The following is a 57,671-nucleotide window of genomic DNA, read 5'->3' as shown; positions in this document are numbered from 1 at the left end:
GCTCGATATAAGCCAATTCTGATACGGTACGCACACTGTAGACTAGATTAATTTTTTCGTATTTAGACCACGTTTCAAAGTCTTGTAGCATTGATAAAAATGGTGCAAGACCTGTTCCTGTTCCCAACAGCCATAAGTCCTTTGGCAATGGCAACTGATAACGTGCCAAGGTAAGGAAGCCATAAGGGACTTTTTCTAAATACAGCTCATCACCCACTTGTAGATGCTGTAAATTCGAGGTAAACGCACCATCTGGAACGACGATAGAGAAAAATTCTAAAGTTTCATCAAAGGGTGACGACACCACAGAATAGGCACGAACCACCAATTCATCGCCCACTTTCAAGCCAATTCGTGCAAACTGACCAGCGGTAAATTTAAAATGTGCAGGGCGTGTCATGGTAAAACTGAACAAAGTATTGGTCCAACGGTGTACAGATAAAACCTTTTCTAAGCTAAATTTTTCAATTGACATGATTTGAACGTGGCGTGACAGACTGTGCTCATGTTAGCATGACAGCATAATTTATTAATATTTTTTAAATGTTAAGGCCTGATTCATGCGCATGACTTTACGCCAGTTGGCTGTTTTTGTAGCAGTCGCTCAAGAAGGTACCGTTACCAAAGCCAGTGATGCTGTCAAACTTACTCAAAGTGCAGCAAGTATGGCATTGGCAGACCTCGAAGATGGTCTCGGTGCTCCACTGTTTGACCGACTTGGTAAACGCTTGCAATTGAATGACTTGGGTCGTTTTTTATTGCCACAAGCTTTGGAAATTTTAGGGCGCTGTGAAGCTTTTGAACAAGCAGCTAAAGGTGAACTACAAAGTATTGATCTGCGTTTAGGTGCGACCCTGACCATCAGCGACTACTTGATGCCAGACCTCATGGCAGATTTCTTACAAATTCAGCCTCAAGCACATTTACAACTTCAAGTCGGCAATACCCGCCAAATGATTGAAGCGGTAAACCAATTTCAGTTAGATTTGGCCTTAATTGAAGGTTCATGCCATCTGCCACAGCTACAATGTATTCACTGGCGTGACGATGAACTTGCAGTATGCTGTTCACCAGAGCATCCCTTAGCGAAGTTGGATCGTGCAATCACTGCAGCTGACTTTGATAACGTAGAATGGATCTTACGTGAAGAAGGTTCAGGCACACGTGAAGTATTTGACAACGCAATTTTAAAAGACCTGCCAGATGCCAATATTCGTTTAACCTTAGGTCATAACGAAGCCATTTTAAAAATCGTGGCAGGTGGTCTTGGTATGTCATGTATTTCTAAACTTGCGATTGAGCCTTTACGTGAAAAAGGTCAATTGGTGGTTTTAGATACGCCGTTCTGGCAACTAGCCCGTCCATTATTCATGTTGGTACATCGTCAGAAATACCAAGGACCGGGTCTCAAAGCCTTTATGCAATTTTGTGAAAAATCTGTTTAAACTAAAAAGCGCCTAATGGCGCTTTTTTTGTGAATGCTTCCATTACCACCTAGAATCATTCTCACAAGCAATACCGTCATTATCACCATCCATCTTCGTGTTTGGACAATTCTTAATAAACCACTGAGCTTCATCTCTTGAGCGCATTTGACTGCAATGCTGTCGTCCATCACAACTAAACTGAGCTTTTTCTTCTGCCCTTGGCGTATCACTTGAAGAAGGTGCCTGCGCAGTGTATTGAACAACAGATTGAGCTTGCGTTGAAGCTGTGCCGTATAGATTTTTTTCACCTTGCTCAGACAGCACCCGATCGGGCAAATCACCCTGAGCTTTACGTTGTTCTTTTACAATGTTTTCATTTTCTTGCATGAGCTGTTGTAAATGTAGCTGCTTCTGTTCTTGGTACTGCTGATATTTCCCATAAACAGCCACAGCTAATACTACAATTACAATGAGTCCAATCATGCTGAAGATTTTACTGCCCCAAACTGTGACTTTGGCTGTATCGTGAGGAGTAGCTTGGTCATTCACTCGATCTGTCATTGATTCAAATGGCGGATTTATCTGTTCATGAGTGGACTGCTCTTTTTTCAAATCTAAACGGATGATATTTACCGCTTTAAATTTACCTTGATCTGCTTCAATCCTGTATTTGAGATTTTCTCCAACACGTGGTTCGATGTGTCGGCTAGGAAAATCACGAATATGAAAAAATAAATCCTTTGCTTGATCTTGTTGTATAAATCCAAAGCCGCGCTCAGCGTTATAGCTTTTGATTTTCCCCTCTTTAAACATAAAAATTGTCTCTCACATTTTATTTTAATGCTCTTATGATAATAAAAAAGAGGTCCTATAGACCTCTTTTTTATTTCAAAGATTTCATGGAAATCTCCAAATCACATTATTTACGCAAATTCGAAAGCAAAGCTGAAGTAATTGACTGGTTATTTGCCACGACTTTAGATTTTTTAGCTTTTGCAGATTTGTCTTCTTCACGCTCAATGTTTATGGCTTTATAACGATCACCATTTTTCACCACATTAAATTTCACACGATCATTACGTTTTGGCTCGACACCATCTGCGGGAAAGTCAGAGATATGGAAAAATACATCACCTTCTTCACATGAAAGAAAGCCAAAGCCCTTTTCAGGATTGTACTGCTTCACCTTACCTTTATATTGTTCGGACTTCATAAAGTACCCTATTCCATTTATACCAATGTCTTTAGTATATAAAAAAGAGGCTATAAAAGCCCCTTTTCTGTTCATATTGCAAAAATTAGTCTTTTTGAACTGAACCGAAAATTTTATCGCCTGCATCACCAAGACCAGGAACGATATAACCGTTTTCATTTAAACCTTGGTCTACAGATGCTGTATAAATGGTCACATCTGGGTGAGCTTCATTTACACGTTTAATGCCTTCTGGAGCTGCAACAAGCACCATGACACGAATATCTTTACAACCACTGGCTTTTAGAACGTCAATAGCAGCAACGAGCGATGAACCCGTTGCAAGCATTGGGTCAATAATCATCGCTAAACGGTTTTGTACGTCTGGTACTAATTTTTTGTAGTAAGTACGCGCTTCTAAAGTTTCTTCATCACGCTCTAAACCCAATACAGATACTTTCGCACTTGGAATCAGGTTTAAGAAACCATCCAACATACCAATACCTGCACGTAAAATCGGTACAACTGTTATTTTTTTACCGGCAATACGATCTACAGTTACTTTACCATTCCAACCATCAATTTCATGATCGACCATTGGTAAATCTTTCGTTGCTTCATAAGTCAGAAGCATAGTCACTTCTTGAGCAAGCTCACGGAAGTTTTTAGTACTAATATCTGCACGACGAAGTAAGCCGAGTTTATGTCGGATTAAAGGATGACGGATTTCATGGATAGCCACGGGAGAACACCTAAAAGGTTAAGATAAAATTTCAACCATTATAAAGCTATTTAACAAATGATAAAAATAAAAAAGCCTCCTTTACAGGAGGCTTTTTTGTAATAAGCAAATTAATTGCTTAATTCATTAGTTAAATCCACTTTGAATTAAGCTAAAAATGAACTGTTGTAATTCAGGTGAGATTGCAAAGTATGCCACTTGAGAAACTGCAATGATTGGATCTGGATATACACCGATCAACAACACAAGAGCAGCTGCACCAAGCACCATAATACCACCCACTTTTTGCCCCCAATGATCGACAGCGTCGATACGTGGGTTTTCCGGTGGAGTCATGTACATCACAACCATCACACGTAGGTAGTAGTACAAACCGATACCTGAACCAAGGATCACCATTGCAGCTAAGAACCATGAACCACCAGCAACTGCTGTTTTGATCACAAGGAACTTACCAATAAAGCCCGCTGTTAATGGGATACCTGCAAGAGATAACATCATGACAGTCAGTGTTGCAGTCAACACTGGACGACGCCAGAACAAACCACGGTACTCAGCAAGACTACCTGCTTCGTCTTTGTTGTTGTAAGGGCTAGACATCAGTGTCACAACACCGAACGCACCAATCGTTGTTAATACATAAGTAATCACATAAACGTTGACGCTGCTAAATGTTGCAAAGCCTTGTACTTGAACAAAGTCAGTATTACGTGCACTTACAATCGCAACAAGTAAGTAACCAAAGTGAGCGATTGAAGAGTATGCAAGGATACGTTTCAAGTTCACTTGACGTACTGCTAGTAAGTTACCCGCAAGGATAGACAATACTGCAATGATGGTCACGATCGTGATGAAGCTGTCAGAAAGGATTAAGCCAGAAGCCAAGAAGTAACGAACGAATAGACCGATCATTGCCACTTTAGCCACAGTCGCTAAGAATGTCGCGATTGGCGCTGGCGCACCTGCATACACGTCTGGTGTCCATTTGTGGAATGGCGCAAGAGACAATTTAAATGCAACAGCAAAGACAATCAGTGCAAGACCAAGGACTACACCCGGTTGGCTGAATGTTGTGAACATTTTGCCTGGTTCAGCAACGAATGCCATTGTACCTGTGTACGCATATACATAAGCCATACCCATCAACAACATCGCAGAAGCAGTTGCTGAAAGCACCAAGTATTTCACACCCGCTTCAAGCGACTGTGAACGTTGGTGTGTATAAGCCAATAGGCCGTATACAGGAATCGACATTAACTCAAGACTGATAAAGAAAGACGCATAGTGCGAACTTGCAACCATTAACAATGCACCTGTTACAGAGCACAGCATCAAGATATAAAGTTCTTCACGGTTATCTTTATAGGTTTCGATATACGCATGTGACAATGTGCAGCAAGCAAGTGCTGCAATCAAAATCACGAATTGGTACAACATCGTAAATGGATCTACGATGAACAAATTCATTACGTTTGCAGGTGCATACTGCCCTGCAACGAAAACAAAAATAATATAAAAGGCTGCAAGGTTCAGACCGATAACGGAAGTCGTTGCAACTAAATTGTGGTTACGCTTGATTGCAATTAGCAACATCACGACGATCGCAGTTAAAGCCACGATCATCACAGGAGCTAATGGCATAAGCTCAGAAAATGACATTGTGAAGTCCATGGCTTATTGCATCTCCACATTTTCAGGTTGTACAGCAATCTGCTGCACAACATCAACGACTTCTTGAACTGGGATATAGCTATTTGCAATCCACGCCATGCTTGAATTTGAAATATCAAGGAAGGTTTGTGGCAATAGACCAAGCCATACTAGACCAAGAGCACAGATTAAAAGAATCACAACTTCACGCGCATTTAAGTCTTTCAACGGATTTGCGTAATGCTGTTTTTGTTCTTCGTTTGGTGTACCGAACAATGCTTTGTGGATCAGGATTAAACCGTAAAGACCGGCAAATACTAAGCTTACTGCAGCAAGGATTGTGTACACAGGGAACTTGTCATAAGAACCCATCAAGATTAGGAATTCACCGATGAAGTTACCTAGACCTGGAATACCTACAAGTGCCGCAACAAAGAACATTAAGAAGAATGAAAGGTATTGGAACTGACCACGGATACCACCCATCAAACGCATGTCACGTGTATGCAGACGTTCGTAAACCTGACCACACATAATGAACAATGCAGCAGAAGATAGACCGTGAGCCAGCATCATAATCATCAAGCCTTGGAATGTCAGGATGTTACCTGCATACAAAGCAAGAAGTACGAAGCCCATGTGCGAAATAGATGTGTACGCAAGCAGACGTTTCATGTCTGTTTGTTGGAATGCACACCATGCACCGTAGAAAATACCGATTAGACCAAGAATGATCGCGATGTCAGCAAACTGAGCAGATGCTACTGGGAAGAATGGAATAACGAAACGTAAAAGACCATAAGCCGCAGTTTTAATCAAGATACCTGCAAGGTCGACAGAACCCGCTGTAGGTGCTTGTGCATGTGCATCTGGTAACCAGCCGTGTAATGGGAAAACTGGAAGTTTTACCGCAAAACCAATGAACATACAGATCATGAATGCATACGCAAGTGCTGGAGCTTTCGCCTCAACAGTGTGTGCAACACTCATCAAGAAGTCATAGTTAAAGCTGATTTGACCGTGAAGTTGGAAGCCAACAACTACTAGACCCAAGATACCGATCAACATGATCAGACCCGCAACCTGAGTATAGATAAAGAATTTAGTTGCAGCGTAAACGCGTGACTTACCTTCTGCCCCTTTATGACCCCAAAGTGCGATCAAGAAGTAGATTGGTACCAGCATCATCTCCCAGAAGAAGAAGAATAGGAACATGTCAATCGCTAAGAATACACCGATCACACCACCTAAAGACCACAGTAGGTTTAAGTGGAAGAAACCAACGTTCTTTTGAATCTCACCCCATGAACAGCCGACCGCAAGTACACCCAGTAATGCAGTTAAACCTACCATAAGCAGTGAAAGACCATCCACCGCAAGGTGAATGTTAATCCCTAAAGTGGTAATCCACGGTAGGTTAAATTGAGCAGCCCACTGTGGAGCTTGTGTACCCAACTCGTAGTTATAAGTACCGCTTTGCCATAAAACGACGGTAAACACCAACGTTAATAGCATACCAATTAAGGCAATATAGCGTGGTAAGTGCTTGTCGAGTTTATCGACAAGCCAGCATACAAAACCTGCAATGAACGGAATAAGGATCAGAGCGGGTAGAATTAAATTGTTTGGAGTTTCCATTTTATTTCCCCACGACCTGAATCACGACCAGGATCAATAGTAATGCAAACGTACCGAATGCCATACTAGATGCGTATTCACGCAATGAACCTGTTTGACGTGAACTTGTAAAGCTATTACCGCCTTTAACAAGTGCAGGCAATACAAGCCATAAGCCGTCAATTGGATCACGACCAAAGATTTTAGCCAGTAGTAAATAAGGCTTAACGAAAACAATGTTGTACAAAGCATCGAAACCAAGTGCATTACGACAGATATTTGCAAGACCCGCGCCCAGTGAAGTTTTCGCGAAAGATTTCACTGCACCATAAGCAAAGGCAAATAACACCACGCCAACTGCAAGACCTGCAAGTGCAATACCAACAGCTGTGTATTCAGCGCTATGCATACCGTGTTCTAGTGCTTCTGGAATATCAAACGCTGGGATTTGTGCAGCATTTAAAATATTCGTTACTGGTGCTTTTAATACATAAGCTAAACCAGTTGAAAGCACTGCAAGAATCGCCAATGGACCCCAGTAAGTAACACCTTTGATTTCATGGTAAGGCGTGTTTTCTTTACCAAAGAATACAACCCAAATAAGACGGAATGTATAAATTGAAGTTAAGAACGCACCTGCTACACCAGTCCAGTACAAGCAGTCATAAACTGCAATCGCTTGACCTTTCACCCATACCGCACCAAGAATCGCATCTTTCGAGAAGAAGCCGATCGTGATGAATGGAATCGCTGCCAATGCACCGCCACCAATCGCGAAACAAGCAAACAAGAATTTGTTTTTATGGAATAGACCACCCATCTTGAAGATGTTTTGTTCATGATGGTAAGCCAAAATCACAGCACCAGAAGACAAGAATAATAATGCCTTGAAGAATGCGTGAGTCAGCATGTGGAATAGACCAGCTTGGTAAGCTTCAGCACCTACAGCCATAAACATATAACCCAACTGACTCATAGTTGAGTAAGCAAGAATACGTTTGATGTCTGTTTGTACCAATGCAGCAAAGCCTGCAACTAACAATGTCACCGCACCTGTGATTGAGATGAACATCATCACTTCTGGCGCTTGTTCAAATACGCTGAACATACGGCTACATAGGTAAACACCCGCTGTTACCATTGTTGCTGCGTGGATCAATGCAGATACTGGTGTAGGACCAGCCATCGCATCTGCCAACCATGTTTGTAATGGGATCTGAGCAGATTTACCTGCAGCACCCAAGAACAACATCAATGCAGTCCAAATTGCAATCGAAGAACTCTGAGCCAAAACTGTTGGCGCAGCAGCTACAACTTCTGCAATGTTTAAAGTGCCGAATTGTTGGTAGATCAAGAACAATGCGATCAGTAGGAATACATCACCCACACGTGTCACAGTGAATGCTTTAATTGCAGCAAAACCGTTTGCAGGTGTTTGGTAGTAGTAACCAATCAATAGGTATGAACATAGACCTACACCTTCCCAACCGAGGAATAACAACGCTAAGTTGTCACCCAACACTAAAAGCAGCATGCTTGCTACGAATAGGTTGAAGTATGAGAAGAAACGTGCAAAGTCTTCTTCGCCACGCATGTACCATGTTGCAAAAATGTGAATTAAGAAACCCACACCTGTAATCATGCCCATCATTAATAATGACAAGCCATCTAAATGAAGCGTGAAGCCCGGTGCTAAGTTACCTGCACTGAACCAAGTCCAAAGATGCTGAATTGTTGCAACTGAACCATTATTAACAAAGTCGATACCGGCAATTAATGCAAATAAAGCTGAAAGACCAACTGAACCTGCACCAATAATTGCAGCAACTGATTCAGGAAGGTTTTTACGACCTGCCGCCAACAGGATAAAACCAATTAGCGGGAAAAGTACTGTTAAATATAAATAACTCATCCGCGCATCTCACTAGCAGCATCCACATCCAGATGATGGAAGCGATGATAGAACTGAAGGACGATCGCAAGACCGATACAAGCCTCTGCTGCAGCAAGCGTTAAGATCAAGATAAACATCACTTGACCATCTGGCTGTGCCCATGCGCTTCCTGCCAAAACGAACGCTAATGCAGCAGCGTTCATCATGATTTCAAGGCTCATTAAAATAAATAGTAGGTTGCGTCGAACCATCACACCGTAAAAACCCAGTGCAAAAAGAATGGTTGCAACGATCAAACCATGTTCTAAAGGGATGTTGCCCATTATTCTTTGTCCTCTTCTGCACCTGGCTCACGTTTGCCAAGATGGAATGCAGCGACAAGTGCGCCAAGCAATAACATCGCAGCAACTTCAACCAGCAATAAGTACTGAGTAAAGAGTGAAGTACCCACTTCTTTCGGACCGACAACTTGAGCACCCATGACAGTGCCAGCAGTTGTGTAGTCTGACTTCAACATCCAAACTAGGATTAGACCCATTAGGAAGCTCATCAACGCAGGATATGCCCACGCTGAAGAAGTCAGCCATTTGCTTTCTTGTTCAACTGTATTTTGACCAAGATTCAGCATCATCACGACGAATACGAATAGCACCATGATTGCGCCAGCGTAAACGATAATTTCGAGGGCACCGGCAAACGGCGCACCCACGATCATGAAGATACCTGCAACTGCAAGTAAAGAGATAATCAAGCTTAATAAAGCGTGTACTGGGTTCGTGTTAGTTACAACACGAACGGTAGAGACGATGGCCACAAGCGCCATCAAATAAAATGGCCACATCATGGTAATAGACTCCGTACATCAACTGGTGTGCTTTCGCGTTGAGCCTGACCTTTATCTTTACCAGCAACAGCCATACCTGTTACGCGGTAGAAGTTATAGTCTGGGTATTTACCAGGACCTGAGATAAGAAGGTTTTCTTTCTCATATACTAAGTCCTGACGAACATACTCACCTAACTCAAAGTCAGGTGTCATTTGAATCGCAGTCGTAGGACATGCTTCTTCACACATACCGCAGAAAATACAACGTGAGAAGTTGATACGGAAAAATTCCGGATACCAACGACCATCTTCTTTTTCAGCTTTTTGTAGTGAAATACAGCCGACTGGACATGCAACCGCACAAAGGTTACATGCTACACAGCGCTCTTCGCCATCAGGGTCACGCGTTAACACGATACGACCACGGAAACGTGGTGGTACGATGTCTTCCGCTTTAACCTCTGGATATAAAATGGTGTCACGTTTACGTGTCGCGTGTGAGAATACCATCCACAACGAACGTACAATTGACCCAAATCCAGCTAGAAATTTAAACATTTTATTCTCCCTGCTGTCTTAGGCCTGATTCATTAGAATCACAGCACCAGTTACCAGAAGGTTAACCAACGCCAATGGCAAGCAAATTTTCCAACCAAAGTTCATGACTTGGTCATAACGTGGACGCATTAAAGAACCACGAGCCAAGACAAACATCATTACAAAGAATGCTGTTTTAATAATGAACCAGAACGCAGCTGGAATGAATGGAATATCTAGGTTGAAAGGCGCTAACCAACCACCGAAGAATAAAGTCACGATTAATGCAGAGATCAGTACGACGTTGACGTATTCCGCAACGAAGAACATACCCCATTTCATACCGCCGTATTCGACATGGTAACCTTCCGCCAATTCTTGTTCTGCTTCTGGTTGGTCAAATGGATGACGGTGAGTTACCGCAACACCCGCAACCACGAAGATCAAGAAACCTAAGAACTGAGGAATAACAAACCAAACATCACGTTGCGCTTCAACAATTTCACGCATGTTGAATGAGCCTGCAATCGCAACCACACCCATCAGTGAAATACCCAAGAACACTTCATAAGAAATGGTTTGAGCAGCAGAACGTAAACCACCAAGTAATGCGTATTTGTTATTTGATGACCAACCACCGAACAATACTGCGTATACCGCAATACCAGCCATTGCCATAAAGAACAATAGACCGATGCTCATGTCTGAAACACCTAGATAAGGTGAAACAGGAATAACCATGAACGATAGCACCGCAGTTGCCATCGCAACTGCTGGAGCCATACGGAAAGTCAATTTGTCAGCAAATTTTGGTGTCCAGTCTTCCTTAAACATGATTTTCAGCATGTCGGCAACAATCTGGAACATACCGCCCGGACCTACACGGTTCGGACCGTAACGGTCTTGCCATAAGCCGAGTAAACGACGTTCAATAAAAGACATCAACGCAGCGATCAATACCACTACCAGTAAGATCACAATTGCTTGAAGAACTGAATAGGCGATTGGCCAGTTTTCAGCCCACAGCGGCGTTTGACGGATTAATTCTTGTTCCATGAATTACACTCCTACCGCGACTGAAACAGGTTCTGCAAGCGATACTGTAGGTGCAAGACCCACTGGGTAACCGATATAACCTGTAGGTAAGTATTCAATCACTTGAACTGGAAGGACGATTTCAGCATCCCCTGCTTTCACAGCGATACGTTGACCATCTTGAACATTTAAGCGTGCTGCATCTTGTTCACCCACAGCAAACATTGCTTCAGGAATACGCGATTCCATCGCAGGTGTTTTCACTGTAAATTCACCAGAAGCGAAGATGTGATGCATCGGCACAAGACGGAAGCTCTCACCATTAACCGCAACAGGTGCAGGTGCAACGAATGTACGTGCTGGACGTTTCGCTAAACGATCGAATAAACGAACGCCTGCATCGCCACCTTTTAAGTGACCACCCACGTTGTCTTGGAATTTGTTCCAAGCTTGTGGAGAGTTCCAACCTGCAGACCAAGCAAATGGTACAAGTGAAGCTGGAGTTTGGTTACCTACATAACCTTCCATAGAGAACGTCAACGCAGAGTCTTTATCGACTGGTTGTTTTGGTTCATGAATAGAAAGTGGTGCGCGCATCGCAGTACGACCTGAGTAACGACGTGGTTCACGTGCCACTTTCAGACCATGTACACGGAAGCCAGCATCTGGTGCGACATCTTGAATTGCTTCAAGTGCAGGAACGTTTTTCGCTACTGACTCGATCACATCATCAAGAACTGTCCAAGAAATCGCTTTACCTTTCACGCCAGTTTCAATGGCATGTAACCAGCGCCAAGATTCTTTGATCGCAAGTTCTGGTTTGTAGTAGCTTGGGTCATACACTTGGTAGAAACGTTGTGCACGGCCTTCTTGAGAGACAACTGTACCATCACCTTCAGCAAATGAAGCAGCAGAAAGTACGATGTTGGCTTTTTTCACAGTTTCAGTTTCAGAATGATCAAGTACGATCACTTCTTTACCAGAAAGTGCAGCATTCACCTGCGCGGCTGGTAAGCGACGATAAAGGTCATTTTCCACCACGATCACGGTATCGTAATCTTGTGCAAATGCTTGTTCTAGGCTTTGACCACCAAAGATCGCTAAGCCCATTGAGTTCACTTCAGGAACAGTCAATGTTAAGCCCGCATTACCAAGGTTCTGTGCAACTTGTGCAGCAGCTTCCATGATTGATGCGTCTTGCAAGCTTGTACCAGAGATGATTAAAGGTTTTTTCGCAGCTTTTAAAGTGTCAGCAATCGTTTGTGCAAATGCTTTTGCATCGTCATCCAAACCTAAGATCACTTCACCTTTCACAGCAGCAGCGACCGCAAAACCTAAACGTGCAATGTCGTTAGGTGATGCAACAACTTCACCTGTTGCAACATCAGCTAAACGTGTTTGAGTTGCAGCAAGGATGTAAATCGGAGATTTGGCATCTTGGGCAATACGTTGTACAGGTTCAGCCAACCACTCTTGCGTACGGCGCTCTGCAGCCATTTCTTTAGCTTTATTTTTCGCAGCTTGGCGAACAGATAGAGCCATACGAGGCGCAGTTTGAGTCAGATCTTCACCCAAAATCAACACAGCATCGTAGCTTTCGATTTCACGCATACCAGGGTTATAAACACCTTCGGTTTGCATAATAGAAGCTGCAAGTTCAACAAGTTTTTGCTCTTTTTGAGCCATACCCGTTGAGAAGTTGTCTTGACCTACAAGTTCGCGAAGCGCGAAGTTTGATTCAAGTGATGCACGTGGTGAACCGATACCCAATACTTTTTTGCCTTGGATATTTTCAATTACGGTATCCAATGCTTGGTCTACAGAAACTGTAGTCACATTTGCACCAGAGCGGAATTGTGGTTGACGTGGACGATCTTCACGGTTCACATAACCTGTACCGAAACGACCTTTATCGCAAAGGAAGTATTGGTTCACGTCACCGTTAAAGCGGTTTTCTACACGACGTAGTTCGCCATAACGTTCACCCGGAGAGATGTTACAACCTGAAGAACAGCCTTGGCATACGCTTGGCGCATACTGCATGTCCCATTTACGGTTATAGCGTTCAGAGTGAGTTTTATCTGTGAATACACCTGTTGGGCACACTTCAGTCAAGTTACCAGAGAATTCAGATTCTAAAGTACCTGATTCTGGACGACCAAAGTAAACACGCGAAGCGTTTGCATACACACCAAAGTCTGTACCACCTGCATAATCTTTGTAGTAACGCACACAACGGTAGCACGCAATACAACGGTTCATTTCATGAGAAATGAAAGAGCCTAGCTCTTGGTTGTAATGCGTACGTTTTGTGAAGCGGTAACGACGACGGTCATGCTGAGTCATTACAGTCATATCTTGTAAATGACAATGACCACCCTCTTCACAGACTGGGCAGTCGTGTGGGTGGTTGGTCATCAAGAATTCAACAACAGAAGCACGGAAATTCTTTGCTTCGTTATCTTCAATCGAGATGTAGGTATTGTCAGATGCAGGCGTCATACATGACATAACTAAACGACCGCGAGTATCTTCAGGATTCGCGTATTGAGTCACAGCACATTGACGGCAAGAACCGACAGAACCTAAGGATGGATGCCAACAAAAGTATGGGATGTCGATGCCAAGGCTAAGACATGCTTGTAGTAAGTTCTCTGAGCCGTTGACTTCATACGATTTTCCATCGACATGAATTGTAGCCATAGTCGAATTCCTTAAGCTTGTTCTACGTTGCTAGTTTGAGCTGCCGCATTTACGACTTTAGCTTCAAATTCGCCACGGAAATGTTTGAGTGCGCCCATTAACGGTTCCATCGCACCTGGAGCATGCGCACAGAAAGTTTTACCAATCCAAAGCTTACGAGTAAGTTCTTGTAAGTGATCGATATCTTCTTTCTTACCTGTGCCACCTTCCAAGGCTTTAAGCGCTTTAACCGCCCAAGGTAAGCCATCACGGCATGGTGTACACCAACCGCAAGATTCACGCGCAAAGAATTCTTCTAAGTTACGTGTCGCAGAAACCATACACTGAGTTTCATCAACCACCATGAGCAAACACGTACCTAAACGTGAACCTGCTTTCATGATGCTTTCAGCATCCATAGGAAGGTCAATATGTTCAGCAGCAAGGAAGTCTGTAGAAGCACCACCCGGTAACCATGCTTTGAGTTTTAAACCATCACGCATACCACCCGCATGATCTTCAATCACTTCACGCGCAGTTGTACCAAATGGAAGTTCCCAAAGACCTGGGAAAGTCACCTTACCTGATGCACCGTAGATTTTAGTACCTGGATCTTTCGACTTACCTTCAGATAAACCGATATACCATTCAGGACCACGAAGCATAATTGCGGGTAAGTTGTTGTAAGTCTCTACGTTGTTTACAATCGTAGGACGACCCCAAGCACCTGCAACTTGTGGGAATGGCGGTTTAGTACGAGGGTTCGCACGGCGACCTTCAAGCGAGTTAATCAATGCAGTTTCTTCACCACAGATATAACGACCCGCACCAGTATGCACGTGTAACTCGAAGTTCCAACCTGTACCTAAGATGTTTTCACCCAAGTAACCTTTGGCACGAATTTGGTCCAATGCTTCATTTAAGTATTGAGCCGCTTCGATGTATTCACCACGGATGAAGATATAACCCTGTGTTGCTTCTAATGTATAAGCAGCAATCAACATACCTTCGATCAACTGATGAGGAAGTTTTTCCATTAACAGGCGGTCTTTGAAGGTACCTGGTTCCATTTCATCGGCATTACAGATGAGGTAACGAGGGCCTGAGTTATCATTTGGCGCCATAAGCGACCATTTGATCCCTGCAGGGAAGCCCGCACCACCACGACCTTTTACAGTCGCAGCTTTGATCACTTCAAGCACTTCTTTCGGTTGCATGCCAACAGCTTTCTTAAAGCCTGCATAACCTTCAAGTGCTTCGTAATCATCTGCACTGCGAACGTGTTCCTGTTTACTCAAACGCCAAGTTAATGGGTGAGTTTCTGGGTTACCGTCGCCATAAATTGGTTTTGGTTCAGTATTCATACATACTTCTCCAATAACTGTTTAATTGAAGTCACTTCAACTAGACCGTGAGTGTCTTCGTCAATCATTAACGTCGGACCTTTGTCACAGTTACCTAGGCAGCAAATTGGCAATAAAGTAAAGCGACCATCTGCAGTCGTTTGACCAAATGAAATGCCTAATTCACGCTGGAATGCTTCAGCAAGTGTTTCCGCACCCATCAAGAAGCAAGCAATCGAGTCACATAATAAAATTACGTGGCGACCAACTGGTTGACGGTAAATACGGTTATAGAAAGTTGCAACACCTTCTAGGTCTGCAAGGCTCATGCTAAGCAATTGCGCAATAGCATTCATCTGTGCATCATCTACCCAGCCATTACGGCGTTGTACACACTTCAAAGCATCAAGACATGCTGCGCGTGGGTACGGATAGTGACCAATGTGATGTTCGATATCGTGGATTTCTTCCGCAGTTAAAATCCCTTCAACGTTCACACGTGGTTTTTTGTCAGTCAAAATCATCATAATGCGATTACCCCTTAGCGATCCACGTCAGCCATTACGACGTCAATTGTCGCTAAATAAATGATTAAGTCAGACATTAAGCTGCCGTTAATCACAGAAGGCATTTGCTGTAAGTGCGTGAAGGTTGGCGTACGGATACGTGTACGGTAACTCATCGTTGACTTGTCTGAAGTCAAGTAGTAGTTCGACGCACCTTTTACCACTTCCGCCATTACAGAGCTTTCGCCTGCTGGCATTACAGGACCCCATGACACGCTCAAGAAGTGCGTAATCAATGTTTCGATGTCTTGTAAAGTTTTATCTTTTGGTGGTGGAACAGCCAGTGGATGGTCTGCTTTGTATGCACCAGAAGGCATGTTGTCTAAACATTGCTTGATGATTTTCAGCGATTCTTCAATTTCACGGAAGTGAACAAGAACACGTGCATAAGCATCGCCTTCGTACTCTAAAGGCACATCAAAGTCGTAGTTTTCGTAGCCGCTATAAGGACGGTATTTACGAACGTCGAAATCAATACCTGTAGCCCGTAGACCAGTACCCGTTACACCCCAAGCCAATGCTGATTTTGCATCGTACTGAGCAACGTTACGTGTACGACCGATAAACACTGAGTTTTTCAGTGCTGCAGTGTAGTACTCGTTCATACGCTTCGGCATCCAATCGAGGATTTCGCGAATGAGGTGCTGCCAGTTGTTTGGCAAGTCGTGCGCTGTACCACCGATACGGAACCATGCTGGGTGCATACGGTAACCCGTGATCGCTTCGATCGCGTCATAAATTTTTTGACGGTCAGCGAACATATAGAATACTGGGGTCATACCGCCGGCATCCTGAATCGCAGTACCAATGAACAACAAGTGGTTATTGATACGGAACAATTCAGACATCATGACACGGATACATTGTGCACGGTCAGGAACGGTAATCCCTGCCATTTGCTCTACGCCAAGAACGTAAGGCATGTTTTGCGCACAACCACCTAAGTAGTCAACACGGTCTGTATACGGAATGAATGAGTGCCATGTTTGACGCTCAGCCATTTTTTCCACACCACGGTGGTGATAGCCGATATCAGGAACACAGTCTTTCACTTCTTCACCGTCCAACTGCAAGATCACACGGAAGGCACCGTGCGCAGATGGATGGTTAGGACCCAAGTTTAGGAACATGAAGTCTTCATCATCGTTCCCACGCTTCATACCCCAATCTTCAGGTACGAAACGAAGATGTTCTTGTTCGTAATCCTGTTTCGCTTGGTTTTGGCGATAAGGCGTGTATTCGGTCGCACGTGCAGAATATTCTTTACGTAACGGGTGACCTTCCCAATATGTTGGCAACAAGATACGACGGAGCATTGGATGCCCTTCGAAGTTGATACCAAACATGTCGTAAGCTTCACGTTCGTACCAGTTGGCATTCGGCCAAATATTTGTTGCCGTTGGAATGTTTACATCATTCTCAGCTAATGCAACCTTGATACGAATATCACTGTTACGCTCTAACGATAACAAGTGATAGAACACAGTGAAGTCAGATGCAGGCAGACCATCGCGGTGTGTACGTAAACGCTCATCAACCGCAGACAAGTCAAACAGCATCACGTATGGACGTGACACTGTACGCAAGAACATTAAAACTTCTTGTACACGTGCGCGCTCAACCCAGACTGTTGGAAAGTCTTCAAAAGTCGTTTGCACGTAGAAGTTCTCACCAAATTTGGTTTTGAGCTCTTCTACAATTGCAAATGCAGGGCGGGAATCAACTGGAGTTGATTCTGGCATAGCAATGTCAGTTTCAGCCATTGGCTTGGCTTCCTATTTAATACAAATTCAGTCAATCAAAACGACAATTACACCCAGTCCGGGTGTATCAATATTTCGTCGCAGTGATTATTTAATTTCATCCATTGAGCGTAAGTTTTTCACTGCAATACGCTGTGCGTTCTTACGGTCACGTTCTGGCATCATCTTTGGCTTATACACTGGCTTAAGATCATCACCAATCACGGCCGATAAAGGACGGCGCTCAAGTTGAATCTGGTCTTGCAATAACATCAATGCCTGAATTAAAGCTTCAGGACGTGGTGGGCAACCCGGGATATACACATCGACAGGGATGATTTTATCCACACCTTGTACAACTGAATAAATGTCGTACATACCACCAGAGTTTGCACATGCGCCCATTGAGATTACCCATTTAGGCTCAAGCATTTGCTCGTACAAACGTTGAATTACAGGCGCCATTTTCATGAAGCATGTACCTGCAACAATCATCAAGTCAGCCTGACGTGGTGAAGCACGAATAACCTCGGCACCGAAACGTGACAAGTCATGCACGCCTGTTAAAGTCGTTGCATACTCTACGTAGCAGCAAGATGTACCAAAGTTGAACGGCCAAACTGAGTTTTTACGACCCCAGTTTACTGCTGTATGTGCAACATCCTCTAAACGAGTCATGAACACATTTTTATTCACTTCTTCTTCAAGCGGATCGGTGACGATTTGACGCTCTTGAAGTGGATATTGATCAGCATCCGGATTCGCACGGGTTAATGTATATTTCATCCCGTCTTACTCCTTGTCAGATGATGCAGTCGGTGACTTAGATTTCACACGACCAGATGATTGCGCTGGAATTTGACCTGTAGGGTCCATAACCAACTCTTCAATAGAGTTAAAGCGTGTGATTTCTGCGATATCCATATTTGGCGAACCAATTTTAGGTTTAATTCCCGCCGCTTTACGTTTGTCAGAAGGTGACCAATTCAAACCACCAGAAGACAATTCATAAACCAAACCAGCAAGTAAAACTAAAATAAAGACTGCTGCAGCTGCAAAACCAACCCACCCTGTTTCACGAACAGAAGATGCCCATGCATAAAGGTAAAGTGCTTCGATATCGAACACCACGAAGAAGATTGCAACTAAATAGAATTTCGCAGACAAGCGAATACGTGCACCACCAGCACCTACTACACCTGACTCAAACTGCTCTTGCTTAGCACGACCCCATGATTTACCCCCAAGGAGTAAAGGGACGGTCAGCATAAAGACGCAAAGGAATGTAACGCCGATCACGAAGGCAATAATTGCCCAATCGTATGGAGTAATGGCACTCATGCGGGGATAACTCCTGGCAGGCCTATTTATTAACAAAGAATGTATGTATTGGCCTTCAAATACACCAAACACAAAATTAATCCCGCCAATTGTACCTGATTGAGGAGGCTTCTTGCTAGCTTATCGATATTCGTCTTTAGGATGATTTTTTAATCATTTCAGCATTTAAATTGGGTTTACTCCCTTAAATTTAGGATTAATCGTTTAATTAGATTAGATCTTATTTTTTTATTAATTATTACATTTATGCGATTTTAACAGAAAATTATGACTGTTCAGTTTCATGAACAAATCCTTCAACTTTTAGCTCATGTATTAAATTTTCATGGCCGTATCATTTATTAAATAAATTCCATCTTGTTTCAAATTGGTTGCCTTTTTTATCCCATCTATTAGCTTTGATCTTTCCCCTAAAATGAAAAACAAGTTGAATTAGCACAAAGAAAAAAGGCTTTTTTTAGCTTCTTGTGACTTTTTTGCAATTCTTTGACACGACCCACAAAGAGTGTGATATTTGTAGTTAAAACACAAAAAGCAATCACAACGGAGAGACAATAATGACTTTAGAATTTACGCATAAACCTGATTATTTTCTATCTGCGCAATTGGTGATTCACCATATTAAAAGCTACTTAGATAAGCATCCTGATGCTCAAAATGCCATTTTTGATTTACGTGATATCTATGAGTTGTTACGACAAGATTTAGCTTCTGCAACAACCAACCTTAACGGGATTATGAATATTGCAGATGAATATAAACTTGAAACTTTAAACGGTGATCAAAAACTTATTAGCAATTATTCTATCGATGCTAAAAACAACTCCTTACTCATCGATTTTAATGCAGATGCTCTTGCCGCATTAAAAAATGGCAAACCTATTATTGAACCCGATGCAACAATTACGGAATAAGTAGAAAACTGATATCAAAAAGCCATTCAAATTGAATGGCTTTTTATACTTATCATTCACTAAAATCAGCTTAGCTACATATCTAAGCTTACTTAATTTTCATTGGTACTCGGCTCTTTAATATCTAACTTCGGTTTATTTTTCTTAAAACGAGTTGCAGGCCATGTCATGGTGAAACGCGCTCCACCTAATATTGGACTTTCATCAATATCAATAGTCCCGCCAAACCAATATGCAATACGACTAACAATCGATAAGCCTAAACCATAACCCCCTGAAGCACGGGTACGACTATCATCTAAACGCGCAAAGGCGTCAAAAATACGCTTACGATCCTCTTCCGGAATACCAGGGCCATCATCTTCAACACAGATATAGGCCATGCCTTCATCATTCACACCACCACTGATCAGCACTTTATCATCACAATAACGCACTGCATTACCCACCAAGTTTTGTACAACGCGATGTAAATAGCGACGCTCGGTTTCCACAATCACCCCAATCGGTGGTGCTTGCAATTCCAAGGTTTTCCCTGTCTTTAAGGCTTCGGTTTCAATCAAGACCTGATCTAAAACTTCAAACAAGCTGACATCTTCAAACTCTAAAGATGGCATGCCCTGTTCGAGCTTGGCATAAGTCATGATCTCATCAATCAAGGTATTGAGAGCTTCGATATCTTTGTCGATTTGTTCAACTTGCTGCTGACGGTAGTCGTAGTCGTCTTCATCCGCCATCATTTCTACACCAAAGCGAATCCGCGCCACAGGTGTTCGCAGTTCATGCGATACCGCGCGCATCAACTCACGCTGTGCTTCAATTAAACGTTCAATATGATCTGACATTGAGTTATAGCTCGATGCCAAGGTACCAAATTCATCGGTACTTTCGACAGGCAGACGTACAGATAAGTCCCCGCCCTTCATTTTATTTAACGCATAATTTACAGCACGCAGCTTACGTTGCATCGGCACCAATAGACCATAAACACCCAAGCTCAAGACAAACAAGCTCAGTAGCGTAATACCGGCTGCCAACTGAAAAGGCATCCAATTGAATAGCGGTACCGGCCCCATAACCAAGACTTCTGAAGTTGAGCTTGGAATTGGCGATACGATCGAAATAGTTGTACCGCGTTCCGTCGCACTGTCACGATACAAAATAATACTGTGATCTAAACGTAGCCGGCCGATTTGCTCAGAATCTAAAGGCAAACTCTGAACATTTTGAATTGAAATTGGATATGAAAAATGATGCTGAATTTTTTCAAGATATTGTTTTTCTTGACCTGGGTAATAAACCAAATAATCCAGTATAAAGACAGGCAACGCCTTCATTTGGCGTTCTGAAATATTATCAGCTTTTATATACAGTAGATGTGCAGGATCATCTTTTAAACCAATAATAATATAAGCTGCTGTGGTTTGTGCGTCCCAACGCACTACAGCTTTACGCTCTTCTATACGTTTTGTTTCCGCTCGGGTTAAATCAACCTGATTAGCTTTTACATAATAAATAGGCAACTCAAGTAGATCAGATGCATCTGACACCCAATCTGACTTTTGTTGTTCATTTGGCTGACGTGCAATACCTTCACTTATAATGAAAGCCAAACCGTCAGTAAGCGATTCACGATATTCTTGCGCGCGCTGGTAGTTAATGATTTGCACCAGCAAATAGCCAAATGTAGCGACTAAAAAGACTAAAATCAGTAGCCCCGCATAAACGCGCAAAAATATACTGTGTTTAAACACGTAAAAGTGTCCTACTTTGCCAAACTAAGGGACGGTATTTTACATTAAATGCCGTTGGTTTCTTTTACGAATAAATAACCTTTACTACGTACGGTCTTAATGCGTTTCGGGTTTTCTGGATCATCGCCAATTTTTGGACGAATTCGCGAGATACGCACGTCAATTGAACGATCTTGACCATCGTATTCAATACCACGCAGACGCTCAAAAATATCTTCACGAGAAAGAATGCGACCTGCATTAGATGCCAACAACCATAAAAGGTCATATTCTGCACTGGTAAAGTCAACCAACTCATTATTGAGTGTGACAGAACGACCACCATTATCAATTACAAGATCATCAAATTCGATGCGCTGTGCAACCTCATCTTCTGGTGCTTTGTCTGTACGACGTAATAATGCACGAATACGCGCAAGTAAAACGCGAGGTTGAACAGGTTTTGCAACATAGTCATCTGCACCCATTTCTAGACCCAACACTTGGTCCATGTCTTCGGTACGTGCAGTCAACATTAAAATTGGTTGATGGTAGTGTGGACGAACTTCACGACAAATGGTTAAACCATCTGCACCCGGAAGCATCACGTCGAGTAATACCATATCTGGTTGTTCAGCGATAATACGGCGAATCGCACGATTACCGTCTGGTTCTACCCCAACTTCAAGTCCGTTACGGATTAAGTATTCTTGAGTTAAACGAGCAAGACGCTCATCGTCTTCAACAATTAAAATTTTAGGTAACTTTTCTTCTTGGCTCATTGATTGCCCCTTATTTGATTGGGCGTATCCTATTTGAAATCCGATAGATACGCTTAAACATAGTTTGCAATATACACACGTTTACATTGTAAACAAGATGGCATTCACCAAACTGATACATCAATATCGTATTTTGTAATAAATTTTAACCTGCTACATTTTTGCAGCCGTATTTACCAATCATTTCCATGCCCTATTGCTCACAATACCAACAATTATAAATTTGGATACATTTTCATCGAATAAAAACTGACTGATTAATTCACAACTTTTTAGGCTTTCTGAAGTTATCCACAATGTTATCTATAAGCACTCTTTTTCGACTTTGCTATGCTATGCCCTTGTCGGATAAGGCATATATAACAAAGATAAAAAATAGGGATTTTTTGAGATGGATTTCTGCCAGAAAAGTTCAAAGCATTTAGTAAAATGTCAATATTGATATACCCTGAATTTTCCCGTATCTTGTGTTCAATAAATTTTTAAACCACTAGGTCTTGTGTTTAAACCTCAAACACTGTGGCATAAAAATTGCCCAGTTCAAACGGTCCTAACATAAAAATAGATGACAAATGGAGCTATGCTAGCATGAGCGTAACGAATTCAACCCCTGGTCAAATTCAGGTGATTAAACGCACCGGTGACGTTGCACCTTTTGATGCAGAAAAAATCTCTGTGGCGATTGGTAAAGCGTTCTTGGCCGTTGAAGGCCAGCAAAGCGCTGACTCCAGCCGTATTCATGACCGTATCTCTCAATTAACTGAGATGGTATTGAATACCTTTAACCGTCGTTTACCTTCTGGCGGTACCATTCATATTGAAGAAATTCAGGATCAGGTTGAACTTGCGCTTATGCGTACAGGTGAGCAAAAAGTTGCTCGCTCTTACGTGATTTACCGCGAACAACGTGCCGAAGCTCGTAAACAAACTGGTGCTCACCACCACCCTACTTTACAAGTGACAGGTTCAAACGGTCAGCTTAAACCGCTTGATCTTGGCGCACTTGAGGCAAATATTGTCAAAGCAGCTGAAGGTTTAGAAGGCATCGATGTTCGAGCGATTATCGATGAGACTGTAAAAAACCTTTATAACGGCGTAAAAGAGTCAGACATCTCAACAACCATGATGATGGCAACTCGTACACGTATCGAACAAGAACCAAACTATACATACGTGACTGCGCGTTTATTGCGTAACGACCTTGTTGCTACAGGTTTAGAGTTCTTAGGTTTAGATAGTGACACGAACGAAGGCGACGCTTTAGAAACTTTCTTAAAGAAAGGTATCGAGCTTGATCTTCTTTCTCCAGAACTTCTTAACTTTGACCTTGCAAAATTGGCTGCTGCGATTCAACCAGAACGCTCAAACCAATTTACTTATTTAGGTCTACAAACCTTATTTGACCGTTACTTCATCCACTCAGATGGCGTACGTTTCGAATTACCACAATTATTCTTCATGCGTGTTTCAATGGGTCTTTCATTGAACGAAGACAACCGTGAAGAACGTGCAATCGAATTCTACAACTTATTGTCTAGCTTCGATTACATGGCGTCTACGCCTACTCTATTTAACTCGGGTACTTTACGTCCACAGTTATCTAGCTGTTACTTAACAACGATTTCAGATGACCTTTACAACATTTATGGCGCAATGCGTGATAACGCAATGTTGTCTAAATGGGCGGGTGGTTTAGGTAATGACTGGACGCCAGTTCGTGCGCTTAACTCGTACATCAAAGGTACGAATGGTAAGTCACAAGGTGTTGTACCGTTCCTTAAAGTTGCCAACGATACTGCTGTTGCAGTCAACCAAGGTGGTAAACGTAAAGGTGCAGTATGTGCATACCTTGAAACATGGCACTTGGACATCGAAGAATTCCTAGAACTTCGTAAGAACACCGGTGATGACCGTCGTCGTACCCATGACATGAACACAGCGAACTGGGTTCCTGACTTGTTTATGCAACGTGTATTCGAAGATGCTGAATGGACTCTATTCACACCATCTGAAACACCTGATTTGCATGACCTAACAGGTGCAGAATTTGCTGAACGCTATGCTTACTATGAAGGCATTGCGAAAGAAACCAACATGCTACATAAGAAAGTCCGTGCGAAAGACTTATGGCGCAAAATGTTGTCAATGTTGTTTGAAACTGGCCACCCTTGGATCACATTCAAAGACGTATGTAACTTACGTTCACCACAACAACACGTGGGTGTAGTTCACTCTTCTAACTTGTGTACAGAAATTACGCTGAACACTAACGAAGATGAAATCGCAGTATGTAACTTAGGTTCAATTAACCTTGTACAACACGTTCAAGGCGGTGTGTTAGATCGTGAAAAGCTTGCTCGTACAGTTAAAACTGCTGTTCGTATGCTTGATAACGTAATTGACATCAACTACTACGCTGTTCCACAAGCACGTAACTCGAACTTGAAACACCGTCCAGTGGGTATGGGTATCATGGGCTTCCAAGATGCTTTATACGAAATGAAATTGGCTTATGGTTCTGATGCTGCGGTTGAGTTCGCTGATGAATCGATGGAAGTGATTTCTTACTACGCGATCCAAACGTCTAGCGACTTGGCACTTGAACGTGGTACTTACGAGACATTTAAAGGTTCACTTTGGGATCAAGGTATCTTGCCAATTGACTCTTTAGATATCGTACAAAAAGCACGTCCTGACCGTATGTTCGAAGTTGACCGTACAACACGTTTGGACTGGGATACTTTACGTACTAAAGTTCAAAAAGACGGTATGCGTAACTCAAACGTGATGGCGATTGCACCAACTGCAACCATTTCGAACATTTGTGGCGTGTCTCAATCAATCGAACCAACTTTCCAAAACTTGTATGTGAAATCTAACCTTTCTGGTGAATTCACAGTGATCAACCCGTACCTAGTACGTGCGTTAAAAGATCGCGGTCTTTGGGATTCTGTAATGGTCAACGACCTGAAACACTTTGAAGGTTCGGTTCAAAAAATTGCACGTATTCCTGAAGAGCTTAAAGCAATCTTCGCGACTGCGTTCGAAGTTGAGCCACGTTGGATTGTTGATGCTGCATCACGTCGTCAAAAATGGATCGACCAAGCTCAGTCTCTTAACCTTTACATCTCTGGTGCAAACGGTAAGAAACTCGACATGACGTACAAAATGGCATGGTTACGTGGTCTAAAAACTACTTACTACCTACGTGCATTAGGTGCGACTTCTGCTGAGAAATCAACCATTAACACTGGCGCATTGAACGCGGTTAAGCCTGCTAATGTTGCAGCACCTGTAACTGCTGTTGCGAAAGAAGAACCTAAAGCTGAAGTTGCTGCTGAAGAAGAAGGTTTTGGTCAAGCAGCACCAGTGCCAATGGCATGTTCAATTGACAACCCTGATTGTGAAGCTTGTCAATAATTAACTAAAGGTATCGAAATCAGAAATTAGGCTACTCACGTGGCCTCTCTGAAAATCTCTATAACGTTGGCCGCGTATAGCGTAATTATTCTGAAAGGAACGATTATGAAAAAAAGAAAAGATATCTTTGGAAGAAAAATTGATTTAACCACTGAAGAACGTAAGTCTCTTCAAGCGGTTGTAAGTTTTACAATAACAATACTGTGGGCATTGAGATTCAGAGATTCTTATGTAGCACATGTTTTGTTGAAGTGTATTAGTTTAATTTGCTCAAAAATATTCAAATTAATTAAAACACTATGGGATATATGTATTTTGACAGCTATACCATACTTGGTATTTAAGCTATCAAATTAATTAAAACACTATGGGATATATGTATTTTGACAGCTATACCATACTTGGTATTTAAGCTATCAATTTACTTACAAAATATAGCTAATCCGTTCATTTAAATGGATTAGCAATAATTAGGAAACCTCCATGCCACACATGACGCATAACTATCAGTTAGGGCTTATTGCTTTGGTGGTTTCCTTTATTTTGACTTTTTATGTCCCGATCGCCTATTTCTGGTTTAAGGCATATAAATCGCGTAATCAAAATAAGTAGTGGGGATATTTGCTCTACCGAACACTTTTAGAGCAGTGATCGACAAAACTTAATTTTGCTTACACAAATTGAGCGTATAGTAGGACATCTCAGCGACGCTGGATGTCTATAAAAGATATAAAGCAACGAAGAGAGAACTGTTATGTCTATCCTAAGTTGGGACGATTTCGAAGATGATGAACCGAAACAAGCTGCACAAGCTCACCAGCCTGCGCCCGTCGAACCGCAAAAAACGACTGATTCGCAAGTGGTATCTAATGCACAGCACTCATCGCCGAATTTGGCAGCTGCACAACCCGCTCGAACCAGTACAAATCGACCAACAGATCCAACCGATCCGTTGGCAAGAGCATCTAACGCTCTAGAAAATCTAGACGTTGCACCTGGCTTAGAAGAGCTAGAAATGGGTGCTCAGCGTGTTCAAGTTGACGATAAAGCGATGATCAACTGCCGCGCTGACTTAAACCAACTTGTACCGTTCAAATACGAATGGGCTTGGCAAAAATATCTAGACGGTTGTGCTAACCATTGGATGCCGCAAGAAGTGAACATGAACCATGACATCGCACTTTGGAAGTCTGAAAATGGCTTAACCGAAGATGAGCGTACCATTGTTATGCGTTCTTTAGGTTTCTTCTCGACTGCGGATTCATTGGTTGCGAACAACTTGGTTCTTGCAATCTACCGTCACATCACAAACCCTGAATGCCGTCAGTACATCTTACGTCAATCATTTGAAGAAGCAATTCACACGCACGCTTACCAATACTGTATCGAATCTTTAGGTATGGACGAAGGCGAAGTCTTCAACATGTACCGTGAGATTCCTTCAGTCGCTCGTAAAGCAGCTTGGGGTCTGAAATATACACAATCTTTAAGTGATCCTACGTTCAAAACAGGTACGCCTGAAAACGACCAAATCTTGCTTCGCAACTTGATCGCGTTCTACTGCGTACTTGAAGGTATCTTCTTCTACTGTGGTTTCAGCCAAATCTTGTCTATGGGTCGTCGTAACAAGATGAATGGTGTTGCTGAGCAATTCCAATACATCTTACGTGATGAATCTATGCACTTGAACTTTGGTATCGACATGATCAACCAAATCAAGATCGAGAACCCTCACCTATGGACTGCTGAGTTCCAAGAAGAAATCATTCAAATGATTCTTGAAGGTACAATGCTTGAAATCGAATATGCTCGTGACACTATGCCACGCGGTGTATTGGGTATGAATGCAGGCATGATGGAAGAATACTTGAAGTTCATCTGTAACCGTCGTTTAAGCCAATTAGGCTTACCTGAACAATTTGCTGGTGTGAATAACCCATTCCAGTGGATGTCAGAAATGATGGACTTACGTAAAGAGAAGAACTTCTTTGAAACTCGCGTAACAGATTACCAAACTGGTGGCGCGTTAAGCTGGTAATAAATTTTTCAGCGAAATATCAAAAGCGGAACCAAGTGTTCCGCTTTTTTTATGAAGAATTTCATTCACCCAAGCAAATCTATGCATTTAATTTAATTCATATTCTGCTAATATAAAACGGTATAAAAATACATTAATTAATAAAAATCACATAATAAAAGAGGACAGAATGAAAGGTCAGATATTAGATTATTCAGTACAAACCAATTCAGGCATCATCAGTGGAGATGATCAAAACCGTTATGAGTTTACAGGTGCAGAATGGCGTGGCCAAAACTCACCTAAACGTGGCGATCATGTAGATTTCGATATCAGTCCCGAAGGTCAAGCGGTTCAAGTATTCAATGCACTTGGCAGCAGTAATCCTATTCAACAAATTTCACAGCACCTCGATAAAATTTCAAACCAAGACCAAGCTGAATCAAAATTCAACATGATTGATTGGTTTGTCAAATGTCTAAAAAATTATGCCAACTTTACTGGACGTGCACGCCGTAAAGAATATTGGTTTTTTGTTTTGGTCTATCTTATCGCAATGATTATTACTCTGATTGTCGATTCAGTGCTTAGAACCAGAGGAATATTCACAGGTATTTTCATCTTAGCAATGGTTATTCCGTCCCTTTCTGTTGCAGTACGTCGTTTACATGATATTAATAAATCTGGTTGGTATTGGTTAATACAAATGATTCCGCTCGTTGGACCAATTCTGGTTCTAATTTGGCTTGCAACGGAAACCAAACCTGAAGTAAACCAATGGGGACAACCTGCAAAATAAATAAAAAATCGTGGCTACTATTTATATAGCCGCCCTATCAACAGCACATCAACTCAGGAAAAATATGAAAGGACAAATACTAGATTTTTCGATTCAAACTAATACTGGGGTGATTAGTGCTGAAGATGGAAAACACTATCAATTTGCTGGTCATGAATGGCGAGGTCAAAGACCACCTACACGTGGAGAACAGGTTGATTTTGCTTTGGATGAAAGTGGGCAAGCGATTCAAGTCTACATTGCATTACGCCAACAAAGTTTTTCCACGAATACGCGAACAAACTACAGTGAAGAAGAGGAAAACTATGACTTTTTCGCGTGGTCATTCAAACCACTGAAAAAGTTTGCTGAATTTGAAGGACGTGCTCGACGTAAAGAGTTCTGGTTCTTTTGGCTATTTTGTATATTGGTCACTATACTCGCCTCTGTTTGCGATTTCGTTATTGGCAGTGAACCTTGGCTAGAAAATATTACCAATATCGTTTTACTCATTCCTAGCTTAGCTGTTGGCGCACGTCGACTACATGACACAGGACGTTCAGGTTGGTGGCAACTTTTAATGCTCACAATCATTGGGATCATCCCACTGATTATCTGGTGGGCTACAGACACCAAAGCCGAGAACAACCAATGGGGTCAACCCGCTAGAGATCTGCAACAATAAAATAAGGCGCACAATGCGCCTTATCTTTTAACACAAAAATTTAGCCATATTTACGTGCAAAATCTTCATCTGAAGTGCATAGATAAATAATAAATTCAATAAAAGCAACAATGGATGGAATAAAGGTCCAACAGAATAGTAGATACACAATCCCCCATCCAATACGACCCAAATAGAATTTATGGATACCAAATCCGCCAAGGAAGAATGCTAAGAGTGCAGCAACAATTCGACTCTTTTGACCGTATTGCGTGCCTAAAGCATTCGGCACAGCGACTAAGTAAATATCGGTTGCGTAACCCATTCCACTTGTCTCAAAATCAACAAATTGTCCACGAGCAGGAACAGTTTGTCCTTTCCAATCGCTTCCAGAAAATTGATAACGATTCTGATCATCTCCACTGATGATGCCTGTATTATTTTGAACAGAAAAATCGAGTATTTGCCCTTTCATATAATCCTCTATGTTTTATCTTTATTTGATGATTCTTGGACGTTATTTTCATCAGCAATATAACGAATTATTGATGAATATCATATCATTAACTTATCTTGCCAAATAGCATTTTGTAAACATCAATCTCAATGCATATACCACAGCCATCGCAAATATTGCATAACCCGCAGGAGTAATAAACAACGGAATACATAAAACAATCACCACGGTTAAAGGATATAAAAGTTTTCTAAAGCCACTTTGATGATGCAATTCATGGAGTAAATATAAACTTGTCGTATAAATCACAAGGCTGATTGCTACAAAGTAGCTTTCTTTCTCAGAACTAATCAGCGCCTCATGCGAAACTACATCAACTGCGGCAGCTAAACCTGCACCAATCGCCGCGATACTAATAAAGACAAAGAAATGTCCATAACCCCAAGTAAATGCCATTTTTCGGCTATTTAAACGCTCTGCAATACTGGTATCAAAATAAGACCACCACATGGTGAACATCATCATCAGGCCGCCTACCATCAAAAAGATCAGTTCAGTACTAAAACGCTGATTTGTTAATGCATCGGTTATGGCAATCGAGCATCCGACAATAGATTCGCCTAAAACAATAATGGTAAGCAGTGAATATCGCTCAGCAATATGATGCGCATGCCAAGGTGTACGGCTTGCAGCTTCTGCAAAAACTGGCACAGACAGTTCAGCAATTGCAAGTAAAATGAAAAGATAAACGGTGAAATGCAGCGGTGAAAAATGAAAGAACAGCCACCCCACTTGTACCAGTATTATGCCAAAAGCATAGCGTAATGCAGTTTTCCGACGGGACAGATCATGCTTTGCAACGCGAAACCACTGCGTAACTAAGCCGAGACGCATAATGGCGTAACCAATCACAATTACGTCAAAATCCTGCTTTTGAAAAGCGCTTGGAATACCAGCAGCAATGACCAAAGAGCCAATAATCTGAACAAAAGTTAAGATTCGATAGAGCGCATCATCATTATCATACGCCGAAGCAAACCAACTAAAGTTCATCCACGCCCACCACAAAGCAAAAAACACCATGCCATACAGCGTTAAACCCTGAGCCAAATGATTTTCAACAATGGCATGATGCAGTTGCTGCCCTGCGGTTGCGATCGCCACGACAAAGATCAAGTCAAAAAGCAATTCTAAAGAGGTCGCGACACGATGATGCTCATGTGGATCACGTGGGTGCAAAGGTTTGAGCCACTGACTAGGGAATAAAAACGATCTGGACATAGCATTCAGCTTTATTATTTTCTGTCTGAATTTTTTCAAAAGCCTGAAACAGTTACAAGATCGATTACATAAATCAGATGAGAAACAGTTTTCTAGAAAAAGGATAATGGTTTTAAAAACCTACTTAAGCGTTAGATATTTCAATAGTGGAAGTAAAAATTCAAAGTGACAAAACTGCGAAAGACGTTTTAAGATAAAAACTCGATAGATCGATGTGTTTTTTATATCTCAGCTATATTTTTCTCTAAATTTTAATGACATACTGCTATCCACTAAAATAATAATGAAACCTAAAAGTAATGTTAGAAGAAAAATTAGCGTCTTTTCCTGACGCAGTTTGGGTACAGATTCATTATGATCAAATGCAAGTTTTAACGCGTGATCATCAAATTGTAGCTGAACAAAACTGCCCTCTGGCTTTTATAGAACGTGGAAGTTTTGTCCGAAACTATCATGTTGCAGAACAGTGCTTCAACCAACTCATACAACAGATCCACTTCAAGTGGTATGAGTTTGGACAGCCGGTTATTTTTATTCAGTTAAAAGAACGCTTAAGTGAAGAAGTCAGCGCACTCGAGCTACAAGCCATTCAAGAAATGGCTCTAAGCGCAAATGCACATTTTGTATTTGTCTACGATAAACATGGCATCGCACTCGAAGCAGAAACCATCAAAAATGATGAGTCACCTTTGCTCAAATGGTTTTTCTGTGGGCTGATTTTTCTGATTTTGCTGATTATCTTTAAATAATCAGCATCATTCTCTTGATTAGGTGCAACTACGACACTGTCTGCTGCTGCAATTGCTCAATACTCGAAATCAAATCGTTAAAACGATCAATCACCAGTGCCGGTGCAGCCGTTTGAATTTCTTCTGCACTACCATAACCATAGCTCACAGCAATACTCCGCACTGCATTACGGCGTGCGCCTAAAATATCGTACTCACGGTCTCCCACCATCACACATTCCTTCGCATCCAACTGTTCTTGCTGCAAAATGTATTCAATTAAATCGCCTTTGTTGGTGCGCTCACCGTTCAGTTCACTGCCATAGATCACAGTAAAATATTGTGCCAAATCAAAATGTTCTAAAATTTGGCGGGCATAGACCGTCGGCTTTGCTGTAGCGACGTACAAGTGAAAGCCTTGCTGTTGTAAAGTTGCTAGAGTTTCGGCAACGGCAGGATAGACTTTATTTTCAAATAAACCGGTCACGGCAAAGCGCTCGCGATAACCTAGTAAAGCCTGATCTGCAAGTACATTATGCACATCGACATTGAGGATTTTGGCCAAAGAGGCTTTCAAAGGTGGCCCAATGATCCAATCGATATTGGTCTCATCCGAAATGGGATGTCCAATTTTCGCCAGTCCATAGCGTGCTGAAGTAGTAATGCCAACTTTTGGATCTGTTAATGTTCCATCGAGATCGATCAATATATTCTTAATCACAGCTTTTACCTTATCCATTCACTTCTGCAAAAATACTATCGAGTGTTCGCTCAAAGTTGCCTATACTATCGCAAATTTTGTGTAATAAGGACATCATTGTGCGCCCTACTGTACTGTGCTTTTCAGGTCTTGACCCTTCAGGTGGTGCAGGACTGCAAGCGGACATTGAAGCCATTGGTCAAAGTGGCGCACATGCTGCCATTGCGTGTACAGCGTTAACCGTTCAAAACTCACAACAAGTGTATTCGTTTGAAGCAACCTCTCGTGAGTTATTGTTGGCTCAAGCACATGCTGTCGTCGGTGACCTCCCTATTCGCTGTGTAAAATCAGGAATGCTAGGAACGACTGAAAATATCGCGGCTCTCGCTGAGTTTTTACGTGAACATCCCGAATATCATTATGTTCTCGACCCCGTTTTAGTTGCCAATAGTGGTGGTTCTTTGGGCGATCAAGCAACGTTGGTCAAAGCCTTTGCGGAATTGATTCCGCTTGCCACTGTGCTTACACCTAATACCGTAGAATTACGCGCACTCACAGGTGAAGACGACATATTTAAAGCTACAGCAAAACTTTTTGCGATGGGCGCTCAAGCGGTATTAGTAAAAGGTGGCCATGAAAATACGCCAGACTATATCCAAAACTCGTTGTACATTCAGGGTGAATTAGTTTCTGAAACCCGTTGTCCACGACTAGATGGGGAATATCATGGTTCGGGCTGCTCATTGGCGAGTTTTATAGCTGGGCGTTTAGCCTTAGGTGATGAGCTCAAAGCGGCTGTTCATCATGCCGAAACATGGTTATTTGGTGTGTTGAAAATCGCTGAATCACCTGTTATCGGCGGACAGAAAATTCCAAAACGTTTTTAAAGTTCTAGGTTATTTAAACCCGATAGAATAAAACGCTATATCATTTAAAGCCCTGAATATCAGGGCTTTTTCAAATTAAGAGTCGAGTTGAACGCGATAGACCAAGGTTGGAATTTCCCACGCACCACCAGCAAATCCTTTGCACTGTGTGGTTTTTGCCATATAGGTTTGGATAAAACGCTGACCATTCCATGACCACTCCCCCGTACTATGACAGTCGCCAATGCCTCGTCCACGTTGATTGGAGAAAATCTGCCCTTCGCTAAAACCACTTCCGGAAAAGGTCACGGATTGTTTGATTTGCTTTAAATTTCGATCCATTAACCAATAGCCATTGCCACTGTTATATGCCCCACGCCAACATGGCACTTCGACCAAGGCATTTTTTCCATTGATTGGAAACACCACGACTCGATCATCCTCTAAGAAATTTGCATCAAAGAGTTGAGGACAATCTTCCACTATGGTTTTTTTCTTAATCAATCCAAATAATTGTTTGGCTGTGGGCGCATTGACGGCATACCGTGTTTGTAAGCCCTTACTATAATTTTGAATATACACTTTCGGAATACTTTTCGGTTTGAGTACATTGGTCGAACTGCTATTGGCTTTACGCAATAATGCCGAATTTGTCCCTATGCGCTTTTGAAAATCATCCATACGGAGTAATACGGCGCTTGCGCCCTGCACGGACAATATCCATGTTTTGTTGTTGCCTTTCCACACAATTGGTTGGTTGGCTTGTAAAGCTTGAATCAATTTTTGAGTTTGAGCTGCACTTAACTGACCTTCCGCAGTTTTGGCATCAAGCTGCACAGTTCCCTGATTTTTACCTAAAATGTAAAGTTGAAGTGGTTTATTTGCCGCATTGAAGGTTTCAGGATCGAGTTTCACTCGTGCGCTGACTTGCGCTTGTGCGCCCGCAGCACGTTGTAATAACACAGAAATAGCGGGTTGATTGCCCTCCGCTTGATAACCTGCAATGCGACACGTCCCCGTATTATCACAAGCGATTTCCCAATCTTTATGTGAAAAATAGTTTCCTTGAATTTGAGCAAAGCTCACACTACAACCCAATGCAGCAATGTAGCCCAATAAAAGTTGCCAGATGACATTATTTTTGTTCATGTCTTTGGCTCAAAATAATTATATTAGAACCATCTTAAAATGCTTTTCACTGAAACTCCAGTTTAAATGGATCTGCTACATGATTTAAATTTATAGAGATGAATCATTCAGTTGCTGTATCTCTTCACATTTTTTTCGCTTCACATTTTCATCACTGAGCGTATTCATCAAATCTGCCGCCAGTCCTTTTAACAGACTCATATCATCATCGGTCATTTGATTCGGCTGCCGATCTAAAACACAAAAACTTCCCAACGCCACCCCATTACGGTCTCAAAGTGCAACGCCTGCATAAAAGCGAATGCGGTTATGCATCAATTCAGGTAAATGCGCAAAGCGTGGGTCACGTTGTAGGTCTTCAATAATCAAACGTTCATTTTGATACACCAAATGACTGCAGATCGAATCTTGCTTCGACTGACGTATCTGCATCGGTTGCTCGGTAGCCTCAGCCAAAGGGCTACCTGGGGTATAGACCCAGTCTTGCTTGACCCAAGAAATTTGTGCATATTTCACATCGAAGGCTTGTCGAGCTTCTTCAATATATTGTTCATAGATCGGTAAATTCCGCTCATCCAAAACATTCAGTTCTTCTAATGCTTTTAAGCGCTGCGCTTCAACGCTAGGATCAGGCTCATCCAACCAAGATTCACCCTGCTTCAATTGAAAAGCTTCAATGGTTAATAACAAGTCATTCATATTATTGACCACAGCATCGACGGTGAAATTTTCTTTGATCGCATCTAATTGGGATATCTCATCACAGCTCCAAAGTGCAAAAATCAGTTTTTTATCCGGAAACTGCGCCTTAAAAACATGGCTTAGTAGGCGAATTTGAGCTTCTGGTGCCGTATGGAAAATCGAAATACATACGATCTGAATATCCTCTTGGATATCATCCATACTTTGATGCTGATTTTGAATCAATACGTCGCTAAATGCCTGAGCCTGAATACCACTTAAACTTAGCCCATGCGCCAACATAGCCGATACTTGAACATCAATTTCCCAACGTGCGCCGATACATAACACCGCTGCTTTCTGATCCTGCTGTGCAACTGGATATGCCCGTTGAAAACTATGATTAAACAGTTTTAATCCCTGATGTAAACGTAGTCGATGTTCAGCACTGGCCTCGGTGTTGTGGCCTCTCGAAAAAATCCGTATGGCTGGAATCGCGACTTTGGCATAAAACGCATTAACCCGCCGTGCCTTGATTTCATCCGTGGCATCTTTCGGTAACTTTTCAGCAATAAAAGTCTGTGCAACATCCATGGCATCTTGCACATCATCAGCGACTAATCTTTGATAGAAGCGCTCATGCGGTGCCAATGCAGGCGTACTACCGATCAGGGTTTTAATAAAACCTAAGGATGGTACATAGCTCGAAAGCACCAATAAACACGCGGTTAAAGGTGTCGATAAAATCAAACCAATTGGCCCCCACACCGCCGTCCAAAACATGGCAGCAATAATAATGGCTAAGGTTGAAAGTCCGGTACTTTCCCCATATAACCAAGGCTCAATAATATTATTACTGACCAACTCCAAGAGCAAAATTAAACCCACTGTCCATAGCACCATATTCCATGTGGGATCTACCGCAAAAGCCAATGCAATGGGGAAAATCGCAGAAATCATTGGGCCGACATAGGGAACAAAGCGCATCACAATCGCCACCATTCCCCACATAATTGCTGCCGGAACCCCAATAAACCATAGTCCCAAGGCCATCGGAATACCGTAGGTCACATTCACCATCAGCTGCATACGTAAATATTTACCTATACGATTGGCCGCTTCATCTAGTGCGTCTGTTCCAATATTTAAATTTCCGCCCAGCAGCTTAAGGAACCGATCATGCAAATCTTTCCGATTAACCAAAATCAGAATCACAAACAAAAAAACAATACCCGCAGTTGCCAAAGGATTGAGCACCCGCTCACTCCAAGCCATGACCGCTTCAGCCGTGGTTTGTTGTTGCCCCACCACTTTCACTTGCTGCACTTTAGGATTTTTCTCTTCAGGCACCACATCATCTATCGAGTTTTCAACGGTATCTATGGTGGTTTTTGCGCCATCCCAAACACTTGGGCCGCGTGCAAATTGACGAATAGAATCCATTTTCTTTTGAATTGTGCCCTGATATTGCGGTAATTCTTGGCTTAATTGCCCCAGTTGATAACCCAAATATGAGGCTGCGCCGGACAAAATCGCCAAAGCCAAACCGACCACAATAAATATAGATGGCATCTGTGGTAGTCCCCAACCACGGAGTTTCATCACCAAAGGATCAACTAAAAAAGCCAATAAAATTGCGAGTGCCAATGGAATAAAAATATCTTTGCCAAGATATAAGGCGGCAATCAGCAAACTACCGATGATAAATCCTGCCGTGATTCGAATCACTTTATGTAAATCTGCAGGGGGCATTTGCTTCGATGCGTTCAGATCTTGCAAGCCTTGCTTTTGACCTGATGGTGATGATTCAAAATCTTGCGCTAATTTATTATTTTTATGATCCATTTTCTTATCCTGAACGATGGTCATTATTTTTTAATTTAGGCTGAAGTTTTAGAACTGCATACGAATTTCATGTAATGATTTGCAAAAAAAAACAGAGCGACATGGCTCTGTTTTCATACTGTGTTTTCAGATGAATTAAAAGATAATTACTTTACTTTGATGAGTCACAATATCCACGGGAACAGAAATATGTTGATGAACGATCTTCCATTGAGACTGCGTTTTTTTCATCCCAATGGTATTACGACACCACGAGATCCCCGGCGTCGGTATCCCGCTCTGATCATCAATTTTGGAATAACAGTGCAGAAAGGCAATATCAGGATCTGCATGGATGACCAATTCCCGCCTAAATACCTTTAAGCCTTCACGAAAATACTCCCGATAAAATTCCCACATTTTTTGATATGCCATTAAGCCACGCATTTCACAACTGGCATCAAAAAAGTACACATCTGCTGCGCAGGATTCAGCAATATTTTCAATTTTCAATTGGCAGATGACCTCATCCCAATTGGCTAAAAATTGCAGAATTTCGTCAGCGGCCTGTTGGTCACCAACTATTTTGATTTTATCTTGCATCTCTGGCACCTATTTATTTTATTTTTTATGAAGCATTGTTCTGGGCGGCGTTTGGAAGTTGAATTTTAACGATCTTCCAGCTCCAACCGCGGCGTTGCATACTAAATACGGTATATTTTTCTTCGCTTAGGCCTTGGAGCGGCACATACAGATCAAATCGATTCCAAGCGCTATAGCTGGCTTTGGGTTCAAGTGGCTGGCTTTGCTTTAAAGCAACAGCGGTTGCAGTTTCGTCATTTTTGGATAGTGTTGACGCATAAGGTTGTTCTGCGACCTTATTTTCAGCATGCGTGAATAGTTCAATCCCTGGGCTAATCATGCTCGGATTGGTCAGTTTGGTTATTTCTGGTAGTTGGATCGACTCTTTTAATGCTTTGCCTTGTAAAAGCAGCATGATACTGGTTGGATTGACCAGACTGTCGACTAGCGTTGCACTGAGGACTGTGCTGAGCTGCCCACCCCAAGACTGGGCAAATTCGGGTAAATGCTGTAGCCCAGTTTTCTGTTGAATGAGGTCTTCAACTTGTGGTTTTAGACTCGATTTGACTGCCGCAAAATCGATATATTGAGCAATTTTTTCAGGTTGATTGTGCTCATAGGCTTGACGTATTTGATACAACACCCAATACGGAGACGCAATCATCCAACCCATGACGATGATCAAAATCGTAATGAGCCCATAATACAAAATATGATTCTGCTTATTCATCGTTCACCACTCTAGCCAGTGAAGTTGTGGTACTTCCTTGTACCGTCAAATAAGCCTGATCTGATTGAATAGCATCCAACCCAACAGCACTTATCTGAGAACCATATTGCTTTTGACCTAGTGATTTTGATGAGCCATCAGGGTTTATTCCCTTTCAACTATCTCTATCAGGTTATTGCAAATTTAAACTGTTAGATCTTTAATTTGGGTACTTGCACCATTGGTTTTAACTGATTCAATGCCTTTATCTCGCGATTGCTCACTGGCATAAAATTGGCTAGTTCCAATAATTTGATGGTTTGCCGCTTTCAAATTGAAATAAGGTTTGCCATTTTTGGCTGTCAGTCGTTCAAAACGGCTGTCATCTGCACTGTTCTTTTGTACAGACTCAATCCCGTTTTGTGCTGATGCTTTCGCTTTGTATAATTCACTCGTTAAAATGATTTCACCGTTACCCGCTTTTAAAACAAAACGGAACTGCTGATCATTAGAGTGACTGATCTCGTACCATCCCGACATAGGTTACCCCTTCATTTTCATTGTTTTATCTATTATTCGATCAGGATTTGTTGTTGGAAATTCAACCTGATCTACAGAATATAAATGAACTCGGTCACATTTTTCAATGTCTTTTTTGATCAGTATAAAGCTCAAAATTTAATCAAAAAGGGATTTTTTAATAAATAATTCCAATAAAAAATAATCCGACCGAAGTCGGATTTCATCATTCTTTCATCATGCTGTATTTGTGAATAGCGGTACATTGCTCAACGCATTGAATAAAGGCCTTAAGGACTCACGATCTGCTTCGAATAGGTTGCTTTATTCATTTCTAAAATTTCTACACAAAGTTGCACTTCTACTACTGAAGCTGTGACATGTTGTTTCAGCACGTCCAATAACAACAATGAAATTTGCTTTTGAACTTCAACCGTTCGACCCGTCAATAATGAAACTTTGGCATGCATATACGCATGTTGAGCGTGTTCATCCAAGCCCACAACAAAATCTTGTTGAGCGACAGCACGGCTCTTAATATCATTGATGGCACTCACATGACCCGATTCAAATAAGGCAGCGTTTAGCGCTTTAAGTAAAGGTCGAGCTTCGACGTCAAGGTTATTGGAATATTCCAAATGAATATGCGGCATAGTAAAGACATTTCAAACCTGTAATGCGTCTATTATGCAGGCTGAAAAGTAAAATCTATAGCGGATTAGATATCAATTTCATGTTTAAGTAGTCATCCCAAGCCAAGTGTTGACTTCGCTTAGGGTGCTTGAAGGTTGCTTTAGACCGAACAAAAACGAAACTTAAACTTTTTTCACGTACTCAGATTTGAGTTTCATAGCCCCGATACCATCAATTTTACAGTCAATGTCATGACTATCTGTTGCATCGACTAAAAGGCGAATATTTTTAACTTTGGTACCAACTTTCACCACTGACGATGAGCCTTTAATTTTAAGATCTTTCACCACAGTAACCGTGTCGCCATCGGCCAATACATTGCCATTGGCATCTTTAATCACCACCTGCTCATCTGTAGCGCCTTCGCCTTCACGCCATTCATGTGAACATTCAGGACAAATCAGTAAATCGCCATCATTATAGGTATATTCAGAATTACATTGGGGACAATTGGGTAAAGACATAAAAGACCTCAAAAAAAGATGGATGCAAAAATCCATAAAATCTTAATATAACATTTTTATGTATTTCATAAACTTAAAAACCATAAATATCTTATGGTTTAGTGAAGTTATGACGATGTAAATAACACAACGCCACAGCACTTAGCGGTTTAAATTTTAGATCTCTAATGAGGTGTTTAATATCAACGCTTTTAAAATATGCGCATGATTTTTATCCATATGTTTGGCCGCTGTGAGTAAGGTCAGTGGCTCCTCTTTTTCCCATGCGCGCAGTTGTTCTAACTCGGCTTGATTGGGTTGTATTTCTTGCAAATAGCGCTGTTTAAATTCGTCCCAACGAGAAGCCATTGCCTCGTCTTGATGATACCAACGACGTAAATCTGTCGATGGCGTCAATGCCTTCGGCCACAAATCTAGCTCTGCGCTCACTTTACTGATACCACGCGGCCACAAGCGATCGACTAATATGCGTTTACCGTCGTCTGGGCTTATCTCATCATAAATACGTTTAATGTGTACAGTCATTAAGCCCTCCTTCGCCTATTTGCAGTTTTTCGATCATTCTTCAGATTATTCATCGGGGATCGCTGGATTCACTAAAAAAGCCAGTAACTGTAAAGACTCCTGCCAACCCAAATAACAGGCATCAGGTGGAATAACGCTCGGCAACCCTGCCTGTACAATCGTCACTTCGGTTCCTACTGATACCGCTTTAAACTCAACAGTGACTTCGATTTCACCGGCTAACTCTGGCATATCAAATTGGTCTGTATAACGCAGTATATGATTCGGCACGACTTCATGATAATCGCCATGAAAAGCGTGTGTGGTTCCCGTTGAAAAATTTTGAAATGACATGCGGTACGAGCCACCTACACGCACATCCGAATGCTCCACATGGGCCGTAAATCCATGCGGTGCCATCCATTTCACCAAAGCATCTGGCTCCACAAAGGCACGATAAACGCGCTCTACAGGCGCACTAAAAACACGATGTAATCGAACAGTATTGCTCATGATGATGTCCTTGTGTCATTGTTTTCACTGAATCATCCACATGCATTCACCCTCGCTTTATCGTCCATTTTTATCACACTGAAACGTTCTAAATGAAACAGCTTTGAGACATGCGAGAAAGGTCATTGCTGTTCAATACTATAGTGAATCCTACAGATTGATCCCATCACTTTAACGCAATGCCGTGTTATGTTTTGTGAGCTGCATTTATATTGATTTTTATAAAAATATTGAAAAATCAAAATTTTACACAATTTCTCTAAAATTTAAATAATAAAAAACCCAGTTGAAAGACTGGGTTCTTGTTGCTAAAGATGCAATAGTGAGACTTAGCTCAATTGTGCTTCATCTTCTTCCAGATCATCATCTTCATAGATATAAGCCATACAACCCCAGCCATCATATTCGCCCGAATGTTGTTCCGCAATTTTAATAAACCACTGCTCTAAATCAACGATATCTTCATAATCAGGTTCCATATAGACATAGACCGTGATAATCCATTCCACGCGATCTGATTCTTCATCTTGGAACAACGAAATTTTTTGCTCTTCTTTCAATAAATACAATGCACACTGTTCAGCCTGCGCTTCGTTCGAAAAGGCAATTGAATATTCGATTTCGTGCGGCACAGATAAATCATCACCATCTTGCTGCATCTGCCACAGCACATTGCCATTATCATCATCTGGAAATTGTTTAAAATCACGAGTCATTGTACTTTCCCTTATCGTTTATGAATTTTATTCTGTTGACTTAGATTAACGGATAATTGTTGCAATTTGCATTAGCGAAATCTCTTTAATCAGAAATAGACCGCCGAAGTGATCTTTCTGATAACAATTCAAATTAAACCACAACATCCATGTGGGCCTGAGTTTCTTTGAGATGTAAAACCAAAGCTGCCATTTTCAATTCTTCTAAGCGTAATTGTAGATAACTGTCGAGTACCCGTGCCTGACTAAAATGTACACCATGCGCATTGAGCAAGGTGAAATCATCCGCCAAAGCCTGCAATAGCTCACCTAAGTTTTTGGTATTTAATTGGGCTAAATACAAATCAGCACGACTATTAAACACCAATGTAAATAATTGCATCGCAGCCAAACGACGTTCTTCATCAACATAATTACAGTTTGCAGTCGATTGCTGCTCCATTGCATCAATCATTTTGCAACGTACCGCAGTCAAATTTTGCTTTGCCGCAGATTCATTCATACCATCCATCAGCTGATCTAAAATACTCTGTAAAGGCAAAAAGAACGCTGACTGATAGCCCCGTATTTTGTTGTCCAAAGCACGGTTGATGTTTTCCAAATGCTGCTGATCCAGCGCTTGGCTATATAAACCTTTTAACTCGGCACGGGCTTGTTCCTGCGTTTGTAATTTGGCTTTTTCTTGATATTTGCTCAAATACTGACGCACTTGTTCGATCTGTGCGCGAATATCATTCAACATGATATCGGCATTGGCTTTGGTGACTTCCACCAAACCATCAGCCTGTAAAGTTCGATACTCAACATATTGTTCAATCTCTACAATATGTTGATATTTTGCTACTTTATCGACTTGGATTTTGAGCCCACAGTTTTGAATACGTAATTGACTGATTGCATAATTCAATTCATCTTGCTGAGACTCTGTTTCAGCCAGTTTTAACCGCGCACGATCGAAGTTTTCCTGCAGTGAACGTAGGGTTTTATCATTTTTCAATTTGCGGTTATATACAAAAAGGAGAGCCACAATTAATAGGATGATAAGGACGATTAAAGCAATATTGATCATTTGCTAATCCTCAAAATAAGCTTCAATAATTTAAGTTTATTCCCAAAACAAACCTAAGTTACAAAAGTTAAAATCTATAATTCATTTCATATTAGCAGAACAAATGCAAAAAACCGTATTTATCTGACCAAATACACACTCACATACAATTTAACTAAAATACTGTTTTAAATCAATTTAATAAAATATTTTTCATATTAAAAAGTAATCATTCAATATTCATTACAAAATATAATAAAAATTTGAAAATGGCGTTTATTTACTAAAAGCTACAAAGAAATTTAATATCAATCTTTCTAAATTTTTCACATACTTTATAGAGATATTTAAATTATTTATATATCCCCAGAATTGGGGATATAGTGCATGTGGTGATTCATTTTTAAGCAGAAAAACCTATTTAAAGCTGTAATTATTCTTAGCTTGCTAAGCTGCATAAAGATTTCAATTCAACACGGCTTTGTTGCACAAAGATTTCATAACTATATGATTTTAAAGGTTTTGATTATTTTTTGATCCAAAATTAAATTTATTTAAATCAGATGCTTACATATTTATGCAACAAAGCCATTCAACACAGCAGATTTTATGAACAATGAGTATTCACATGAATATGCTTTAAAATTCTGCCGCACAATGAATATGAACAGCTTGTTGGGTTAAGGGCTGGGTAAATGCCAGATCGCAAGCATGTAACGCCATCCGTCCGAGTGAGCTCTGTTTTGCATTCGGATGATACAGTTGATCTCCTGTAATGGGGTGCCCAATATGCATCATGTGTACACGTAGCTGATGAGAACGCCCTGTCACTGGCGTTAATAATACTCGGCTAATATCCTTGCTTGCGTCATAGCTAATGGCTTGATACAGGGTTTTTGAGGGTTTGCCCAATTCAAAATGCACCATCTGTCGTGGGCGATTTTCCCAGTCCGTAATGAGGGGCACTTCAACACTGCCCTCACCTTCTAGCTTGCCCTGAACCAAAGCTACATATTGCTTTTGAACCGTTCGCGCTTGGAACATTTTACTCACCGCCACTTCTGCATCGCGGTGTTTCGCAAACATCAAAATGCCTGATGTTGCCATGTCTAAACGATGGGTAATTTTTGCAGCAGGATACTGCTCCAAAACACGAAGATAGGCACTGTCATGATGCTCAGGCAAACGTCCCGGAACCGACAACAATTCCGCTGGTTTTTCGATGACAACCAAGTCTGCATCTTCATACAAAATACGTAGAGGACCTTGAGGCGGCGCATAGACAAAGTTGGGATCTAAAGGCATGGACAGACTGTGTACTGGGAGAATGTCGGCAAAATAACAACTGACTAATTCGCTGTCAATCGACTTTGACCGATCAGGTTCTACCCTAACGATTATTGGTCCCCAATTTACCAAAGGCAGGTGCTAATGAATGAGACAAATCATCCTCCAGTAACTGTAAGATGCTTGCACTCGTGGTTAAAGGATACTGATGTAGTGTGATGCGATATTTGCCCTGAAACCACTGCGATAAATGCAAGGCATAGGTTCGTTTAGGCCCAAAACCTAAATGTTGTTTTAAACGATTCTTTATACCTGTCCGTGATGATCCGACATACAAAATGTGATTGGGTTGATTTAACTTGGCACAGGCATGGGTTTTCAATGCCTTAAATGCGGCATAGTCCTGATATGTCTGCTGTATATCGCCACCGACTAGCTCTATCACGTAAATATAAAGTGCATGTTGAGCAAGATCATCAAAACTTGAAAACTCAAATATACATTCCGCTTTAGTCTGCTGTGCCTGCAGACAATCCTGTATCAATTGATTCAGATAACCCATAACAAAATTATTTAAAATTTAGACAGTTAAGCATAACAACTTTGTTGAAAAGGACAATCTGAAGCTTAGATTATGTTTAAGATCTTCTGCGTGATATTTATTACATCAGCAATGATCAAAGTGTGTTGGGAATACATGCGAAGTTTGGAATTTTGAAAAAGATGGAAGGATTTATTATTCGTTTGAATTCTTTAAAATTTTTTAGGGTGTAAGAGAAAACAGTGTTGTTTACTTCAACTATCATCACTTTGTAAGTCATGATCTTATAGCCTATAAACTTCTGGTTTATAGCGTCCTAAGCTGAATCGAGACCTTTTGGGTGAGTACTGTACACGTGTTTTGCACCACTGACAGCATGCTACTCTTTTCAATCTCTGTAACACCCTTGGGATATATAGTAGTGATATCGAAGAGGGATTGTTTCCCTGAAAATTACTGTTTTTGGCTTATTTTAAAAATATTTTTCACATTTAAAGATATATTGAAAATATTTTCTCCTTGTATCATTTTTTAGCATTTTTTCCATCTTATAAATGACTTTTTCCGAGAATTTCCGCCACAACTTAGTACTCAAACAACAATTATTTATGCTGTTCAAAGCAAACTATTACTTCTTTTTACTCATTTCAGACAGCAAATCCAGCTGAATTTCCTGAATCTTGGCAAGACGATCCCATTGATGCATCAACAAATGATCTATCTTTTCATGTAAATGGCGAATTTCTAATTCAGCTTTTAAATTCACCTGATAATCATTCTCCGAACGCATGCGGTCTTTGGCTTCTTGACGGTTCTGGCTCATCATAATAATGGGCACTTGTATGGCAGCGAGGCAAGACAACATCAAATTCAGCAAAATAAAAGGATAAGGATCAGCAGGGTGCTTCACCATCACCACCGTATTGACTAAAATCCACACCGCTAAAAACAATGTAAAACAAATAAGAAATGCCCAGCTACCGCCGAATGTTGCAATTTTATCCGCTAGCCTTTCGCCAAAACTCCACTGCTGATCCAGCTTTTCTTCAACATTTTTGCTAATCAGATCATGCTGCTGCATGCTGTTCAGCACTTCATATTCTAAATTGGAGACTTCGCCTTGTTCGGAGTTCAGAATTGACTGTACATATTGCATACGGTATTTGGTTAAATCAGTTTGGCATATATAGTCCTGAGCACCAGATTCAGGAAAATCCTGAGCAATTTCTTCTGTAATGACTTTACGCACGGTTCCCATTGGAATCATATTTTTCAGTGGGAAACTTTTTTTGCACACCAAACAAGTACGGCATTCTACTTTCCCGTTCATTCTTGCCTTGCCCAATTGAATTTTATGTTCTTTTGAGCATACTGTTTTGCCTAAATTTAATGCAAGCAGCTTGTGCTTTTACACCCAATATTTTTTATGATTTAAGCTTATTTTAGATAGTGCAATGCAATGTAGGGGGTTAAATTCAAAAGTAAAATACCAATTTTATAGACAGCCATTCCACCATAATGAATAGCGTCAAACTGCTGATCGCTCAACTTAAACCACTGCCCATGCAGGCGTTTCATCCAATCTTTAGCAAAGACAAATACCACAAACCAAATGATTAAAATCAGATAGTTAATCACTAAGCTATACAGCAAGAAATCGCTTAAATGACTCAAGTTCATGGCAAATCTCCTAAGCGTATTTTTATCCTTAGTTTATGCCCTTTTCGAGCAATTGAATATTGCTTTTAAATTTCCGCTTAGATTTGGACTATTTTTAAGAGAGATGCCTGACGATCTTTGAGCTTGTGCTGATTTCACTGGTGTGGTTTGTTTTGTGCGGATTAAAGGAGTAATTATTGTTTTTTATTTTGGCTTAAATTTTTGGGGTGGTATAAGAGAAAACAATGTTGTTTACTTCAACTATCATCACTTTGTAAGTCATGATCTTATAGCCTATAAACTTCTGGTTTATAGCGTCCTAAGCTGAATCGAGACCTTTTGGGTGAGTACTGTACGCGTGTTTTGCACCACTGACAGCATGCTACTCTTTTCAATCTCTATCACACCCTTGAGATATACTTTAACCAAAGAGGATCGGGATTAATTTCCTAAGTTTTTCTAATTTTCTACAAATTCAGCAAATTTTTTCAGCCATTTTAGGTTTAGCAGGATATTTTATCTTTTCAGCTCATTTCAGCGTTTTTTATCTGCAGATTTACCCAATTATAAGAAAATTTTCTTTTACAACAGACAAAACGTCCAAACACAGCATCAAATTTAAAAATATATCGACGCTGAACATTCATCCCTTAACTTCATACAAAACTCCGCCCTTTGAGTAGAGATCTAAGCCTATCCATGTTCTGCAGATATTAGGGTTGATCTTTTCAACGTGGTGTTGGTCAATGAGCTAAATAGCTTTGTACCCACTGTGCGCTAAACCACCAACCACTATATGCCGCCATACCACAAAGTAAATTGGCCAAAATTTTATTCATTCGACTGAGGTCTGATGCATATATTTTGAGATTGATCAGATAAGCAATCACAGCATATACCAGTCCAATCGCACCACCAAGGATGATCAGGATCAAAGGCCATGCTGCATAGGCATGTGCCTGTGCTGGATATTTTGTAGAACGGATGGTTTCTGTGGTCATGCTGCATATCCTATAAATAACGCGATTACCTGTTTTAGTTAGCAATTTCTGCGCCATTTTTCTTGGATATACAGCGTTATTTCAAAGTTAATGCATGTTGAATTTCTAGCTTTGACTACAGCATTTATCGCAACCAACAACTTTTTCTGTTGGCCAGCTCATTCGTGCACGCTTATAAGCGAGTTCGAAATTGGCAAAATAACCAATCAATATTTGCTGCTCAAACTGCGGCATGTCTACACATCCTTGCGTACCATTGTGAATTAAATGCGAGCCATTCGTTAAGGCATTTTCATCGACTATAAATTTAATCATCTACCATTCCCCTCATTATTTTTTATAAAATTCAAAGATTAATAAATCCATATAAAAATTATGTGATTTATAATCACATACTAAAATTATGCCCTTATTGTTCAAAAATCAATCGGTATTTAAAGATTTTTTTAGCAGTCTCGTGGATAACTTAAACGCAGAATGATGTGCTCTTTTAGGACAGATAGTGAAATTGCTCGATAGTATTTTTTTCGCTTAAGCCGAGTGCTTTGAATGTTGAGTAAAGGTATTTTTCACTCGAACTAACATCAACAAATACGGCGTCCAAATCAGACAAACCATAGTACTCGTCGCTAACTGCATGATGGTCTCTGTATCAAATGCATTTTTATCAGTGAATAGCACACTCAAAATGGCACTATCACATAACTGTACCAATAAAAAACTTGCCATAAACGCAATATAGAATGTTGGAAAGTAAAGATGCTTACTAAAAAATAAGTAGACAGCACAAACTGAAAGTAAGAAAAATACAATATTTAAGATGCTTTCTATATAGAGTAAATACATCAGAGTTGGATAATAAAGTTCCGATTTTTGATCACTTATTTGACTTAACGCCTCATTTTGAAAAAGTTGATATAGGCTATAAATATCAAATGAAAGCAATAGTAGTGATAGGACAATTTTTATCCCCAACACAATAAGCCACCCGCCCAAACCTTTTAAATTCCTCTGATTGTTCATTTTTTTGTATCACTTCTTATAATTTTTATAATCTTTATCAAACTTTGCTAATACTCAGTTTCTGATTTTTAATTTTATATTTATTAAACAAAACGCAGATCACTCACTCTAAAAGATGGATTCATTTTAGAGTGGAATATTGAGTGGTTTATAAAGGGGTATCGACCTGTACAGTTCGTTTTTGGCGAATGCGGCGAACTAACCAGATCACGATTGCAATCACTAAGATCACCACGAAAAATGGGACTAAAAAGGCCAATACTGACAAGACCGCAGCACCAATCCATTCCCCTGTAGATAAGATGGGGTTTGCAACGCCACCTGTGGTTGCGGTAGATACGCCACGCGCAGCGACGGTACTCATTTGGACTGCTGTTGCTGTACCACCACCGACGATAATTGCTGCCGCCCAACTGGCAAACTGTGACATTTCACCTGAACTTACTGCCATTGTGGCAATCGTCCCTGCAATCATGGCTGCAGGTGTTGAAATGGTGTCGAGGGCATTGTCTACCCAAGGGATATAATACGCGGCGATTTCACAAACCGTCGCAATTGCTAAGCCGATACATACTGCAGGCATAGACAACCATTCGAATCCTTTCATTGGTTCGAATAGTCCTAAAATGGAAGCAACACTCATCACCAATAAAGGTACAAAGACACGGAAGCCACAGGCAGCACTTAAGCCAATACCGATACACAGTCCTAATATTGTTTCCATGGGCTTCTCCGAACGGTTAAACGTACAATTTGTTTTTATATATGCTGTGTTATACGTTAGCAAAAAGCCCTATCGAGTGATAGGGCTTTTCTTTCTAAACAGCGGATAACTGTTAGTGTTTTGCAGCTTAGGCATTCTTATTGTTAAATTGATTGCCTTGGCATTTGGTACACGGTGGTAAACGATCAGTACCAATTTCTAAGTAGACGCGGTGTCCGCATTGAACACAAAAATAGAAGCCTGTTCCGGGTTTTTGACCAGCAGTAACCATTTTTGTTCTCCATGTGTTTTTAGAAATGGTAGATTCAGTATAACCCTCTTGTGATGAATGTCTATTGGTCATTTCGACAATTGATAGTGGCATTTAGGCAAAGCATAATTTCGCTTGGAAATTTTGGTGGGTTTACAGAGATTTGCTGAGCCAGTTCTCTACTTGCAGTTCGTCTACACGCAGAAATTCTTTTTCATTGTTTGTGACCATGACCCAATTATTTGATCGTGCATGCGCAGCTAGCCATAAATCGTTATTGCCAATCATTTGCCCCTGAAGCGCTAACTGTTTTCGAATTTGAGCATAGTGTACGGCGGTGTGTTCATCTAACTCTATAACAGGAATGATTGAAATTAATTCATCAATCACTTTGAAAGCTTTGTCTTTCCATTGGCTTTTTTCCGCACCAAAGCGAAGTTCACCCAAAGTAATCACTGAAATAAAAATATTGCCGTCAGGTAAATGTTTTTCAAAATGCTGACGGACAATTTCGGGTTGATGCTTGGTGATATAAATACAAATATTGGTATCTAATAAATATTGTGTTGGCATTAGAACTCTTCTCGTTCTTGCGGTGGTTCATCCACTCTTGTTTCTGCATAAAAGTCGTCTGGCATTTGCGCCAAAACTTTAAATAGTTGATCTGCTGTGACTGGTTTTTCTCGCAATATGACTTCGTCACCTCGACGGAAGATTTCTACTTCTTTGCCTTCAAAACGAAATTCTTTGGGTAAACGAATAGCTTGACTACGACCTGTCATAAAAACTTTTGCTGTAGTCATGAAGCGACTCCATAAGTTTTGATATATATCTTATGATAGGTATTTTTTGAGTGTTTTTCAATCAAATCATTATCCGTATTTAATACTTATTTTTAGAAATAAAATCTATAAGAAGAAGAAAAAAGTAACTGATCTAATATAGAATCAGCTGGACTATTTTCGATCTAACTTATTAAAAAGAGAAAGCTTTTGCTATGACTTTATGACAGTTGGGCCAAAAATTAAGCTTAACTTTCAGTATTTTCACACTCAATAATTTCTTCCAAATTAAAAATTTTTTGAATTCCATCATTATCAGATTCAAAAAAAGCTATATTGACTCCTCCTGAATGTTTGACACTTGGATACATAATTCCTTGTAATTTTGGTTCAAATACATATCTAAAATATTCTGAAACGACCTGTGTAGGCACATAGTCAATATGCTCTTTTCCATCTTTAGCAACCGGTTTCAATAAATCCTCAACAAACTCATAGAGAAATAAAATTTCCTCTCTAACACTATGCTGTGGTATATCAAAAATACTAGGAACTGGGGGTAACCCTGTTAAATCTAGAACTTGAATATTATTTAATAATTTTAATTTAGCCAATGACCAATATTTCTGATCATCAATCACTTCAAGTTTTGCTGTCTCTGACATAAATGCGATATAAAAATAAGGAATACCTGCTGGATTCATACGCCCAGCACCAGCCAATCTTTTTGGTGCAACTCCTATTTCTTCAAACTCAGTAAATTCTTGACCTTTCTTATGCGCCCTAACTCTATAAAAATTTGAATATTTTGGAATTTCTCTAATCAAGCCCAATCTATTAGATAAATCCCCCAATCGATCTAACATAGAAGTTAAAGGAACCGAATAAAAATCATCATATCCTGAAGATTTCTGAGTTAAAAATAGATAGCGTGTTTTATATAAAATTTGTTCTTTAAAACCTTGCCACCCATAACTCAAAACAGCACTCTCAGGAACTCCAACCCAATCATTTTGGACATGTTGAACTAAATATAAATTGGGATCGGCAGATTCACATAAGTCTTCTATAAACTGATCATTCCATCCAGGATCAAAGTCATTAATTACATCTTGTATAAAAACTTGTTCTATTAACCATTCACCTTCAACATAAGGCATCCCCGTATCTTGCGCATCTTTATAAGAGAGAAATATTCGATCATATATTTTTTGAGCTACAAGTTTGTATTCACATGCAATATTCTTATTTCCAATACTCAAGCAATATGAGCATTTTTTTTGAGTCGCATTTGATTTAATTATTTCAGCCAAATAATCATCAGCTATACAATTGAAACATATGCTTTTCTCAATAAAACTTAATGAATATGCAGTGATCTCATCCATACGATCATTAAACCCCATCATCCCCTCCAATATAAAAAAAGAGCCCACACAATATGGGCTCTTTGATATAGAAATCAATTAATTATCAGTTCAAGCTACCTTCCAAGAAATCCTGTGCAAAGCGCTGCAATACACCACCAGCCTCATACACATGTACTTCTTCTTCAGTATCCAAACGGCACGTCACAGGCACTTTAATGATTTCATTTTTGCCGTCTGCTGTTGAACGCTCAACCACCAAAGTCAGGTCAGAACGCGGTGCAATATTACCAATCACGCTATAAAGCTCAGTACCATCCAGCTTCAAAGTTTTACGGTCAGTCCCTGCTTTAAACTCAAGCGGTAACACCCCCATACCCACCAAGTTAGTACGGTGAATACGCTCAAAACCTTCTGCCACGATCACTTCTACACCTGCAAGGCGCACACCTTTGGCAGCCCAGTCTCGGCTCGAACCTTGACCGTAGTCTTTACCTGCAATGATGATGAGCGGCTGCTTACGATTCATATAAGTTTCAATCGCTTCCCACATACGCATCACTTCGCCTTCAGGCTCTACACGCGCTTTTGAACCCTGCTTGATGGTGCCGTCAGAACGCACCACCATTTCATTGAACAGTTTAGGATTCGCTAAAGTCGCACGCTGTGCAGTCAAGTGGTCGCCACGGTGCGTTGCATAGGAGTTAAAGTCTTCCTCAGGCACGCCCATTTTGTGCAGGTATTCACCCGCAGCAGAATCCATGATAATCGCATTCGATGGCGATAAATGGTCGGTGGTGATGTTATCCGGCAAGATCGCCAAGGGACGCATGTTAGTCAAGGTACGCGGTGCAGCCAAAGCTCCTTCCCAATACGGCGGACGGCGGATATAGGTACTTTGCGGACGCCAGTCATAAAGTGGACTTGCCGCTTTTTCACGCTCACCCAGATCAAACATTGGGATATACACTTTCTTAAACTGTTCAGGTTTAACCGCTTCTTTCACCAATGCATCAATTTCAGCATCAGACGGCCAAATGTCTTTCAGGTAAATTGGATTACCGTCTTTGTCATTACCCAGTGAATCGGTTTCGATATCAAAACGAATCGTCCCTGCAATGGCATACGCCACAACGAGTGGAGGCGAAGCCAAGAACGCTTGTTTTGCATAAGGATGGATACGACCATCGAAGTTACGGTTACCTGAAAGTACCGCAGTTGCGTACAAATCACGATCAATAATTTCTTGTTGGATTTTTGGATCTAAAGCACCTGACATACCATTACACGTGGTACATGCATAGGCTACGATACCAAAGCCCAGTTTTTCTAAATCACCGAGTACACCTGCTTCTTCTAGGTATAAAGCGGCTGCTTTAGAACCCGGTGCAAATGATGATTTCACCCAAGGTTTACGCACTAAACCCAATTCATTTGCTTTACGTGCCAACAAACCTGCTGCAACGGTATTACGTGGGTTAGAGGTATTGGTACAAGAGGTAATGGCAGCAATAATCACCGCGCCATCTGGCATTAAACCTTCTGCTTCTTGCGCACGTGCTGCTTCTAAGTTTCCTGCAATGCCTTTCGCTTTTAAGTCAGCCGTCGATACACGCGCATGCGGGTTCGATGGACCTGCAATATTACGAGTGACTTGTGATAAATCAAAACGTAGTACACGCGGGTATTCTGCCCCTGTCATATCCGACGCCCAAAGACCAATTTCTTTGGCATAGGTTTCAACCAATTTCACTTGATCCGCTTCACGGCCTGTCAATGTCAGGTAATCAATGGTGTTTTGGTCGATGTAGAACATCGCAGCCGTTGCGCCATATTCAGGGGTCATGTTCGAAATCGTTGCACGGTCACCTACAGACATGCTGTCTGCACCTTCACCGAAGAACTCTAAATAAGCACCAACCACACGTTCTTTACGCAAGAATTCTGTAAGCGCTAACACGATATCAGTTGCGGTGATGCCTGCTTTACGCTGACCGACAAGCTCTACACCAATGATGTCTGGCAGACGCATCCAAGATGCTCTGCCAAGCATCACATTTTCAGCTTCGAGTCCTCCGACACCAACAGAAATTACACCCAATGCATCAGTATGCGGCGTATGTGAGTCTGTACCCACGCAAGTATCAGGGAAAGCTAAAGCATCACGGTTTTGAATTACTGGAGACATTTTCTCCAAGTTGATTTGATGCATGATACCGTTGCCCGCAGGGATCACATCGACATTTTCAAAGGCTGTTTTGGTCCATTCAATGAAGTGGAAACGGTCTTCATTACGGCGGTCTTCAATCGCACGGTTTTTCTCAAAAGCGTCTGGGTCAAAACCGCCAAACTCTACAGCTAGAGAATGGTCAACAATCAACTGTGTTGGAACAACAGGATTAACTTTTGACGGGTCGCCACCTTGATCTGCAATCGCATCACGCAAGCCTGCAAGGTCAACCAATGCGGTTTGACCGAGGATGTCATGGCACACCACACGTGCAGGGTACCAAGGGAAATCGTGGTCTTGTTTGCGGTTAATCAGCTCTTTTAAAGATTGTTCTAAGATTGCAGGGTCGCATTTACGAACCAACTGCTCTGCAAGGACTTTAGATGTATATGGGAGTTTTGCGTATGCGCCTGGCTGAATATCTTCTACGGCTTGGCGTACATCGAAGTATTCTAGCTGGGTGCCTTGCAGCGGTTTACGGTAGTTGTTGTTCATAGCGTTCCTGCCCTCGGTCTTTCATTTTTTTGCGTTGTCTTTTTCATAGACAATTCATCTTTGTTCGATAGGCATACTACACTGCCGAAAACCCATTTCCCAAATCTCATATATTTCATAGGGTTAAATATAAAAACAGGGGTTTTTGAAATATTTAGTTACACTAACTTTGGAATATTGGCTCTAAATATGATTTTTTTTGAAAAATAGCTGCAAATCCGCCTCATTCTTTAGTCTAAGGAAAATTGCACTGCATAATATTTAATCTAAATATCAACCAAATTGATTAAAAATCAGTCTTATCAATTTTAGTATTTAATAATCAAGGCATTAAATTATTTTATTAGCTCATTGCGCCTCAAAGTCATAATGTGAATCAAAACACGGTTTTATTATTTATTTTATCTTAATTCTCAATTTATCCCTATTTGCAGGGATAGCGTCGAATCACCCCACTCTCAGATAATAAAAGCACGACATACAAGCAAAGTAATTCACTGTATTCGCCAAAATAATCACAATATTTACAAAACCTTAGCTAAATAAATCTGCGATTACTGTTCTACCGTCATTATGCTTTGGGGGAAAGATCATGACAAAATTTAAAACCATCATTGGGGCTGGCTGCCTCTTAAGCTGTCTCAGCTTCATTGCCTGTGGCGACAACGACCAATCGACAACAGATTCGACGATTCAAGAAGAGGAAGTAGACTCACCGACTGTCATCTCGAATCCACCACGTTTGAAAGCCAATGCACAAGGTGAGCATGAACTGCTGATTGCCTATAAACGCCAAGCCTTATACGACCCTGAAACGGGTGAAAATGACCTATTACAGGTCAGAGGCTATCTGACTAAACCTGAACTCTGGAACTCGAAAAATAGCGATGGCAGTGTTTCGGATGTGTTGGTTGGCCCACAAATTCGTGCGAAACAAGGTGACAATTTAAAAATTCATCTGGTCAATCACCTCCCTGTTGAATCGACGGAGACCTGTCCAAGTCCAGTGACCAATATTAACCAAGGGAACTGTTTTAACACCACAAATTTACATACACATGGTCTTTGGGTTAGCCCGCAAGGAAATAGTGACAACGTATTTTTGAGCTTAAAACCTCAGCAAGATTTTCATTACGAATTTAAGATCGAACCGAATCATCCTGCGGGAACATTTTGGTATCACTCTCATGTGCATGGTTCAACCGCGATTCAGGTCTCAAGCGGCATGGCTGGCCCTTTGATTATTGAGGGAGAGCGAAAACCCGTCATTCGACAGGGGCAAATTCAGCAGACTGGAGATTTGGACATCTTATGGAAAAATCAAAAAACCCAGCAGTATGACCATGAAAAAATCATGCTGTTCCAGCAGATTCAATACAATGAAGATTGCGACAGCAATTTAAGCCAAGTGAATGGTACACCCTGCATCTATAGCTTAGAAGATTATTCAAAACTCGATATACCCACCTCATGGGCGGATGAAAATCGTTTTACCAGTATCAATGGCAAAATGTTTGGTGAAATTAAGGTGGATCAGAACCAATACCACCGCTGGCGCATGATTCACGGCGGTATCCGTGACACCATTGGTTTGACCATCAAAGAACTACCTGATTCTGCGCTCTTTACCGCAGAGCAAACCCTGAGTGAATGTCAAAAATATCAAAGTAAGTCGATGTCTTCACAGTTTAAAACGCTGAAAACATTACCGTTGTATACCCTTGCACAAGACGGCTTGACCATGGGAAAAATCCAAAAGCAAGGGATTGAAATTTTTCAGCCGGGTTATCGCTTTGATGCCATGCTCTCTTTCCCGACCACCAATAAATACTGTGTATACGATGCCAAGCTCAATCTGGAAGATGAAATTAATGCGCCTGAATCAAGTCCATTACTTCGTCGCGCACCAGAAGAAAAACTCAATACACAGCTCCTCGGTTGGGTCAATGTGCAAGCAACTCAACTACCGCAGCAAACGCCGTTTAACTTCTTAAAAATTCAGGCCACCCAACTAAAACTGGCACCAGAAGTGATTGCACAGCTCGAACAGGGTGATTTATCAGCCTTTATCTCTCATGCGAGTTTAATGACTGCTGAAGTCGATGAAATGCTCAAAACGATGGCGAAGCAAATCACCAACTTTGACATTCTGTTCAATGCAGATGGCAGCTTTAAATTTGGTATTCGTCATGCCGAAGAAGGTACCTTGATCAGCTTTGGCGATGCCTACCACGATGAAGACCATACCCACCATAGCTATGTCCGCAAGCTTCCAATCGGGCAAACCCAAGAGTGGGAGTTGAGCAGTAATGTTGCAAGTCATCCCTTCCATATTCATGTCAATCCATTCCAAGTCGTGAAAATATTGAATGAAAATGGTGTCGATGTCAGTGCGATCGGCAGCTCAGATAAAGATGGTGCAGGAAATATTGACTCGCAATATCATGGAATGAAAGGCGTTTGGAAAGATACGCTCTTCGTCAAACAGGGCTATAAAATCTTTGTGCGCAGCAAGTACGAAAAATTTGAAGGCGACTTCGTGCTGCACTGCCATATTTTAGACCATGAAGATCAAGGCATGATGGAAACCGTGCGTATTTGTGGCGACCAATATGATTGTAATAGTGAACCGCCTTCGCATCATTCCACTATGGATATGACTGCAAGCGATATGCCTACACACAATCACTAAGACAGATCTCTGCTGTACAAAAGCCCATATCAATATGGGCTTTTTGTTTGCCTAACACTGCGGCTTGCTGCAAAATAACATGATTAATGATATCTAAAATTTATACTGAGGCTGGTCATGACAACGTCTATGGCATTCACATCTTTTTCTCTCAACGGTGTCGATGCACAAAAATTTCTACAAGGGCAAGTGACTTTGCATGTTGAACGCCTTGAAGAAAATGCAACACGTTATACTGCAATCTGCGACCTCAAAGGCCGTATTCATTTTGGTTTATGGCTCACCAAACACAGTGCTGAAAGTTTTTCTATTGTCACTACAGCAGATCAAGCCGAAGAATTTGCCAAACATATTAAAAAATTTGGTGCATTTTCTAAGATGAAACTTGAAGAAACTGGTGCAGTTTTTCCAAGTTTAGTCGGTGATAAAACGACATTTACTTCGGAACCGACGGATGTTGCAGCATGGGAAATTCAAGCGATTCAAGCGGGTCAGGCCTATATTGACCAAGCGATTGAACATGTGTTCCAACCGCAAGAGTTACGTCTACATCAGCGTGAAGGCGTCCACTATGACAAAGGTTGTTATTTGGGTCAGGAAGTGATTGCACGTTTATGGTTTAAAGCCAAACCAAAAGCTTGGTTGCATGCAATTCAAGGCACAGGTACTGCTCCTGCACAAGGCGAACAGCTGAATAAAGGCGTACAAGTCGTCAATAGCGCGGCTGTAGAAAATGGTTATGTAGCTTTAGTTGTGGCACGCCCAGAAGCTTTAGAAGAGTTAGATGTGACAGTTTTAGCCTTGCCTGAAGCATTGAATGGTGATGTGGCGCGTCCTGCTTAAGCATCTTAATTTTTAAATAAGAGCCAAATTACAAAAGCTGTTTGGCTCTTATTCTGATTACTATTTAAAATTACAACAAACTATAAAGATTTATAAAAATGCTCATCCCTTTCCCATTTCGCTTTTTCTTATTGAATTGCCTCATTCTCTTCAGTTGTTTTATATCGCCAAATATTTATGCCGAGATAAATTCAGCGGTATTGGAAGAGCTAAAAAATAGCAATGTGGTCGATCAAACCAACTCGCTTTCCCGCGATAAAATTGCCCAGTTAAAAAAGCAAAACGAGCAGCTTTATCAGCAAAAGCATGTCGACTTGGCTTTGTTGCACAAACCTATCTGTAAAGGCTTTTTCAGCGATATAATTTTCAAATGAAGAAGCCTACACACAAAATCTATCGCACAACCAATTGGCCCGCATATAACCGAGCACTCATGAGTCGC

Annotated in this window: 58 protein-coding genes (1 of these 58 running past the window's edge); 11 read left to right on the top strand and 47 right to left on the bottom strand. The window is 41.1% G+C overall.

Annotation, left to right across the window (positions count from 1 at the left end):
• Nucleotides 1-475 carry the 5' portion of a ferredoxin--NADP reductase gene (locus tag FTT85_RS07620; RefSeq protein WP_180025850.1) on the bottom strand. 287 nt of this gene lie to the left of the window's left edge, so 475 of the gene's 762 nt are visible here — the first part of the coding sequence; it begins with the start codon at nucleotides 473-475; its stop codon lies beyond the left edge, outside the window.
• An 85-nt stretch (nucleotides 476-560) separates the two neighbouring features.
• Between FTT85_RS07620 and gigC the strand changes: the two genes are divergently transcribed.
• Nucleotides 561-1,445, top strand: a complete 885-nt coding sequence (gigC, locus tag FTT85_RS07615; RefSeq protein WP_180021333.1) for a LysR family transcriptional regulator GigC — start codon at nucleotides 561-563, stop codon at nucleotides 1,443-1,445.
• Nucleotides 1,446-1,487: 42 nt separating this feature from the next.
• Here gigC and FTT85_RS07610 read toward each other — a convergent pair whose 3' ends face one another.
• The 16 genes from FTT85_RS07610 to ndhC form a co-directional block, all read right to left on the bottom strand.
• Nucleotides 1,488-2,240, bottom strand: a complete 753-nt coding sequence (locus FTT85_RS07610; protein WP_180183242.1) for an excalibur calcium-binding domain-containing protein — start codon at nucleotides 2,238-2,240, stop codon at nucleotides 1,488-1,490.
• A gap of 106 nt (nucleotides 2,241-2,346) precedes the next feature.
• Nucleotides 2,347-2,640, bottom strand: a complete 294-nt coding sequence (locus FTT85_RS07605) for a cold shock domain-containing protein (protein WP_078192288.1) — start codon at nucleotides 2,638-2,640, stop codon at nucleotides 2,347-2,349.
• Between the two features lie 85 nt (nucleotides 2,641-2,725).
• On the bottom strand, nucleotides 2,726-3,361 hold the full coding sequence (gene upp / locus FTT85_RS07600; protein ID WP_078191094.1) for a uracil phosphoribosyltransferase: 636 nt from the start codon (nucleotides 3,359-3,361) through the stop codon (nucleotides 2,726-2,728).
• A 126-nt stretch (nucleotides 3,362-3,487) separates the two neighbouring features.
• A complete protein-coding gene (gene nuoN, locus FTT85_RS07595) occupies nucleotides 3,488-5,032 on the bottom strand; it encodes an NADH-quinone oxidoreductase subunit NuoN (RefSeq protein ID WP_078192290.1) in 1,545 nt (514 codons plus the stop codon).
• A 3-nt stretch (nucleotides 5,033-5,035) separates the two neighbouring features.
• Entirely contained in the window at nucleotides 5,036-6,649 is a 1,614-nt protein-coding gene (nuoM, locus tag FTT85_RS07590; RefSeq protein WP_180183241.1) for an NADH-quinone oxidoreductase subunit M, read from the bottom strand.
• A gap of 1 nt (nucleotide 6,650) precedes the next feature.
• Complete coding sequence (gene nuoL / locus FTT85_RS07585; RefSeq protein WP_180183240.1) at nucleotides 6,651-8,540, bottom strand: NADH-quinone oxidoreductase subunit L; 1,890 nt, start codon at nucleotides 8,538-8,540, stop codon at nucleotides 6,651-6,653.
• Nucleotides 8,537-8,845 (bottom strand): NADH-quinone oxidoreductase subunit NuoK, encoded by a 309-nt coding sequence (nuoK, locus tag FTT85_RS07580; protein WP_067665227.1) that lies wholly within the window; start codon nucleotides 8,843-8,845, stop codon nucleotides 8,537-8,539. Before nuoK ends, nuoL begins: the two co-directional genes overlap by 4 nt.
• Nucleotides 8,845-9,363, bottom strand: coding sequence for an NADH-quinone oxidoreductase subunit J (gene nuoJ, locus FTT85_RS07575; protein ID WP_171262661.1), 519 nt, complete (start codon nucleotides 9,361-9,363; stop codon nucleotides 8,845-8,847). Before nuoJ ends, nuoK begins: the two co-directional genes overlap by 1 nt.
• The gene (gene nuoI, locus FTT85_RS07570) at nucleotides 9,363-9,905 is read right to left on the bottom strand and encodes an NADH-quinone oxidoreductase subunit NuoI (protein ID WP_078191099.1); all 543 of its coding nucleotides are present in this window, start codon (nucleotides 9,903-9,905) and stop codon (nucleotides 9,363-9,365) included. The genes nuoJ and nuoI overlap by 1 nt, the downstream gene beginning before the upstream one ends.
• Nucleotides 9,906-9,923: 18 nt before the next feature.
• Complete coding sequence (gene nuoH / locus FTT85_RS07565; protein WP_078191100.1) at nucleotides 9,924-10,940, bottom strand: NADH-quinone oxidoreductase subunit NuoH; 1,017 nt, start codon at nucleotides 10,938-10,940, stop codon at nucleotides 9,924-9,926.
• 3 nt (nucleotides 10,941-10,943) lie between these two features.
• Nucleotides 10,944-13,622 (bottom strand): NADH-quinone oxidoreductase subunit NuoG, encoded by a 2,679-nt coding sequence (nuoG, locus tag FTT85_RS07560; RefSeq protein ID WP_180183239.1) that lies wholly within the window; start codon nucleotides 13,620-13,622, stop codon nucleotides 10,944-10,946.
• An 11-nt stretch (nucleotides 13,623-13,633) separates the two neighbouring features.
• Nucleotides 13,634-14,965: an NADH-quinone oxidoreductase subunit NuoF gene (gene nuoF / locus FTT85_RS07555; RefSeq protein ID WP_180183238.1), complete on the bottom strand. Its 1,332-nt coding sequence runs from the start codon at nucleotides 14,963-14,965 to the stop codon at nucleotides 13,634-13,636.
• Complete coding sequence (gene nuoE, locus FTT85_RS07550) at nucleotides 14,962-15,471, bottom strand: NADH-quinone oxidoreductase subunit NuoE (protein ID WP_078191103.1); 510 nt, start codon at nucleotides 15,469-15,471, stop codon at nucleotides 14,962-14,964. The genes nuoF and nuoE overlap by 4 nt, the downstream gene beginning before the upstream one ends.
• Nucleotides 15,472-15,485: 14 nt before the next feature.
• Nucleotides 15,486-17,273, bottom strand: coding sequence for an NADH-quinone oxidoreductase subunit C/D (gene nuoC, locus FTT85_RS07545; protein WP_078191104.1), 1,788 nt, complete (start codon nucleotides 17,271-17,273; stop codon nucleotides 15,486-15,488).
• An 87-nt stretch (nucleotides 17,274-17,360) separates the two neighbouring features.
• A complete protein-coding gene (locus FTT85_RS07540) occupies nucleotides 17,361-18,038 on the bottom strand; it encodes an NADH-quinone oxidoreductase subunit B family protein (protein ID WP_078191105.1) in 678 nt (225 codons plus the stop codon).
• 6 nt (nucleotides 18,039-18,044) lie between these two features.
• Entirely contained in the window at nucleotides 18,045-18,593 is a 549-nt protein-coding gene (ndhC, locus tag FTT85_RS07535) for an NADH-quinone oxidoreductase subunit A (protein ID WP_078192295.1), read from the bottom strand.
• A 557-nt stretch (nucleotides 18,594-19,150) separates the two neighbouring features.
• On the opposite strand from ndhC, the gene FTT85_RS07530 reads away from it, so the two are divergent.
• A complete protein-coding gene (locus tag FTT85_RS07530; protein WP_078192296.1) occupies nucleotides 19,151-19,507 on the top strand; it encodes a hypothetical protein in 357 nt (118 codons plus the stop codon).
• A gap of 92 nt (nucleotides 19,508-19,599) precedes the next feature.
• Here FTT85_RS07530 and bfmS read toward each other — a convergent pair whose 3' ends face one another.
• Nucleotides 19,600-21,261: a sensor histidine kinase BfmS gene (gene bfmS, locus FTT85_RS07525; RefSeq protein ID WP_180183237.1), complete on the bottom strand. Its 1,662-nt coding sequence runs from the start codon at nucleotides 21,259-21,261 to the stop codon at nucleotides 19,600-19,602.
• Nucleotides 21,262-21,305: 44 nt separating this feature from the next.
• Nucleotides 21,306-22,022: a response regulator transcription factor BfmR gene (gene bfmR, locus FTT85_RS07520; protein ID WP_067764711.1), complete on the bottom strand. Its 717-nt coding sequence runs from the start codon at nucleotides 22,020-22,022 to the stop codon at nucleotides 21,306-21,308.
• A 588-nt stretch (nucleotides 22,023-22,610) separates the two neighbouring features.
• Between bfmR and FTT85_RS07515 the strand changes: the two genes are divergently transcribed.
• The 4 genes from FTT85_RS07515 (at nucleotide 22,611) to FTT85_RS07500 (ending at nucleotide 28,922) form a co-directional block, all read left to right on the top strand.
• On the top strand, nucleotides 22,611-25,442 hold the full coding sequence (locus FTT85_RS07515; protein ID WP_180183236.1) for a ribonucleoside-diphosphate reductase subunit alpha: 2,832 nt from the start codon (nucleotides 22,611-22,613) through the stop codon (nucleotides 25,440-25,442).
• A gap of 754 nt (nucleotides 25,443-26,196) precedes the next feature.
• A complete protein-coding gene (locus FTT85_RS07510; protein WP_078191110.1) occupies nucleotides 26,197-27,480 on the top strand; it encodes a ribonucleotide-diphosphate reductase subunit beta in 1,284 nt (427 codons plus the stop codon).
• Nucleotides 27,481-27,649: 169 nt separating this feature from the next.
• Entirely contained in the window at nucleotides 27,650-28,258 is a 609-nt protein-coding gene (locus FTT85_RS07505) for a DUF805 domain-containing protein (RefSeq protein ID WP_180004739.1), read from the top strand.
• Nucleotides 28,259-28,322: 64 nt separating this feature from the next.
• Nucleotides 28,323-28,922 (top strand): DUF805 domain-containing protein, encoded by a 600-nt coding sequence (locus FTT85_RS07500; RefSeq protein ID WP_078192310.1) that lies wholly within the window; start codon nucleotides 28,323-28,325, stop codon nucleotides 28,920-28,922.
• 40 nt (nucleotides 28,923-28,962) lie between these two features.
• Here the strand turns inward: FTT85_RS07500 and FTT85_RS18705 are convergent, their stop codons facing one another.
• Together FTT85_RS18705 and FTT85_RS07490 are read right to left on the bottom strand one after the other, a co-directional pair.
• Nucleotides 28,963-29,376, bottom strand: a complete 414-nt coding sequence (locus tag FTT85_RS18705; RefSeq protein WP_228144741.1) for a TM2 domain-containing protein — start codon at nucleotides 29,374-29,376, stop codon at nucleotides 28,963-28,965.
• Between the two features lie 93 nt (nucleotides 29,377-29,469).
• Nucleotides 29,470-30,639 (bottom strand): low temperature requirement protein A, encoded by a 1,170-nt coding sequence (locus FTT85_RS07490; RefSeq protein WP_180183235.1) that lies wholly within the window; start codon nucleotides 30,637-30,639, stop codon nucleotides 29,470-29,472.
• 299 nt (nucleotides 30,640-30,938) lie between these two features.
• Here FTT85_RS07490 and FTT85_RS07485 point away from each other — a divergent pair, with 299 nt between their 5' ends.
• On the top strand, nucleotides 30,939-31,388 hold the full coding sequence (locus tag FTT85_RS07485) for a hypothetical protein (RefSeq protein ID WP_168378559.1): 450 nt from the start codon (nucleotides 30,939-30,941) through the stop codon (nucleotides 31,386-31,388).
• Between the two features lie 28 nt (nucleotides 31,389-31,416).
• On the opposite strand, the gene FTT85_RS07480 is transcribed toward FTT85_RS07485, so the two are convergent.
• Nucleotides 31,417-32,088: an HAD-IA family hydrolase gene (locus tag FTT85_RS07480; protein WP_180183249.1), complete on the bottom strand. Its 672-nt coding sequence runs from the start codon at nucleotides 32,086-32,088 to the stop codon at nucleotides 31,417-31,419.
• A 98-nt stretch (nucleotides 32,089-32,186) separates the two neighbouring features.
• Between FTT85_RS07480 and FTT85_RS07475 the strand changes: the two genes are divergently transcribed.
• Nucleotides 32,187-32,954, top strand: a complete 768-nt coding sequence (locus FTT85_RS07475; RefSeq protein WP_180183234.1) for a hydroxymethylpyrimidine/phosphomethylpyrimidine kinase — start codon at nucleotides 32,187-32,189, stop codon at nucleotides 32,952-32,954.
• 75 nt (nucleotides 32,955-33,029) lie between these two features.
• Here FTT85_RS07475 and FTT85_RS07470 read toward each other — a convergent pair whose 3' ends face one another.
• The 25 genes from FTT85_RS07470 to acnD all read right to left on the bottom strand — a co-directional run bounded on the left by FTT85_RS07470 (nucleotide 33,030) and on the right by acnD (nucleotide 53,694).
• Nucleotides 33,030-34,082: a DUF1176 domain-containing protein gene (locus tag FTT85_RS07470; protein WP_180183233.1), complete on the bottom strand. Its 1,053-nt coding sequence runs from the start codon at nucleotides 34,080-34,082 to the stop codon at nucleotides 33,030-33,032.
• 90 nt (nucleotides 34,083-34,172) lie between these two features.
• Nucleotides 34,173-34,337 carry a hypothetical protein gene (locus FTT85_RS18700; RefSeq protein WP_257232118.1) on the bottom strand — a complete coding sequence of 55 codons (165 nt, stop codon included), beginning with the start codon at nucleotides 34,335-34,337 and terminating at the stop codon, nucleotides 34,173-34,175.
• Between the two features lie 18 nt (nucleotides 34,338-34,355).
• Nucleotides 34,356-36,608 carry an AI-2E family transporter gene (locus tag FTT85_RS07465; RefSeq protein ID WP_257232116.1) on the bottom strand — a complete coding sequence of 751 codons (2,253 nt, stop codon included), beginning with the start codon at nucleotides 36,606-36,608 and terminating at the stop codon, nucleotides 34,356-34,358.
• Nucleotides 36,609-36,743: 135 nt separating this feature from the next.
• The gene (locus FTT85_RS07460; RefSeq protein WP_218948513.1) at nucleotides 36,744-37,190 is read right to left on the bottom strand and encodes a nuclear transport factor 2 family protein; all 447 of its coding nucleotides are present in this window, start codon (nucleotides 37,188-37,190) and stop codon (nucleotides 36,744-36,746) included.
• A 25-nt stretch (nucleotides 37,191-37,215) separates the two neighbouring features.
• Nucleotides 37,216-37,899 carry a DUF2939 domain-containing protein gene (locus tag FTT85_RS07455; RefSeq protein ID WP_180004734.1) on the bottom strand — a complete coding sequence of 228 codons (684 nt, stop codon included), beginning with the start codon at nucleotides 37,897-37,899 and terminating at the stop codon, nucleotides 37,216-37,218.
• Between the two features lie 183 nt (nucleotides 37,900-38,082).
• A complete protein-coding gene (locus tag FTT85_RS07450; RefSeq protein WP_180009306.1) occupies nucleotides 38,083-38,418 on the bottom strand; it encodes a YegP family protein in 336 nt (111 codons plus the stop codon).
• A gap of 269 nt (nucleotides 38,419-38,687) precedes the next feature.
• The gene (locus FTT85_RS07445; RefSeq protein WP_180183232.1) at nucleotides 38,688-39,050 is read right to left on the bottom strand and encodes a 5-carboxymethyl-2-hydroxymuconate Delta-isomerase; all 363 of its coding nucleotides are present in this window, start codon (nucleotides 39,048-39,050) and stop codon (nucleotides 38,688-38,690) included.
• Between the two features lie 162 nt (nucleotides 39,051-39,212).
• Nucleotides 39,213-39,554 carry a zinc ribbon domain-containing protein YjdM gene (locus FTT85_RS07440; RefSeq protein WP_180055548.1) on the bottom strand — a complete coding sequence of 114 codons (342 nt, stop codon included), beginning with the start codon at nucleotides 39,552-39,554 and terminating at the stop codon, nucleotides 39,213-39,215.
• A gap of 156 nt (nucleotides 39,555-39,710) precedes the next feature.
• Nucleotides 39,711-40,079: a DUF488 domain-containing protein gene (locus FTT85_RS07435; protein WP_180055549.1), complete on the bottom strand. Its 369-nt coding sequence runs from the start codon at nucleotides 40,077-40,079 to the stop codon at nucleotides 39,711-39,713.
• Nucleotides 40,080-40,124: 45 nt separating this feature from the next.
• A complete protein-coding gene (locus FTT85_RS07430) occupies nucleotides 40,125-40,571 on the bottom strand; it encodes an SRPBCC family protein (protein WP_180183231.1) in 447 nt (148 codons plus the stop codon).
• 329 nt (nucleotides 40,572-40,900) lie between these two features.
• Nucleotides 40,901-41,287 carry a ribonuclease E inhibitor RraB gene (locus tag FTT85_RS07425; RefSeq protein ID WP_168378552.1) on the bottom strand — a complete coding sequence of 129 codons (387 nt, stop codon included), beginning with the start codon at nucleotides 41,285-41,287 and terminating at the stop codon, nucleotides 40,901-40,903.
• Nucleotides 41,288-41,420: 133 nt separating this feature from the next.
• Nucleotides 41,421-42,356, bottom strand: coding sequence for a hypothetical protein (locus FTT85_RS07420; RefSeq protein ID WP_180183230.1), 936 nt, complete (start codon nucleotides 42,354-42,356; stop codon nucleotides 41,421-41,423).
• Nucleotides 42,357-42,974: 618 nt separating this feature from the next.
• The gene (locus FTT85_RS07415) at nucleotides 42,975-43,640 is read right to left on the bottom strand and encodes a pseudouridine synthase (protein WP_078191125.1); all 666 of its coding nucleotides are present in this window, start codon (nucleotides 43,638-43,640) and stop codon (nucleotides 42,975-42,977) included.
• Between the two features lie 85 nt (nucleotides 43,641-43,725).
• Nucleotides 43,726-44,184, bottom strand: coding sequence for a GIY-YIG nuclease family protein (locus FTT85_RS07410; RefSeq protein ID WP_180183229.1), 459 nt, complete (start codon nucleotides 44,182-44,184; stop codon nucleotides 43,726-43,728).
• 607 nt (nucleotides 44,185-44,791) lie between these two features.
• Nucleotides 44,792-45,493, bottom strand: a complete 702-nt coding sequence (locus FTT85_RS07405; protein WP_180183228.1) for a DUF1003 domain-containing protein — start codon at nucleotides 45,491-45,493, stop codon at nucleotides 44,792-44,794.
• A gap of 107 nt (nucleotides 45,494-45,600) precedes the next feature.
• A complete protein-coding gene (locus FTT85_RS07400) occupies nucleotides 45,601-45,843 on the bottom strand; it encodes a DUF6868 family protein (protein WP_078191128.1) in 243 nt (80 codons plus the stop codon).
• Nucleotides 45,844-46,565: 722 nt separating this feature from the next.
• Entirely contained in the window at nucleotides 46,566-46,823 is a 258-nt protein-coding gene (locus tag FTT85_RS07395; protein ID WP_180183227.1) for a hypothetical protein, read from the bottom strand.
• Between the two features lie 105 nt (nucleotides 46,824-46,928).
• Nucleotides 46,929-47,138, bottom strand: coding sequence for a hypothetical protein (locus FTT85_RS07390; protein ID WP_180021366.1), 210 nt, complete (start codon nucleotides 47,136-47,138; stop codon nucleotides 46,929-46,931).
• Between the two features lie 216 nt (nucleotides 47,139-47,354).
• Complete coding sequence (locus FTT85_RS07385; protein ID WP_180183226.1) at nucleotides 47,355-47,846, bottom strand: DUF2569 domain-containing protein; 492 nt, start codon at nucleotides 47,844-47,846, stop codon at nucleotides 47,355-47,357.
• A 148-nt stretch (nucleotides 47,847-47,994) separates the two neighbouring features.
• Complete coding sequence (locus FTT85_RS07380; protein ID WP_111884815.1) at nucleotides 47,995-48,570, bottom strand: DUF4126 domain-containing protein; 576 nt, start codon at nucleotides 48,568-48,570, stop codon at nucleotides 47,995-47,997.
• A gap of 127 nt (nucleotides 48,571-48,697) precedes the next feature.
• Nucleotides 48,698-48,913: a hypothetical protein gene (locus tag FTT85_RS07375; protein WP_111884814.1), complete on the bottom strand. Its 216-nt coding sequence runs from the start codon at nucleotides 48,911-48,913 to the stop codon at nucleotides 48,698-48,700.
• A gap of 60 nt (nucleotides 48,914-48,973) precedes the next feature.
• Nucleotides 48,974-49,393 carry a type II toxin-antitoxin system VapC family toxin gene (locus FTT85_RS07370; RefSeq protein ID WP_180183225.1) on the bottom strand — a complete coding sequence of 140 codons (420 nt, stop codon included), beginning with the start codon at nucleotides 49,391-49,393 and terminating at the stop codon, nucleotides 48,974-48,976.
• A complete protein-coding gene (locus FTT85_RS07365) occupies nucleotides 49,393-49,623 on the bottom strand; it encodes an antitoxin (protein ID WP_078191134.1) in 231 nt (76 codons plus the stop codon). Before FTT85_RS07365 ends, FTT85_RS07370 begins: the two co-directional genes overlap by 1 nt.
• A 227-nt stretch (nucleotides 49,624-49,850) precedes the next feature.
• Nucleotides 49,851-51,008, bottom strand: a complete 1,158-nt coding sequence (locus tag FTT85_RS07360) for an RES domain-containing protein (protein ID WP_180183224.1) — start codon at nucleotides 51,006-51,008, stop codon at nucleotides 49,851-49,853.
• A gap of 67 nt (nucleotides 51,009-51,075) precedes the next feature.
• Nucleotides 51,076-53,694 (bottom strand): Fe/S-dependent 2-methylisocitrate dehydratase AcnD, encoded by a 2,619-nt coding sequence (gene acnD / locus FTT85_RS07355; RefSeq protein WP_180183223.1) that lies wholly within the window; start codon nucleotides 53,692-53,694, stop codon nucleotides 51,076-51,078.
• A 592-nt stretch (nucleotides 53,695-54,286) separates the two neighbouring features.
• Here acnD and FTT85_RS07350 point away from each other — a divergent pair.
• The 3 genes from FTT85_RS07350 to FTT85_RS07340 all read left to right on the top strand — a co-directional run bounded on the left by FTT85_RS07350 (nucleotide 54,287) and on the right by FTT85_RS07340 (nucleotide 57,603).
• On the top strand, nucleotides 54,287-56,386 hold the full coding sequence (locus FTT85_RS07350; protein WP_180183222.1) for a multicopper oxidase family protein: 2,100 nt from the start codon (nucleotides 54,287-54,289) through the stop codon (nucleotides 56,384-56,386).
• 117 nt (nucleotides 56,387-56,503) lie between these two features.
• A complete protein-coding gene (locus FTT85_RS07345) occupies nucleotides 56,504-57,229 on the top strand; it encodes a folate-binding protein YgfZ (RefSeq protein WP_257232115.1) in 726 nt (241 codons plus the stop codon).
• Nucleotides 57,230-57,327: 98 nt separating this feature from the next.
• The gene (locus FTT85_RS07340; RefSeq protein WP_180183221.1) at nucleotides 57,328-57,603 is read left to right on the top strand and encodes a hypothetical protein; all 276 of its coding nucleotides are present in this window, start codon (nucleotides 57,328-57,330) and stop codon (nucleotides 57,601-57,603) included.
• Nucleotides 57,604-57,671 lie beyond the last annotated feature (68 nt).

It is taken from the genome of Acinetobacter sp. YH01020 (genome assembly GCF_013420275.1).
GTDB lineage: Bacteria > Pseudomonadota > Gammaproteobacteria > Pseudomonadales > Moraxellaceae > Acinetobacter > Acinetobacter amyesii.
The sequence above is the reverse complement of the archived record's forward strand: the minus strand, read 5'-3'. Positions and strand labels throughout refer to the sequence as shown.

Excerpts from the sequence above, each read along its gene's own strand:
- FTT85_RS07610 (WP_180183242.1), bottom strand. The coding sequence starts at position 2,240 with ATGTTTAAAGAGGGGAAAATCAAAAGCTATAACGCTGAGCGCGGCTTT.
- FTT85_RS07345 (WP_257232115.1), top strand. The coding sequence starts at position 56,504 with ATGACAACGTCTATGGCATTCACATCTTTTTCTCTCAACGGTGTCGAT.
- FTT85_RS07380 (WP_111884815.1), bottom strand. The coding sequence starts at position 48,570 with ATGGAAACAATATTAGGACTGTGTATCGGTATTGGCTTAAGTGCTGCC.
- nuoN (WP_078192290.1), bottom strand. The coding sequence starts at position 5,032 with ATGGACTTCACAATGTCATTTTCTGAGCTTATGCCATTAGCTCCTGTG.
- nuoE (WP_078191103.1), bottom strand. The coding sequence starts at position 15,471 with ATGATGATTTTGACTGACAAAAAACCACGTGTGAACGTTGAAGGGATT.
- FTT85_RS07500 (WP_078192310.1), top strand. The coding sequence starts at position 28,323 with ATGAAAGGACAAATACTAGATTTTTCGATTCAAACTAATACTGGGGTG.
- FTT85_RS07400 (WP_078191128.1), bottom strand. The coding sequence starts at position 45,843 with ATGAACTTGAGTCATTTAAGCGATTTCTTGCTGTATAGCTTAGTGATT.
- FTT85_RS07390 (WP_180021366.1), bottom strand. The coding sequence starts at position 47,138 with ATGATTAAATTTATAGTCGATGAAAATGCCTTAACGAATGGCTCGCAT.
- nuoM (WP_180183241.1), bottom strand. The coding sequence starts at position 6,649 with ATGGAAACTCCAAACAATTTAATTCTACCCGCTCTGATCCTTATTCCG.
- nuoF (WP_180183238.1), bottom strand. The coding sequence starts at position 14,965 with ATGAATACTGAACCAAAACCAATTTATGGCGACGGTAACCCAGAAACT.
- nuoL (WP_180183240.1), bottom strand. The coding sequence starts at position 8,540 with ATGAGTTATTTATATTTAACAGTACTTTTCCCGCTAATTGGTTTTATC.
- FTT85_RS07445 (WP_180183232.1), bottom strand. The coding sequence starts at position 39,050 with ATGCCGCATATTCATTTGGAATATTCCAATAACCTTGACGTCGAAGCT.
- FTT85_RS07485 (WP_168378559.1), top strand. The coding sequence starts at position 30,939 with ATGTTAGAAGAAAAATTAGCGTCTTTTCCTGACGCAGTTTGGGTACAG.
- FTT85_RS07425 (WP_168378552.1), bottom strand. The coding sequence starts at position 41,287 with ATGACTCGTGATTTTAAACAATTTCCAGATGATGATAATGGCAATGTG.
- nuoH (WP_078191100.1), bottom strand. The coding sequence starts at position 10,940 with ATGGAACAAGAATTAATCCGTCAAACGCCGCTGTGGGCTGAAAACTGG.
- FTT85_RS07405 (WP_180183228.1), bottom strand. The coding sequence starts at position 45,493 with ATGAACGGGAAAGTAGAATGCCGTACTTGTTTGGTGTGCAAAAAAAGT.
- gigC (WP_180021333.1), top strand. The coding sequence starts at position 561 with ATGCGCATGACTTTACGCCAGTTGGCTGTTTTTGTAGCAGTCGCTCAA.
- FTT85_RS07460 (WP_218948513.1), bottom strand. The coding sequence starts at position 37,190 with ATGCAAGATAAAATCAAAATAGTTGGTGACCAACAGGCCGCTGACGAA.
- bfmR (WP_067764711.1), bottom strand. The coding sequence starts at position 22,022 with ATGAGCCAAGAAGAAAAGTTACCTAAAATTTTAATTGTTGAAGACGAT.
- FTT85_RS07530 (WP_078192296.1), top strand. The coding sequence starts at position 19,151 with ATGACTTTAGAATTTACGCATAAACCTGATTATTTTCTATCTGCGCAA.
- nuoI (WP_078191099.1), bottom strand. The coding sequence starts at position 9,905 with ATGTTTAAATTTCTAGCTGGATTTGGGTCAATTGTACGTTCGTTGTGG.
- nuoC (WP_078191104.1), bottom strand. The coding sequence starts at position 17,273 with ATGGCTGAAACTGACATTGCTATGCCAGAATCAACTCCAGTTGATTCC.
- FTT85_RS07540 (WP_078191105.1), bottom strand. The coding sequence starts at position 18,038 with ATGAAATATACATTAACCCGTGCGAATCCGGATGCTGATCAATATCCA.
- FTT85_RS07340 (WP_180183221.1), top strand. The coding sequence starts at position 57,328 with ATGCTCATCCCTTTCCCATTTCGCTTTTTCTTATTGAATTGCCTCATT.
- acnD (WP_180183223.1), bottom strand. The coding sequence starts at position 53,694 with ATGAACAACAACTACCGTAAACCGCTGCAAGGCACCCAGCTAGAATAC.
- FTT85_RS07470 (WP_180183233.1), bottom strand. The coding sequence starts at position 34,082 with ATGAACAAAAATAATGTCATCTGGCAACTTTTATTGGGCTACATTGCT.
- FTT85_RS07505 (WP_180004739.1), top strand. The coding sequence starts at position 27,650 with ATGAAAGGTCAGATATTAGATTATTCAGTACAAACCAATTCAGGCATC.
- FTT85_RS07370 (WP_180183225.1), bottom strand. The coding sequence starts at position 49,393 with ATGCCAACACAATATTTATTAGATACCAATATTTGTATTTATATCACC.
- nuoJ (WP_171262661.1), bottom strand. The coding sequence starts at position 9,363 with ATGTGGCCATTTTATTTGATGGCGCTTGTGGCCATCGTCTCTACCGTT.
- FTT85_RS07385 (WP_180183226.1), bottom strand. The coding sequence starts at position 47,846 with ATGAACAATCAGAGGAATTTAAAAGGTTTGGGCGGGTGGCTTATTGTG.
- FTT85_RS07375 (WP_111884814.1), bottom strand. The coding sequence starts at position 48,913 with ATGACCAATAGACATTCATCACAAGAGGGTTATACTGAATCTACCATT.
- nuoG (WP_180183239.1), bottom strand. The coding sequence starts at position 13,622 with ATGGCTACAATTCATGTCGATGGAAAATCGTATGAAGTCAACGGCTCA.
- FTT85_RS07440 (WP_180055548.1), bottom strand. The coding sequence starts at position 39,554 with ATGTCTTTACCCAATTGTCCCCAATGTAATTCTGAATATACCTATAAT.
- FTT85_RS07365 (WP_078191134.1), bottom strand. The coding sequence starts at position 49,623 with ATGACTACAGCAAAAGTTTTTATGACAGGTCGTAGTCAAGCTATTCGT.
- FTT85_RS07510 (WP_078191110.1), top strand. The coding sequence starts at position 26,197 with ATGTCTATCCTAAGTTGGGACGATTTCGAAGATGATGAACCGAAACAA.
- FTT85_RS07415 (WP_078191125.1), bottom strand. The coding sequence starts at position 43,640 with ATGCCTTTAGATCCCAACTTTGTCTATGCGCCGCCTCAAGGTCCTCTA.
- FTT85_RS07515 (WP_180183236.1), top strand. The coding sequence starts at position 22,611 with ATGAGCGTAACGAATTCAACCCCTGGTCAAATTCAGGTGATTAAACGC.
- FTT85_RS07360 (WP_180183224.1), bottom strand. The coding sequence starts at position 51,008 with ATGGGGTTTAATGATCGTATGGATGAGATCACTGCATATTCATTAAGT.
- ndhC (WP_078192295.1), bottom strand. The coding sequence starts at position 18,593 with ATGAGTGCCATTACTCCATACGATTGGGCAATTATTGCCTTCGTGATC.
- FTT85_RS07420 (WP_180183230.1), bottom strand. The coding sequence starts at position 42,356 with ATGATCAATATTGCTTTAATCGTCCTTATCATCCTATTAATTGTGGCT.
- FTT85_RS18705 (WP_228144741.1), bottom strand. The coding sequence starts at position 29,376 with ATGAAAGGGCAAATACTCGATTTTTCTGTTCAAAATAATACAGGCATC.
- FTT85_RS07395 (WP_180183227.1), bottom strand. The coding sequence starts at position 46,823 with ATGACCACAGAAACCATCCGTTCTACAAAATATCCAGCACAGGCACAT.
- FTT85_RS07605 (WP_078192288.1), bottom strand. The coding sequence starts at position 2,640 with ATGAAGTCCGAACAATATAAAGGTAAGGTGAAGCAGTACAATCCTGAA.
- nuoK (WP_067665227.1), bottom strand. The coding sequence starts at position 8,845 with ATGGGCAACATCCCTTTAGAACATGGTTTGATCGTTGCAACCATTCTT.
- FTT85_RS07465 (WP_257232116.1), bottom strand. The coding sequence starts at position 36,608 with ATGGATCATAAAAATAATAAATTAGCGCAAGATTTTGAATCATCACCA.
- FTT85_RS07455 (WP_180004734.1), bottom strand. The coding sequence starts at position 37,899 with ATGAATAAGCAGAATCATATTTTGTATTATGGGCTCATTACGATTTTG.
- FTT85_RS07350 (WP_180183222.1), top strand. The coding sequence starts at position 54,287 with ATGACAAAATTTAAAACCATCATTGGGGCTGGCTGCCTCTTAAGCTGT.
- FTT85_RS07490 (WP_180183235.1), bottom strand. The coding sequence starts at position 30,639 with ATGTCCAGATCGTTTTTATTCCCTAGTCAGTGGCTCAAACCTTTGCAC.
- FTT85_RS07435 (WP_180055549.1), bottom strand. The coding sequence starts at position 40,079 with ATGACTGTACACATTAAACGTATTTATGATGAGATAAGCCCAGACGAC.
- FTT85_RS07450 (WP_180009306.1), bottom strand. The coding sequence starts at position 38,418 with ATGTCGGGATGGTACGAGATCAGTCACTCTAATGATCAGCAGTTCCGT.
- FTT85_RS07410 (WP_180183229.1), bottom strand. The coding sequence starts at position 44,184 with ATGGGTTATCTGAATCAATTGATACAGGATTGTCTGCAGGCACAGCAG.
- FTT85_RS07430 (WP_180183231.1), bottom strand. The coding sequence starts at position 40,571 with ATGAGCAATACTGTTCGATTACATCGTGTTTTTAGTGCGCCTGTAGAG.